Source organism: Pseudoalteromonas prydzensis (assembly GCF_011050055.1).
GTDB classification, from domain to species: Bacteria; Pseudomonadota; Gammaproteobacteria; order Enterobacterales; family Alteromonadaceae; genus Pseudoalteromonas; species Pseudoalteromonas prydzensis_A.
Map to the genome: position 1 here is coordinate 1 of NZ_DRGM01000208.1, position 50,327 is coordinate 50,327.

Sequence of the window (50,327 nt, forward strand, 5' to 3'; positions counted from 1 at the left end):
GCCTGTGCGGCAGTGAACCGTTCTGCCATTAATTGATAGCAACTTAACGCTTTCTAAGCTGCCTGTGCGGCAGTGAACGGAACGTTGCTGCGCCTACGTACACGTAGAACTTTCTAAGCTGCCTGTGCGGCAGTGAACGAGGTTGCAAACGGTGCCGGACGAGTACAACATTTCTAAGCTGCCTGTGCGGCAGTGAACGCCACTTTAGCGATACGCGATACAGCTCGAGCTTTCTAAGCTGCCTGTGCGGCAGTGAACGCGAGGGTGATGTTGTTCTTGATGCCTTTGGTTTTCTAAGCTGCCTGTGCGGCAGTGAACTACTGAGTATGCATATTCAATTAATGATGAATTTTCTAAGCTGCCTGTGCGGCAGTGAACGTGACGGGATTGTAAGCGAGCCACAGCACAATTTTCTAAGCTGCCTGTGCGGCAGTGAACAGCTTGAAGATAGAGCGCTTTATAGCAAAGAATTTCTAAGCTGCCTGTGCGGCAGTGAACCAGCTTGTTAGGAATTTGCGTAATGATGTTGCTTTCTAAGCTGCCTGTGCGGCAGTGAACGATGCCTTAACTGAGCTTTGGCAACACTCACCTTTCTAAGCTGCCTGTGCGGCAGTGAACTATAGAATATCAGCATAAAAATAAGTTACAACAGGCCGTTAGGGTAAATATGCTAATTTTACCTTATAAAAAATGACCTATTGTAACTTGCTGTTTTTATATCATATTTTTAAAGAGCAAAAATAAAGGGTTAAAACCAAGGTATCGTGGCGGTGTTACTTAGACCATAAGTGTTAAACGTACCGCTATTTGGTTCGTCTTTAATCTCACTAAACGCAAAAAATTTACGATGTACCTGCTCCGTCGAACTACTAAACAAATCTAGATAAGGATTATCAAAGCCTTGGCTTAACATTTTCACCTTGTATCGTTTTTCCCCCTCTTTGTCGATACTACCTCTAGCAATCAAGCGCCTTAGTTTTGCTTTACTTAAATTACTTCTCTTTTCAAAAATAACACGATACTGGGTATTTTCAGGGACAGGTAAAATATCACTTTGTTGACAATAGCCACTTAATGGCCCTAACCAGTTTAAACCTTGAAAGTCATTTAGCAAACTTGCTTCACCGTGAATACGAAATACCCTACCGAGTTTTAAATGCGCTTTTGGGAAACTAATACCTATTTGATTTGTTTTTAATTGTACAAGCGCTTTATGAAACTTGGTAAACACTTTACTGCTAAGTTCTGCTTCTCGCATTTCAGCATCAGGTTTTAGTTGTAGTTCAATATAAGAATTCATGCATCCTCCTAAACTCGAATATTTGAAACATAGGCAAGGCCTTTTTTACCTAAGTAAAAACTCGATATACCTGCATTCTCAATTAGCGTCTTAATTTCAAGACCTTTATCACGATCTACATCAATAACGATTTCGAGCTGGCCACTGGCTTTAGTCATCATGGAAGTGACCTCCCCTTGCCCTTTTATTTTCTCCTTTTTAATAAAAGGATTACCCCAAATAGTTTTTTTTGGCCCCGTTGTATAACGATCCATGAAGTCTTTCTTAGTAAAGCCCCGTTTTGAAATACCACTAATTCCACCCGCTTTAGTTTTTGCAGAAGCCATATCATATTTTCCTTCTAAACGCGCTAATTGTAAGTACAGCGCTGAACAATAAAGACTAACAGTCATGACTTGTCCTTTTTTAGTAAAATATTCGATGTCAGGAAAAACCGTTCTAAGTAAATCAACAGCCTTTGCAACTTCACCTTCATTTTCCTGTGGTTTCTCTTTATTTAAAAGCTCTAAGCGACTCATAATACTAAGCGGATCAAGTTGTATATTTTCTTCAATTTCTAAATCATCAACTATAAAGTTGCATAGTGTTGAAAGATCTAAACCTAGTACACTCCAAAATAATGACGAATAATCTGACGTAAAAACTGGATCTGTCACTTTAATCATCCCTGTGAATGAGTTTTGATCTGTACTGCCATTCATGTTGCGGATAAATGTCATTTCATTAGTCAATTGTGGTTTATCCGTAAAAGTCACCTTACTTTCTAGATCTTCAAAATAGTAAGTATCTTCGTACATTTTGCTGCGTGCCTGATAGAGCTTACGCTGATCTCCAATTAATCGATTTAATAGCCCCATTACAGTATCTAATGTATTTTCACAAACTATAAAATTACCCTCTTTTTTAAGGTTGGTCATAGAGCCTAAAAACTCTCTGCCTCTTTTAGGCAGAGGCTCATTATTGGAGCCACCTAAAAATGAGTTACGCCAACATGAATCATAATCAATCATTATTTTCATATTACCACCTACTTCGCGTAGAAATATTGGGCGTACTGCGATTGTGGTTCAGCAACAATTTCAGACTCATCACGCTTAATACGCATCATTTTATGGCTATCGTTATAGTCAACAGTAATTTCATCAACATACATATAACCCTTAGCTTGGCGAATACTTAAGTCAGTAATGCGTGACAAAGTGTGCTCAATAATTGCCTGAACTGCATGATCATTTAGCAAAATGCCACACTCACCTTCTTCGAAAATAGTGCCTTTGCGAACGTAGTTATTGTGGAAAGTCGCGACTGGATTTAATGATGGGTTTAATTCTTGGATAAAGTTTTGCACAGTTGCTGCAATTTTTTCGCCTTGACCTTCTTTTATAATCATACTGGCACGATCAAACTTTTTATCTAACGAAATAAATTGCAATTGTTCGATGCTGATAGAACCATAAGAAATATACTCTGTATCACCAAATGTCGTTTTAGAGAAAAATGATGAGTTGTCACGCTCACCTGCCTGACCAAACTGCTCAAAGTTGCCGTTGCCCAATTGATCTACAAAATCTTCTATAAGTAAAGGACTTGTCCTTTTACATTGACTTGAAGGGACAACATAACCACGAATAAGTCCTGTAATTGAAGCTAGAACTTTCTCTAAATTTTTATCTGCAGCAAAATGTAAGTCAAATGCTTGATCCTTAAAAAGGTGATGACGAATACAGTTTTGACTTATGTATAACGGTGTTTTTTTAAAATCAATATCGGTTGCCTCTTTTTTGTATTTGTAGCCCGTTTCATCCTTTATCTTTCCTGTTAAGTTTGTATAACCTCTAAGCTTTGGAAGAGTATGGTTGTCAACAGTCTTACCACTATCACCCGTTAATGTTGTTGGCCCATTCCAATTCACAACACCATGACCTATTGCTTTAATTTTGAAATCAACACTTTTAATTCCAGTTACTTTTTCCATGATTTATTCCTCATCTTCTGTTGTTTGATTAATTTGTTTAATTGACATTGCGCCTATAGGTTGTTTATCACATACAGCATAATAAACTGCATGTGGATGGCGCGCGCTTTCACCGCCCACTGCTAGCAAATCGTTGGTGGTATAACTTAAATAAATGGGTAACTCTGGGTCGCGAGCGTCATTAAGTAACGCATTATCATTATATGGCTTGATGCCACCCATAATGTTGTGGTGCTTTTTGAACATGTGCGAAAGCAAGTCTTTATCGCTTTGCTCAAAGCCTCGAATCGCATTGGTTGAATAGGTTAAATTATCAACATCAGTTTCATCATCGAGTGGTATTGTGTATGCATATTGTTCGAGGTATTGCTGTTCTGGTTGACTCAAATCAACAACGGCCATTTGCACAAAACGATTATCTCCACGCAGTGAGCCTTTGCTAATTTTACTGCGTTTCTTTTCTTTGCTCTTTTTAGGTGGAACAATAATGGGGTCAATAATCTTCGCTTTGATTTTTGTAACACTTGCTTTGAGTGCTGCTACTAAATCACTTTCGATATATTGTTTGGTAACCTCAAAACGGTGAAAATTTTTATAAAGTGCATAAATTTCAGGTAACTTGAACGCCTTACCATCTAATGAATTAGATAAATATTGATACCATTCACGCACAGATTTAAGTACATGTAACTTTGATAAGAAACGTGATGCTGGGCTATTACCTTTTGAGGCTGCAATGGATTCTGGCACTGCTAAGGTATAAATATTAACATCTTCGTTTTCACCAAATCGATCTAGTCGCCCTAACCGTTGTAGACAATCTTCAGCATTGGTTATTTCTGCGACCATGTAATCACAGCTGATATTTAATGACGCCTGAACAATAGGGCCGCTTCGTAGCACTTCAAATTTACGTGTACCACCACGTTTATATGATTCAAAAACTTCCTCGAACCATTTTTGCTTATCGCTTTTAATAAATTTAGAGTGTAACAATACTGCATTTTCATTATGCTGGTTATTGATAAAACCATTTTGTGCAGTGAGTGCCATATTGCTAATAACAAAGGTGCAGTCACTTTGCGGGGTAAATAATGGGTTGCTGTCATCAAGCTTGGTATCGTCAAATATTTTAAAATCGAGTTGGTACTGGCTTTGATTAAACGATGGCATTTCTATGATGTCATCGGGGTGAATACCAAGTAACTCTTCAACAAATACATAATGAGGAGTAGCAGACACTAATAAAGTATTAGCTTGCTGTTCTTTAATTTTTTTAGCCGTGATCAACTCTGCAAAAAGCAAGTTAAACGCGGGCATATTTACGTATTCATGGAACTCATCAAAAACAACGTGGTTATTTAAAAAATCGATGAGTGTATTAGCATTTGTGTGGCTAATTACGGAACCCAAAATTTGGTCTATCGTGGTAATCACAATATCACCAGAGAAGTTTTCACCTTCAGGGATCGGATTATCCCATTGGTTTTGAAATTTAAACTCACCTGTGTTTATTTCGATCGTACTATTAGGTAGATATTGTTCTGAGGTTAATTCATAAAACAAGCCTTGGCAGACTTGTACTCGTGGGCAGACCCAAATAATACGTTTTGCGCCTTGTAGCTTTGCCCACTCCAACGCTATTTTAGTCTTACCACAACCTGCAGCACCCGCTAATACTGCAACATTCTCAGCACTGGTTAACTGCTTCGCAATATAACTTTGCTTAATACTGCGCTTACTATTAGGATAAAACGCACTTAGACAAGTTTCAATATTTGAGGTAAGAGTAGAATCGACCTCTAGTAGCTCACTCACCTTTTCATCAAGGGTATGCTGTAATATAGCTTCGTGTAACTCTGCCGCACTCAAGGCTGAAATAATTCTGTCGGCAGTGATAACACATGTCCTTACAATATTATTTAACGCGTTTATTTTTACGTTACTACGATTTGCTGAAATAGTCTCTTCTAGTTCATACTCTTTGTAACTAGGCGTATAAAAAGAGCTTGAAATGGTAAACTCCTGCTCTGCAACTGCTTCATTATTGAAAGCTTTTCCCAAAGCTGAGATTGCTGCTGAGCGATACTTTTTGTCTATCCCCATGACTTGGCTTAATAAGGCTTGTGCTTGGCCTAAAATATCGTGCAGTAAAACACCTTTTTGATTAGCTATTAGCTTTTTTCCAATATCTTTATAAGTTGTAAAACTATCTTTATCTTTACGGTATGGCTTAGCATGATGCCAATAGATAGCATGTTTTATGGATTCTTTATTACTTAGGTTAATTGTTTTTAATTCAACACTGTCTAGAAGATGGTAAAGCAATAAAGACACTTCATTATGCCTAGGGTGCTTTTCAAAACTAAATTTAGCGTCATCGATATGCTGTCCATCTTCAGGCACATAGTTCTTCTTTTTAGGATTAGTAACCCATTCTTGAAATTTAGGATCTATTTTCCCTAAGTCATGAAGGCAACCTGCTATGAAATTCACAGCTGTAAATTGTGTGCTCTCAGGAAATAACTTTTTATGTAATTGCTCTGCAAAATATCCAACTGCAAACAAGTGTTCTGATAAGGGCTGCAATTTTGTATTGGCATAAAGCACACCTGTTTTTGGTTTATCGGTAATGACATCCATAATAACCTCTTTTGCTGTTGTATTAACAGGCACTACGCCCTGCTCATTAAATTTTGATTTTGACCCCACCACCCACAAAAACTGGCTACGTGAACGACTTCTGATCCAGTGGCAGCTTACGGCGGTGCTTTTGCTGGCGGTTTTGCGGAGCATTTTTTTAACGGTTAATAGGCCGTCTTCGGTGATCAGGGTTTGCCAGGTGTTGTCGCCTATGCGGTTGGCAAAGGCATCGAGTACGCGGCGGGTTTTCTTTAAGGCATTTTTTTCGCATTGCGATATAAAAGTGACCATCATGGCATTATGCCTTCTGCACTTTGACGCGCTAAAGCACGACCTACAATAAGGTTAAGCATGTTCATCAACTCCCAACTCATCTGCCAGAGCGATGCTTTTTACCGTATCGAACATAAAATCGAGTGCTTTATGATCGGTAAAGGCTTGTAGTATTTGTTGGCGAAATTCTTGCTCGGTGGCGTTTTCTTTGGCGCAAATAAATGCCCAAGGTAGTACTAATGCGTCTTTTATTAAGTCGGCAATGTCAAACACTAAAGCCCCGCGTCTGGTTTTTCCGTGCATAACGGCAAAACCATGAGGTATGCCTAACACCCACAAACAACTCGCGGCAAGACCATAAGCTAAGTAGTTGCCATGATTTAAAAAGTCATTGGCTAAGTCGGTACTTTGATGTTGTCGGGTAAAGTTTTCAGTATTCGTGCTATTTGCAGCAAATTTATAAAGTGCTTTAGTTAGTTGTGCTTCAGTGAGTAGTAAGTCGGATTGTTTTCTTGCGGCATCTGTTCGGGTATGGAATGTATCTAACGCGTTTTGTATCCGCTCGTTATTAAAGTCAAACCCTTCGTTTTTTAAGTCTCGATCTTTTTGCCACACTTTTTGTAAAAAGTTGATACGCGCTTGCTGAAACGTTTTTGCCGCTGCTAAACGCTTTTCATCATCAAACCAAAATTGCATCCAACCTTGTAAATATTCGGTAGGTCTGTATTCACTTTGTGGTGTCATCCATTCAATTTCACATCCCATATAAAGTGGCGTTGCTCCTCCGCCACTAAACCCAACTAATACACCTGCTTGGGCTAACATTCGCATAGCGGCTTGGGTTATTGATGTGCCATTCCCTAATAGAATAACGGTAGTATTGGCGATAGGAATATTAAAATAAAGATTCTCTTTACTACTTTCAGTCAAGTAAAGCACGCGGCCATCTTTTTGCATTACCCGGCAATATTCCAAATAATAAATATTCGCTCGCTTTGAATGTAAAATTGCCTTTAAATCTGATGGGCTAAAGTTTTCCATGCCAATTCCTATTTTTTGAGTTTACTCACTTTAAGGCTGCTTAAACATTTCAACAACACTGTACATTTATCACCTGCTGATCTTTTACGCATGTTTTAAATCACCATGCCATATAGGGTTTTAGTGCCTCTAAACATTCTGGGCTGAGTATAATTTGCTGGGCTTCGGGTTTGGCTTGGTAGCTGTCTAGGTGTAATTGCTTTAACAAGTAGAGTAATAATGCGGCGCGTACGTTTATTGTACGTTGGTAACGGCCATTTGGCTGCTTGCTCATTTGGTGATCAAGCGCAATAATGTGGGCTCGCTCTGGGGTTAAACGTGGATCAGGTTCAATAACAACGTCTAATTGTGTTTGCCATAATGTGTCGTGACTTTGGTCATATTCGGCATTACCTTCAAATTCATATTCGCCATTAAAACGGGTCAGTACAAAGTCTCTGAAGTCGCGATTTTTCTCGCAATAGGCGCGTACATGCCAGCGCATACCATCAAACACTAGATTATGCGGGCTTATTATGCGTGATTCAAAATCAGTGCTCGATACCGATGCGTAACCTACATCCACTCTTAATTGGCTATTAAGTGCTTGTAATACACCCCGTACTTTTTTAGGGGCAATATCAGCAAGTGGTGAATTGAGCCAAGTGAACTGCTGCAAACTGACCGTATCTTCACTTTGCTTAGCGATTTTTAAGTATGCACTTAGGTCTAACTCATTTAAGCAAGGGTTAAAATATTCAGTCGCTTGATAACCTTTAAGCGAACTATTGTAGCGTAAGAAATCGGGGTGAAACCTAACGTAATCTTGAATGATGTTAGAAGCACTTGAACGACTAATAGCAAAATGTTTTTGCAAGTGGTTGGTCGTTAACCGCCCTTCCCAATGTACGATTAGTTCAATAAAGTGAAAACGACGTTGGCAAATATAATCAAATTGTGGGGTCATGCATTCCCTGCACTATTATTTTTATTGTTGTTAACATAAGTTATCAGAAAAACTATTGTTTACAAGCAGAATTCCTTTTCTGCGTGAATGGTTTGTTTTAGATCAAAAATTAAACATACTTTCGAGCGCGGCTTGAAAAGATGCTGGCATATGGCGTTTGTCTAAAATCCGATCGTTTAGCTCTTCTTTGAGTAATTTTACGGTTGTGCAATAGCCTAAGCGCTCTGCAATTTCATCACATTCATTATTTAAAGCTGCTATATGATTTGCAAAGTTTTCTTTGATCTGTGCTTTACTACGGCCGTTAAACTTGCGCCATACCAGTGTATGTTCATCGTTGCCTTGTTTTTGCCTGCGATGAAGCGCATTTAACTCAGCTATTTTATTTTGCAGTAACGGTACTAGGTTTGCTTTGGTTTCTTCGTCAAAGTCTACATCGTCGTCAAAATGCGTTATATAAAGCTGCAATAAGGTAAAGCCGTCTTTTGCTTTGCGTGCTTCGCCGAGTTGTTGCATTAACTGGTGTTTTTCAGCTTTTTTTGCTGGATCTGGCTCTTTATCGGGGTGCAATTTTGACGCTAAACGTTTATACATTTTGTTTAATTGCGAACTCTTAAAGAGTTTTTCTAATTTTGAGTTTGTCTTTTGTTGTTTAATTTCATCACGATCAAAATGTTCATATTGGTCAAAAAAGTCATCCCAATCTTCATCATCGCTATACGCATCGCCGGCATTAAACGCTTCATCAGTGCTGTTCGGCTCATGCTCTGCGTTATCACCCAAGCCTTGTTCATCTAAGTGTTGATAAAGCAGTTTAGGATCAAGCGTAATTTCCTTTAATTGTTCATCGGTTAATTCTAAACCAGGAAAATCTTGCTGTAGCATGGCCCTGAACATATTCAACTCAGATGCGGGAATCTCGTTTACCGCGGCTTGGTTGTGCTTATCCAGCTGTGAGCGAAATGTATGTGATATTGCAGCCATATCTAAGTCACCTGTAAACGGGTGATTTGATAGATAATCTAAATCTGCATTTATCCAATCCACCAATTCACTTCGCTGCTCAACAGTTAAGCTCTTACGTGGAATAAATTGACTTAAATGAATAACTTGCTGTGCAATCATCTGTGCTTGATACTGCTCATGCGGCTCTACTTGTTCTTTGAACTGAGTAAATAAACCTTGCTTTTTAGTATCAAAATTAGCGTTGCGCTTAGTGTGTTTTTCTATGCGTTGCCATAATAGTTCTAACTCAGAGCTTGGCTTTGCTGTGGTTGATTGTTTTACATTTTGTAAAAAAGTAGTGTTTGCTTTCATAGCGGCTCATTTATGCAAATATATACTGACATACTAACATTTTATCCTGGCACTAAAAAAGACGCCTTGACTGATTGTGCTCACAGCTGCGCGGGCGTTTCTGCTATTCCTTGTATATCGGCTTGTAAAATAAATACAGCGCCGCTGTAGGGATATTGTGTTAGTACCTCAGGTTCAAGACCAATGCGGGCGGAGGTAACGGCGATGGTTGTTAGATCATCGCCAAAAAAAGTGAGGCTGGTGATCCTAGGTGCGGGGAGTCGATAAAAATGCACAAGAGTGCCATTTTCACAAAAACGATAAAGGCCATGACCATTCCATGACGCGACCCATAAGTGATTGTCGTTATCGACTGTCATGCCATCGGGAAAACCCATTGTCTGGTCAAATTTTACGAATACGCGTTTGTTGCTAAGCTCACCTTGGGCATTTAAATCAAATTGATAAATAGTCTGAGTTGAGGATTCTGTTGAATAAAGTGTGCGACCATCTTTACTAATTGCAGGGCCATTACTGATCACATAATTGCTATCAACTTTTTGCAAGCTTTTACCATTGCCAAGTCGATACAATGAACCCAAGTTTTGTTGCTCAAGCTTATCCATAGTGCCAAAAAACAAATTGCCGTTGCGATCAGTTTTGGCGTCATTTAAACGATTGCCTTCGGGCTCATTTAGTTGGCAATACAGCGATGTTCTTTGCAGGGTGTTGCTGTCGAGGTAGTAAATGGCATTTTCAAACCCAGCGATAAGCTGTTGATCGTGGCTTTCCATCAGCCAACAGATAGACTCAGGCATTTGCACAGTGTGTAATATTTGCTGTGTGCAATCAAAGCGATACAGAACTTTGCTTAAAATATCAACCCAAAACAAGCAGTTAAAAGTACGACTGAAATAAGGGCCTTCGCCAAGTAAGCATTGGCAAGGGATGATCATTTTTATTGCGCTAATTGCCATAAACACCTAATTTAAAGCTAACCTAATTTAAAACCATATTGGAGGCTAACATATTAACGGTGAATAAAAATAAGCGCTAGGCCTGAAAAACTCGCGACCAAGATAATTAATCTGCGAGTGGCTTTTTCGTTGATGCTATTATTAACAAAGTACGACGCTCCCCAACCAATTAATATTGCAGGTAAGCATTTTAAAAATAACACAATATCCTTCATATCAGCGGAGCCTGTTACTAATAAAGCAATAATGCCAAATAGATTGATAAACACGAAAAAGATACTCAGGTTTGCTTTAATTTTGTCTTTATTTTGTGCTTGATAAAGCAGTCCCATCGGCGCGCCGCCCGCTGAGGTAGTAGTGCCAATAAAGCCTGATGCAATAGACGCAACAAGGTTTGATAGCATCGTTAATTTAGGTGACCAACCCGTTAAAGACAGGCCTACAGCAAGTAATAAACAACTACCTAATAACAACCGATATTGCTCAGAGTCCACATACACCATAACAGCAGCTGCGCTAAGCACGCCTATTGCCCCACCAAAAATAGAATAGCCGGTTTGTTTGATATCGATCGCGCCACGGTGTTTCACGGTTAATAGTGCGGTGATCAACAGGGCATTGAGGATCATCGGTGCGGGCACGAGTTCTGGCATCAACCAGTATAGAATCGGCACGCACAGTAAGCCTAGTCCAAAGCCAATCACGCACTGTAAACATGCTCCTATGATCAATATAAAATAAACGAGTACAATATCGGGCAACGCATTTCTACCTTTTAAGCTGGTTTTGACTAATATACAGCCAATAGTATTCTAATATTATAATATCATTAGTGTTAGGTAAATTTTTTTATTCCTGTTAGGTCCAACCGGCGTCAATAACGAGCGATTGTGCGGTCATCATTTTACTGTCATCGGCAGCTAAAAATAATGCCGCATTGACAATATCATCAGCTTGTAATGTTTCATTGATACATTGATTATGCCTAACATTTTCAATCATTTCTGGTGTTAACCAATGCGTAATTTGCCGTTCAGTCATCACCCAGCCAGGTACTAAGGTGTTAATACGAATATTATCTTTACCATATGTTGCAGCTAATGAGCGTGTTAACCCTTCAATGCCCGCTTTTGCCGTGGTGTAAGCAGGCATGCCAGTTTGCTTAATACGCCAACTCACTGAGCCCATGTTTATGATGCTACCACCGCCAATGCGCTGCATTTGCGGGGCAACTGCTTGCGCTGAAAAAAAACAAGGACGTAAATTAACCGCTAATTTATCGTCCCAGTATTCAACACTCATACTATCAGCAACATGACGCGTATCGTCAGCAGCATTGTTGATCAACACACTGATCTCACCTTGTGTTTTACCGGTCGTTTCAATGGCTGCTTTTAATTGCTCAATGTCACGAAGATCACAGTAAATATACTGTGGATCAAAGCGATATTGCCCAGCTAATTGCTGGCATAATTGCTCACCTTGCTGTTTGGCAATATCAATAAAAGTCACTTTCGCATGCTGCTCGCAAAAGCGTTTTACCATGACTTCACCAATGCCCGTTGCACCGCCGGTAATAAAAACACTTTTACCAGCGAGACTTGGATAACGTGTTGTGTGTGATGTTGAGACTGGCATGATTTCCTTAAGTATTAAGATAATTCATTAACAAAACATGGTTATTTCGCTGCGTTTTGTGACTCTTTTTCAGCAATTTCTTTTTCAATGAATGACATAGCTTCATCAATCATGTACGTCATCATATTTTTAGCACGCTCAGGCTCACCATTTAAAATTGCTTGGTACACTTTAAAGTGTTCATCCGCAATGGCTTTTTTACTGCCCTTGGCCGGTGTAGTATGTTGAATACTGACATTTAATGCGGTACGAATAAAATCACGTAACTGGAAGAAAAAGCGATTACCACTGGCAAATAATATAGCAGTATGAAAAGACAAATCAGCTTCGTGAATTTCGCCATCAGGTGCATCAGCAGCAGCTTGCATATTTTCAAGCGCAACGGCAATTTCGGCAATCGCCGCTTGGTCACCGCGTCTTGCTGCAAGTGCCGCCGCTTGTGGCTCAATGGCTAAACGTACTTGCAAAAATTCTTTTAATACATACAGTGATGGGCTGCTTTCAAGTAACCATTTTAAAACACTTGTATCATATAAATTCCATGTATTTGCAGGCTCCACACGAATGCCTTGACGTGGTCGTGATGATATAAGTCCCTTTGCTGCAAGCATTTTTACAGCTTCACGAATAGCAGTACGACTAATGCCATACTCTTCACATAATTTTGCTTCAGTAGGTAAACCTGATTCCGCTGTGTAATGGCCATTAATAATGGCTTTACCTAGCTCATTGGTTACCTGTTGTGACAAATTTAAATTTTCAATGCGTGCCATAAACAAACAGTTCCTTTAAAAATACTTATTGTATGATACTACTATAATTTTCCTGCGTCATCTTACAAATCACTTACCAAGATTAATGTAGGGTCATTTTCGTTCATAAAGTTCTTTAACTTATAACAACACTATTTTTAACAAATATCTTTCATTTAACTTATTTGTATTATAATATTTTTATTACACACAAATTTACCGAAGTCGATTTCGGGCTTAAATGGAATCAAAGATGATCGAATTAAGTACACTAGACTGGCTGGTGCTGGCAGGATTTTTTGTCTTGTTGTTAGCCGTTGTCGTCGTCTCAATGAGGCAAAAAGAAGAAGATACTACAGATTATTTTTTAGCGGGTCGTAATGCTAGTTGGTTAGTGATTGGGGCGTCAATATTTGCCTCCAACATTGGCTCTGAGCATTTAGTTGGTTTATCCGGCGCGGGTGCACAATCAGGTATGGCGTTAGCGCACTGGGAAATGCAATCGTGGATAATATTATTACTTGGTTGGGTTTTCGTACCATTTTATTGGAGTAGTAAAGTTTATACCATGCCGGAGTTTTTAGAGCGCCGCTTTAACTCCAAATCGCGTACTTTCTTGTCGGTTATTTCCCTGATCAGTTATGTACTCACTAAGGTCGCGGTTACCGTTTATGCTGGGGGGATTGCCTTTAAAACAATCCTAGGTATCGAGAGCATTTGGGGCATTGATTTTTTCTGGATCTCCGCCATTGCCTTAGTGGTGATCACGGGTATCTATACCGTACTTGGTGGCATGAAAGCGATAATGTGGACATCAGTATTACAAACGCCAGTGCTGATCATCGGCTCTGTGGTTATCTTAGTCGTTGGTTTAGATAAAGTCGGTGGCTGGTCAGAAGTTGAGCGTTTAAATGATGTAAATATGCATTTAATTCGCAGCGCCTCTGATACAGAGTTTCCATGGCCGGGTATCATTTTTGGTTCATTTATTATTGGTTTTTGGTACTGGTGTACTGACCAATATATTGTACAACGAGTACTGTCAGCGAAAGGCATTAAAGAAGCGCGTCGCGGTACTATGTTTGCAGGTTACTTAAAGTTACTGCCTATTTTTATCTTTTTAGTACCAGGGATGATCGCTTACGCATTAAAAGCAAAAGGCATTATTAGCTATGACAGCGCCGATCAGGCATTCCCAACATTAGTTGCCGAGCTGCTCCCTTCTGGCGTTAAAGGCATTGTAATTGGTGGTCTTGTTGCCGCATTAATGAGCTCGTTAGCCTCGTTATTTAATTCGTCAGCCACCTTATTTACTATCGATTTTTATAAGAAGTTTAAACCTGAATCAAGCGAAAAGCACTTGTTAAAAGTGGGCCGCTTAGCAACCGTCGCCATTGTTATTTTAGGTTTATTGTGGATACCTATTATGAGCTTGATTGCAGACGTACTGTATGAATACCTGCAAAGCGTGCAATCACTGATTGCCCCTGGTATTGCTGCCGTATTCTTACTAGGTTTATGCAGTAAACGTATCACCCCTGCTGCTGGTTTTGCTGGCTTAGTGTCTGGCTTTGTACTGGGTATGATCCGCTTAGTGTTACTGCCATTTAAAGATAGTTTAGCTGGTTCGCCATTGGCATGGATCACCGATATGAACTGGTTGTACTACTGTATTTTACTGTTTGTAGTGGTTGTGGTGCTGATGATAGTAGTGAGTATTTTCACTAAACCTGCCAGTGATGAACAGCTCAAAGGCTTAACTTTCTCAAGCCTTGATAAAGCAACATTAAAAGAAGTCGCTGCTGGCTTAGATAAATGGGATTACATTCATACCGCTGGGATCATTGGTATCACTGCGTTTATTTACTACCGTTTCTGGTAAAAATTAATTGTTCCCACGTTTATGGGGGGTGCTATCACCCCCCTTTTTTTGCACACAGATAAAGACACTCATTAATCAGGCTATTTAGCTTCCTCTTGTATTGTTAGCCTCGATGCCGATTGATGAATAATCAAATAAGAGGTAATGATGAACACACTGCTTAAAATTGCATCTATAAGTTCTCTGATATTACTCAGTAGTTGCTCAACTAAAACACCCCAAACCAGCGTACATGCTCGCTATGTACCAGAGCGTATGGACGACTTTGCGTTTGAAAATGACAAGGTTGCCTTTCGTGTTTATGGCCCAGCTTTAACAGACTCCGCTGAAAACAATGGTACGGACTGTTGGTTAAAACGGGTTGATTACCCGATTGTTGATAAGTGGTATAAAGGCCATGAGCAAGGTATTTCGTATCATGAAGATCATGGCGAAGGGTATGACCCATATCACGTAGGTACTTCCCTTGGTTGTGGCTCAATAGCGCTTTGGGATACTGAGGCAAAAACCACAGATAAACTTATTCAGCCAAATGTCTACACGGACTATACAATAATAGAAAAGTCCGCCGATAAAGTGGTTTTTGAATTAACTTATCATTACAGCACTAAGAATATTGATGAGATCAAACGCATCACCCTTGAAAAAGGCAATCAGTTTTATAAAGCCCAAAGCCAATTTAGCCAAAATGGCCAACCGATTCAGTTAGACGTTGCGGTGGGAGTTACCACTCATGATGGCAAAGCTGTTGCAAAAGTTAATTCAGAAGGCGACACCATCACAACCTGGGAGGCCATTGATGATAGTCAAGTAGGCACTGCTGTCGCATTACCAAAATTCACCCATACCCAGTATATATTGCAACAAACTGAGCAAAAAGATAGAAGCCATGCATTACTTATTGCACAAACCGATAAGCAAGGTCAAATCACCTATTATGTAGGCTCTGCGTGGTCAAAAGCTGGTAATATAACCAGTTTTCCAGCATGGCAAACGTATGCTGATAACTACTTAGCAAAGGCTGACACTGCAAAAATAACTGCTGATTCAGTAAAATCACTAACAAAAAAAGTGGCGGATTGGCAGATAGATCATCATGAGCAGCAAGGTAATTACCGTGCAATTCCACGTAATCCACCTGATTGGATGAACCGTGAGCGCTATCACGATTTAGAATGGCACCATGGGGCACTTTATACGGGTATGAATGAATGGCGTAAAATCGCTGATGATCCTAAATATACCAATTGGTTAAAAGCCATTGGTGAGCGTAATGAGTGGACTTTACATCAGCGCCCATACCATGCGGACGACCACACTGTTGGCCAATTTTATTTATCATTTTATGAAGACTTTCACCAACCAGAAATGCTTGAACCGACGCGTAAGCAATTTGATTGGATTTTGGCTAATCCAAAAACCGGCACCCTTGATTGGTTAGCAGAAAGCACCCATGCTCATGACCGCTGGGGCTGGTGTGACGCGTTATTTATGGCACCACCGGTATGGGCACGGTTAGCAAAAATTACCGGTGAAGAAAAGTATTTAGACTTTATTCACCAAGAGTATAAAGTAACATACGACTTATTATGGAGTGAAAAAGATCACCTGTTTTGGCGTGATTCAAGCTACTTTACGCAAAACGAGCAAAACGGCCAAGATGTATTTTGGGCACGTGGCAATGGTTGGGTATTTGGTGGTCTTGCATTAATGATCCCAGATTTGCCGGTCACTTGGGAGCAACGTGATTTCTACATTGACCTTTATCAAAAAATGGCCGCACGCTTAATCGAAATTCAACGCGATGATGGCACGTGGTCAATGGGATTATTAGGCGGAACAGAAGGTTACCCAATAAAAGAAACCAGCGGTACGTCATTTTATACGTATGGTATTGCATGGGGTATCAACCAAGGTTACTTAGATAAAGTCACTTACCGTCCAGCGTTAATGAAAGCATGGCGCGCCCTGCAAAAATCCGTAACCGATGAAGGCATGCTTGGCTTTGTACAACCTGTGGGGGCAGCGCCTGGGGATTCATTCCCTGATTACACTGAAGTTTACGGTGTTGGCGCATTTTTAGCCGCAGGCACAGAAGTATATAAATTATTAGAAAGTGAAGAAGCTAAAAAAAACTCGCAAATAACCCCGTAAAAACCTTAATGCATAACGCGGGCTGGTGTTGGTTCCAAGACCCCCGCGCTATTATCCAAGACGGAAAACTTGTTATTGGCAGTGTTGCCGGTAACGGGATTGGCGATGCCGCTGTTGGTGTATATGACCTCGACAATCAGCAACTTTTAGGGCGCACCACGTTAAAAGCTGATTTTGATCATGACGATCATAACTCACCGGTTTTTTATACCCGCCCAGATGGCAGTCTATTAACTGTGTATGCCCGCCATAATAGTGAAAAAGTGCATTATTACCGTATTTCAACGTCATCCGATTTTTTAAATTGGGGTGAAGAGAAAACCATACAAAGCCCCGCCAATGTGACTTACATGAACTTGTATGACCTTTCAGGTGAAAAAACACTGTATAACCTTTATCGTGGTATTGATTGGAACCCGACTTATGTAACGTCTAAAGATGATGGTGCCACGTGGAGCAATGAGCACGTTCATTTAATTCAAAATGAAGTGCCGGGTGTGCAACGACCGTATGCTCGCTATGCCGGAAATGGCAAAGACACCATTGGCTTATCGTTTACCGACGCCCACCCGCGTGATTTTGGTAACAGCATTTATTACGCTGAGTTTCGTGATGGTAATTTTTATAACGTTGATGGCAGCTTTATTAAAAACTTAAAAAAAGACGGCCCACTTAAACCATCTCAAGCGCAAAAGCTGTTTCAAGGTGGCGGCGGTGATTTTCGTGGCCATGACTTAAGTGTCGAAAAAAGTGCATGGACCAGCTCTGTCTCATTTGATGATAAAGGCTATCCACATATCGCTTACACGTATTACCTAAGTAACCAAGATCAGCGTTATCGCTTAGCGTCATGGGATGGCAATAAATGGCACGACCGTGAAGTAGCTTTCGCTGGGAGCCGTTTATACGACCGTGAAGCAAGTTATACAGGCCTTATAACTGTTGATCCGAGTGATCCAACTCATCTCGTTATTTCAAGCAATGTTAATCCGACTACTGGTAACTCGCTAGCTATGCCACATCAAATATTTAGCGCACACGTTGCGCTGGATGATGATACACAAAGTATCCAGTGGCAGCAGTTAACACATGATAAAAATAATGAAAATTTACGCCCTATGATTGTCAATTCCGACAAGCATAAAGTCATTATGTGGTTGCAAGGACAATATAATAGTTGGACAGACTATTATTTAGATGCAGTGGGGATTATTGTTGAGTAATAGCCTCTTAACTTATTGATTTAAAAGGGAGCTAAGGCTCCCATTTTTAATTGTGTTAGTCTGCTTTATTAGGTGATAAAACCGGAAAGCCATTTTCATCCCACTTTATAATACGCGCTCGCGCATGGCGGTTTGGATCTGTTAATGGTGTACCCTGTAGCTCTTTATAATCACGGCTGTGGTAAATCAATAAATCGGTGACGCCATCCTCTGCTTTTACAAAGCTACTGTGACCAGGGCCAAAACGCCCTGCTGCTTCATTGCTGGCAAAAATCGGCTGCTGCTTTTTATGCCAGCTTGCAGGGTCGAGTAAATCGGCATCAGCATCGGCCCATAATAAACCCATCGCATAACGATGATCGGTCGCACTGGCAGAATACGTAAGTAGCACTTTTCCTGCACGGATCATTACCGCAGCGCCTTCGTTGACCTTATAGCCTTGTACTTCCCAATCTAGAGTCGGCTCTGTTATAGCAACAATCGGCTGTTTAATCGAAGTGGGTGAATCCATTTCGGCAATCCACAATGCAGAGTTATAGGTTGCAGGCTGATTTTGCTGTGCCCAGACTAAGTAACGTTTGCCTTGATGGCTAAATGTTGTGGCATCCAATGAAAAGCTATCGAGATGAGTTTTTAACTGCCCCATTTCTTGCCAATTACCTTGCATTGGATTTTCACTGTCATTTTTAAGTACATACATGCGAATACTAAACGGCTTTTCAATATCACCCGCCGCAAAATGAATATACCAACTGCCATCGACTTTATGCAGCTCTGGCGCCCAAATATTGGTACTCATCGGGCCTGTGGCATTTTTTTGCCAAATCACTTTTGGCTCAGCTAGTTTCAAATCATTAAGTCGACACGCTTGGCGTAGCTCTATTTCGTCAAACTTAGGAGAGGTGCCAATAAAGGTATAACAACCCGTTTTTTCATCGCGTACTAGCCAAGGATCGGCACGTTGCAATACAATTGGATTGTCGATTGGTGCTACACTGGTGCTGCTGTTAGCATCTGCATAACTAAAGATTGGCATGGCAAGTAACATACTCATAATGGCTAATAGAGCGCATTTTTTTAGCATAATTTTTATCCTGTTATTTGTCTTGTTTTCATTGTTAATATTGTATTACATATATTATAGTAGCTGAAAAAGTGTAATGATTAAAATAAAAAAGGTAAGCAACTATGAAACACGCAAAAAAACTCACTCAAGCTTGTAAATTGCTCGGTGCAAGTACATTACTTTGCTTAGCAAGTAACGCCATGGCTAAACAGGTTGAAGTACACGACCCAGTTATGACCAAAGAAGGTGACACTTATTATGTCTTTAGCACGGGTATGGGCATCACTTATTACGGATCCAAAGACCTGAAAAATTGGCAGCTTACTGGTCGTGTATTTAAAGATGAGCCAAGCTGGGCAAAACGCATTGCCAGTGACTTTGGTGGTCACCTTTGGGCGCCCGATATCTATCAAAAAGATGGCAAGTTTTATCTGTATTATTCTGTTTCTGCGTTTGGCAAAAATACCTCTGCAATTGGTGTTACCGTAAACGAAACCCTAGACCCTAAATCACCAGATTATAAATGGATAGATCACGGTATAGTTATTCAGTCTGTGCCTGAGCGCGATGATTGGAATGCGATTGACCCTGCAATTGTTGAAGATGACAATGGCACGCCATGGATGAGTTTTGGTTCGTTCTGGGGCGGTCTTAAGTTAGTTAAACTTGATGATGACATGGTACGACTTGCCCAGCCGCAAGAATGGCATAGCATTTCAGCACGCCCTAACACCGAACACGGCCCTGTAGAAGCGCCGTATATCTTTAAAAAGAATGGTTATTACTATTTATTTGTGTCGTTTGATAAATGCTGCCAAGGGTTAGACAGTACTTACAATGTTCGTGTAGGACGCAGTAAGAATGTGGAAGGCCCATACTTTGATAAAGAAGGTCGCGACTTAAATAATGGCGGTGGTTCACTGGTGATCGAAGGGAATAAAGACTGGGTAGCACTTGGCCATAATGCCGCTTATACCTTTGACGGTAAAGATTACTTAGTACTGCATGCTTATGAGTCAGCAGATAATGGCTTACAAAAGCTGCGCATTTTACCTATGACATGGGACGATAACTGGCCTGTGGTTGATAGCAACGATCTAAATAAGCGCACCACTAAGCTGATTGAAAAGTAACCTCACAGTGTTAGTAACTAAACTAAAAAACCTGCATTTTTTGCAGGTTTTTTGTTTTGATATATTACATTCTTAACACAAAAATTACTACTCTAGCACCGCTATTACTCGCTAAAATCAATAAGTTTAATATCCATAAAAATCAGCTGTTCGCTACTGGTCGCTAAAGACTCATTAAGTGCCACACTGTAAATATCGTAGGCAAGATGAGGTAGAATTAATAACTCATAACGGCTGCCCTTTGGCATCAGCATTAACGCCTCTTGCAAACCTTCGATCGCTTCTGCTATCTCATACTCGGCCAATTGCTCGATTTGTCGCGTGTCATAAAGTACATGACCTGTTGCTGTCATTACGCGCTGCTGCACCTTAACGGTTGCATCCCATGAGGGAGTTTCGCCACTGCCGGGTTCAATTATGCGATACATTAAGCCAGAACTTGTTACATGCACACCCGGCTGTGTTATGTATTGCTCTGCGAGCGGGTAACGCCGCGTACTTACTTTAGAGTGCGTACCCTCACAATGGTGTAAATTCATACTCACCCTGCTAATTGTTATTGATCAGACGAATGCCGTAAATACCGCCAGCAATAGATCCTTGCGCTGCGCTAAAACGCAATGTCAATGACGCTGCTTGTTGCATCGCATCGGTTAACGGGTAATCAATGCTGTAAAACTCTTCATCAGTTTGTTTAGCCGGTAAGCTGACTTGTGCTAGCGTCTCGCCGTTAATGGTAATGGTAAACTTGCGACCCACATCCGCATTAAAGTAACGAATACGCAGTGCCACAGCTTGCTGTGCTGGGTTAGCTAATTGGTATTCAAACCAACCCGTTGCATCACGCCAATGATGGCCATTATTAACCCCGGCGCGGGTATTTTCACCTTTAAAGTCATGCTCGACTTCAGGCTGTTGCTCACCCGGTGTAATTTGGTCAACAGTCAATAGTCGTAACTGCTCTTTTGCTTGCTCTGCTGCTTTTGAATCTTTCACAAATTGCGTAAACTCAGCTTCACTTTGCTGCGGCCAATAAACTTGGTAGCGACTATCATGCAACCTAAAGAACGGAATGAGCTGGGTGGTTTGCGTACTCCCTATGCCCTGCTGAGCAATTGCGACATTTTTATCTGTGGTAAATGCCAGCTCTGCACTTGGTGTGCGCTTCAAATCAGCAAGGAATTGTGCTGGTTCACTGAGCATGATAGGCAGTGCTTCAGGTGGACAGGTAGGCCCTGCGGCAATATGACCCATGCGACTGTTATCTGCTACAAAGTTTAACTGCTCGTTTTTAAATGCCTGTACTTTGGTGGCCATCACTACCGGGCCATACAGCACAGCGTAATAATCTTGGCCATCAGGCAATTGCTCTGTGGATAATGTTGGCGCTAAGGTAAAAGTTAACTTATCGCCATCCTGCCAGTTATGTTTGACTGTGTAATAACCCTGCGCTGCAGTGGCGTTTATAGCGTTGCCATTGAGCTGAAATTGTAATTCATCGTTAACCCAACTTGGTTTACGAATATGCAACTGCGCGGTTGCATTGTAGTTTTTATCTAATGTGTTAATAACCAGCGTAATATTATTAGCATCAGGAAAATGGCTTTGCTGGGTTACTTTTAACCCTTGCTGATGCCAATTAAGCGTACTGGGGATAAATAAGTTTACCCATAAGTTATCATCATGTTTGCTGTAAATTAGCTCACCGTATTTACTGTGGTTTTCAATGCCAGAGCCGACACAACACCACATAGAATCTTGCACCGATGAATAGGTACGGTAGTGGCCTGGTCGCATTGAGGTAAAATAAACTAAACCACCATGCTCAGGGTGTTGCGACGATAAAATATGGTTATACGTTGCCCGCTCGTAGTAATCTAAATAACGGGTATCCGCGGTTTTGAGAAACAACAGTTTACTGAGTTTCATCATGTTGTAAGTGTTACAGGTTTCAGGGCCTTCAACGTCTTCAACCATCGGGGTAAAATCGTTTTTATCGTGAAAATGCTCACGCACACTGTTACCACCAATAGCCACTGAGCGCTCTTTAGTCACTGTTTGCCAAAAATAATCAGCGCCTTGTTGCCACGCCTCATCATCACTGGCATCCGCTACTTTTAACATACCAATAATTTTTGGAATTTGCGTATTCGCGTGTAAACCGGTCAGCTTGTCTTGTTTTTCTAAAAGGGGATCAATAATGCTGTTATGGGTAAATTGCTGCGCCAGTTTTAAATAACGTTTATCGCTACTTATCGTTGCCATATCGGCAAACACCGCATTTAAACCGCCATATTCTGAATACAGCATCTGTTGAATTTGCTGATCAGTTAACTTAGCGGTTAAGTTTAGAAACCATTCACCCAATGTCAATAACATGGTTTTTGCTTGCTCACTGCCTGCAATCAAATACGCATCACGCAAGCCGTGGAACGTTTTATCTATATTATAAAGTGGCACCCAACGATCATTTAAACTAAATAAATCGGCTTTAATATTACCATCATGAATTTCTTGCCACATTGCTTGGCCATCAGGAATACCGCCTAAATAGCCATTATTTGCTTGCTGGGCTCGTTGCAATTCATTCAGCATATACTGCAAACGGCGCTTTAATTCTTCATCGCCCGTGGCTGCCCAAGCAAGGCTTAGCGCTGATAAGTAATGCCCACCAATATGACCATCAAGGCCGGTGTTTTCCCAATTACCATAAGACGAAGCCTTGGGCTCGATACCTGCTTCTCGTAAGTAAGGAGCTAATAACTGATCAGGATGTAATGCTAACAAATAACGCACGTTAGTTTGTTGCGCGTGTAAAAAAGGACCTGCACTTAAACTTACTTGATTAAGTGCAAAGAGCTGTTGTTGGCTGCTTTTGTCAGTTTGTTCAGCATGTGTAACTTCACCCGCTGCATTTTGAGTTTGCTCGCTACACGCAGTTAACATCACTAAAATAGCAGAGGCACTTGCTAATTGACGCAAGCCTCCTTTGATTGCTACAAACATATCCAAAATCCTTATAATTATTTATTATTTTAATAGCGTTACTTAGGTAAGCTTTGCTTGCTTACCATCTCGGTATAGTACTGATCGGTAATTTTATATTTCTTCAAAATAAAACCGAGTAATGCGTGGAAAACCCCAGGGATAACCGTGAGCATTAAAGCCAGACCCATTAGCGTAAATTCAGATTGCTCAACATTTGGTTTGTATTCAAAAAACGCCAGTAATAGACCGCCCGCTAAACCCGCTAAACCACCACCGGCTTTTTGGCAAAATGAGATACCACCAAACGATAAACCAGACGCACGCACACCATCTTTAATTTCACCGTAATCAACCGCTTCAGCAATCGCAGACCAAAATACAGGCGCATGTAAATCAACCACAAAAGAAAGGATTATGTATAATACAAAAGCAAGGTACACATCCCCTGGTTGCACAGCAAAATACATCACGACAGAAATGAGTAACACAGCGATTTGTGACTGGCGGAATAGCTTCATTTTACAATAACGCTGGGTGATCCAGGTACTGGCGACCATTGACACAATTGATGCGGCAATACCGGCACTGGTAAAGGCCCCAGCTAAATCAGGTACCCCCAGATAATAAGTCGCATAATACATGGCGACACTACCGCGAATTGCATAACCTAACGTGCCAAGCACACAGGCTGCACACAATAATAACCACTGATCATTTTTCAGAAGTGCTTTAAATTGGGTTGCGATACTTTCGGTTTGCGGCTCGTGGGTAATTCGTTCGCGCGTGGTAAAAAAGCAAAATAAGAACAATGCGACGCCGCAAGTCGATACTAAAATCATTGCCAGTTTATAACCATGGGCAATATCACCACCGCCCCACATTGATGCCAATAAAGGCACAGAAAATACGATAATAACATTGGCTATTTTTGCAAAGAACATCCGATAACCATTAGCCGATAAACGCTCTTTTGGATCTGCGGTTAATACACCAATGTAGGAAATATAAGGAATAGCCACACCGGTAAACATCAAGGTGGCAAATAAATAAGTAAGGTAAGCCCATACCAACTTCATGTTGTAATCAAAATCAGGAGTGGTGAAGAGCAGAACAATCGAGATACCATAAGGCACTGATAAGAATAAGAACCAATGGCGGAACTGGCCCCAGCGAGTTTTTACTTTGTCGGTAATAACGCCCATAAGTGGGTCAGTAAACGCATCAACAAAACGCGCCACTAAAAATAGGATACCCATATCAACAGGGTCAAGACCATAAATGTCGGTGTAGAAAAACGACATAAAATAAAATAATGCAGCAACCATCACATTGACTGCCATATCACCGGCACCAAAACCGACTTTTTCTACAACTGATAACTTTTGATTTTCCATACAACTACCTGATTTTTAAAATACGTTGTACCTTAATACTTCATATTTAAAAGAATAAAGGTCACCTATTCTTTGTTTTATCACACTGATGACCATTGTATTGCTTATTATTGTAAATTTAATGCTAACCTCATTGATAGTATTATCATACTATTTGTAACGCAACCACTTTCGGTTAGACAAAGGTCATATTCTAGAAAATAAAAAGCCTCGGGTAGTCCGAGGCTTTTAAGTTTAAACAACGATTAGAAAGAGTAACGTACACCTAATGCAAATGTGCGACTATATAGTGCACTATTTGAATTATGAGTGGTTGGATACTCATAATAACTTTGATACGTTTCTTGCGTTAAGTTAGTACCATCAAATGTCACCATCAGATCTTCTGTAACATCGTAGCTTACCTGAAAATCTAAACTCTGTTCTGGGCTACGGTAGATACCCAGTGGGTTAGCAAATTGTGCGGCCTCATAGCTATTTAAGAAATCATCACGCCATAAATAGGCCAAACGCATATCAAAGTCTTCACGTTCATAGATTAAAACCGTTGAGTAAGATGACTTAGAAACACCAAACATATCACGCGAATCTGTACCAACTAACTCACCTACATCGTTATACTTTGGTAAATCTTGTTTTGAATCAAGTAAAGTAGCACTGGCTTGAATACCTGCTCCCATTAACCAATCAGGCAAATTGTCAGGGAAATATACAAGGCCAAGTTCTAAGCCATCTAATGTACCATTTGACGAATTATTTGGTTGAGTAAGAATGTAATCCTCAGGTTCAGTCGCATCTGGGCCTTGATATTGAATGATACGGTTAGAGCCATAGACAAATCCTTCTATATCGCGCTTAAATAGTGTCCCATACAGCGAGCTTGCTTCAGCAAAATACCACTCTAATGTTAAATCATAGTTCTTCGATTCAACGGGTTTTATGCTTGGATTCCCGCCATTTGCAGTACCATAACCAATATCAGTTACATCTTCAGTGTAATATATAAACGAATTTAGCTGTGAAAATTCAGGACGACGAATGGTCTCAGTGTACGCAGCACGTGCAATCAAATCTTCCGCTAAATGGTAGCGTACAACAAAGCTAGGTAACCAAGCCGATGAACTATTATCTGCAAAACTAACATCGGTAGGGTTTTGATCAATATCGAAAAATGTCATATCAATCTTAGCATTTTCGTAACGAAGGCCAACTTGACCATCAATATCACGACCAAATAATGTGCTTGAAAAATTACCCTGAATATAAGCCGAATAAGCTTTTTCATCAACATCGAATGTTTTTTCTAACACTAAACTTTCTGACTCTATACCATATAGTTCGCGGAAATAGCCTCGATTCGCCTGAATGTAGTGGCCACTTGGAGCAACCCACGATGATGGCCAATTAGCTTTGCCATCAAAAAAGTCTTCATTAACAGCAGCTAATCCAGCATCAAGTGATGAAAAGGGTTGCCCAAGTGTCTCAACGAGGAACTTGGATTCACGTGATGCTTCTGAAGATCCTTTACTATCGTACTTAATACCGAAACCTATTTCATCGAAACCAAAACGGTCTACAAACAGTTCACCATCCAGCGTGAAGGTAAGTGAATCACCTTTGCGATTGCCACCATTGTCATACAGTTGAGCAACATTCCATTGCGAGGTATCGGTTAAATCAGCTTCATTCGCTGGGGTATCTGGATTATCAACATATTCTAATGCTGGGATACCATCTTTATCATTAAAATCAACATTTAAGCCATATGCTACCCGATCACTTCGCATTGCCAGGAATTCTGTTTCGTATTGGCTATCTTGATAATAAATTTCAGACGACAAATTAAAGTTATCATTGATAGTCCATTCACCACCTAATGCAAACACGTAGCTGTCGGTTTTACTTACATTCAAATCACCGCTATTAAAGCCGTATGGTGCATCAACATAACGTTCTTTAATAATGTTAGTACCGTCAAAGGTCGTCGGTGGATTTTGCGTATCAACATTGCCCCACCAATCTACGAAGGTAAAGCTTAGCGAATTGAATGACTCATTACGGTAGCCATTGTAAAAGGCTTCAAAGGTATATTGTGAATCACTGTTAGGGCGCCATTGCAATGAAAGATTGGCAGCTGGGCGTTCACGCTTACCAGTTAAGTCATTAGAAAAAACGGCATCGCGTGACAAGTAATATTCAGTTGGCACACCATTGATATTCAATGTCGAACCCGATTGATATGGTAGGCCGTTTTCAAGACCAGGTTCCCATATTGGGCTTTCACTTACATTACCATTGCTTGGGAAAATACGCTCAAACGGTGCAAATCCTGCTGCCGGGTTAAGGGTCATAAATGGCACCATTGCACCTGCAGCCATATTTTGGTCGCGGTAATTAGTCTCTGCGTATGAAAGGTTGATCAACGCACCAAACTCACCCATACCAGATTCCCAGCGATTACTCGCTAGTGCAGATAAAATTGGATCAACCTCTTCTGCTTGGTCTTGGTAAACACCGCGAGCAGAAACAACTACTTTTGAGCCATCGAAGTTGAATGGGCGCTGGGTTTTGATGTCAATTTGACCAGCAATACCACTACCTACTTGTGAAGCGGAACGCGTTTTGAATACATCAACACTTTCCAATAAAGCTGCCGGAATATCTGCAAGTGCTACATTACGACCAGAAGCTGTAAATACTTGTCGACCATTGACTGTTGTTGTCACGTCCGTTAAACCACGGATAGATACCGTGTTTACTTCACCAGCACCACGGTCAGTAACCTGTATACCGGTTACCCGTTGCAGCGCTTCAACAACGTTATTATCAGGAAATTTACCAATATCTTCGGCGACGATCGCATCGACAACCTGAAAAGATTGGCGCTTAATATTTAATCCTTTATTTAAGCTGCCACGAATACCCGATACCACAATAACTTCAATGTCGTCTTTTTCAGCATTGGCTGCTGTATTATCTTCTTGCTGTGCATATGCAAACTGGCATGAAACAGCCATGATTATTGCACTAGCTATGTGTGTTTTTTTGAACATGAGTGGTGTTCTCCATTTGTTTTTCCCCCAGAAGGCTAATTACCCTCTGCTCCCCCTTATGTACAAAGCTTGTTGTCAGAGCCTGTATTAAGGTTGTCTTTTATTATGTTAATTATTTGCTGCCTGACATTGATAATATTGTATGATTAATTAACAGTCAACTTATAACGCTAAATAAATGTTAATTGAAAAAATCGAAATACAGGCTTTAAAGTTGTGAAGAATAGAAAATAAAACAATAAATAACATATGCTTAGTTATTTTATTATGGAAAGGATTAAGAACTTAACTATATTTTTGCAACAATTAAATGAATTTATTTTATTTAACATGGCAAATAAAGATACTATATTACAATTAAACCAAGGCAACTTATTGCTCTGTACAACAAGTTCATTTTGATAATCATCATAAAACCCAGTTAAAAATTAACATTTTAGGTACTGCTAGGTAAGAGGTGCCGTTGGATAAAAAAAGTCCCAGACAGGCTGGGACTTTTTGGGCTTATACTTTTGGGCTTATATAAGTATTAGAAAGTGTAACGTGCACCAATTGCAAATGTACGAGAGTAGATACCGTTGCTAAAGTTAAATAGGTTATCGTTACCTTCACCATAATAGCTTTGATACACATCATCTAAGATATTTGTTGCATCAAATGTCACCACAAAATCATCCGTCACGTCATAACTAAATTGAAAGTCTAAGCTTTGCTCAGGACGGCTCCAAAATTGTAGCGGGTTCGCAAAAATAGCCGCTTCGTTACCGGTATAGAATTCAGAGCGCCATACATACGATAAACGCATATCAAACGAATCTCGCTCGTAAATACCAACAATACTGTATGACTGATCCGACACACCGGCCATGCTTGACTCAACATAACCACTAATAGTTCCATCATCATTATATTCTGGTAATTGTTGAGATGAATCTAGCGCAGTAAAACTTGCTTGTACACCAACTCCGTCAAGCATCTCCGGTAAATTATCTGGGAAATATACTAAACCAAGCTCTAAACCAGATAATTCACCTTCACTGGCATTCACAGGCGCACTTAATGCAAAGGGAATAACCTCTCCATCTGACGCTCTAGGTCGCATTACAATTTTACGCCCAGGGACAATCCGGCTATCTATGTCACGTAAAAAGTACGTTGCATATAAAGAGCTCGAATCTGCAAAATACCACTCAAGTGACACATCATAGTTTGTAGACTCCTCAGGTTGTAATTGCGGATTCCCCCCCACCCCAGTACCGTTTTTAGTCCCATCAGTTAATGGTTCAGTCCAGTATTGCAAGGCATTTAAATCTGTGAAATTAGGCATACGTAAGGTATTAGTATATGCAAAACGCCCTATCACATCATCGGTTATATTCCAGTTTAGAACTAAGCTTGGCAGTAATTTACTGACATCTGCGCTCGCAGAGCTTGACTCAAACACATTGGTATTTAGCCCTGTTTCAGCAGTAAAATCCATTTCTTGCTCATAGCTCACATAGCGAACACCAAACTCCCCGCTGATATTTTCAGTTAAGAAAAAGTTTGTTGTGGCATATAGCGCATACGAGTTTTCTTCGATATCAAAGGTCTTATATACATCTTCTGCTTCTAGATCATACACGCTGCGAACTGCACCAGCGTTATCTAGCATATAGCCACCATCTGCGGTGATAAAGCTATTAAATGTATCTGCACGGCCATCAAAGTAGTCATCAACTTGGAATACTATTCCAGATCCATCGCCTGCTGCACCAGCTGCACCAAGTTGTTGGATCAGGCTTTCAACACTTGTACTATTTCCGATCCCACCTTCATTTGTTCGAGTGAATTCTTCAGCGGTGCGTTTTTCGTAACGACCACCAAATTTAATTTTATCGAAAAAGTTACCACCTACTAGATACTCAGCATCAAAGGTAAATGTTGTTGAGTCGCCGCGATTCCCGCCTCCATTATCATAGGCTGTTCCCGCATTCCAGTTTTGTATTGCAGCCATATCGGCTTCATTTACAGCTGTATTAGGATCATCCCAAAATGCGATACCTGGAACACCATCATTGTCATTAAAATCAACATCTAAACCAGTTGCAACACGGTCAAAGCGCATTGCAAAAAAGTCTGTTTCATACTCACTTTCTTGATAAACGACCTCAGTGTTAATAGTTAAATAATCACTGGCTTGCCACTGTGCACCAAGTGCGTATAAATAGCTGTCTGTTTTACCATAAGAGAAATCGCCACTTTGGAAACCACCCACAGCAATTGCTTGCTTTTCTTTTACAACGTTAGTGCCATCAAATACAACAGGCGTTTCGATGAAGCCGTTACCGTTTTCGAACGTATTAGAGAACCACATGGCATTTTGCGATTCATTTTCATAACCGGTGTAAAAGCCTTCAGCGGTAATTTCTAGGGTATCAACCGGCGCCCATTGAAGTGAAATTGAAGCAGCAGGGCGTTTACGCAAACCAGTAAAAGACGTACCAAATATCGCATCACGGGCAATTAAATACTCGGTTGGTTCACCCTCAACATTCAATGTAGAGCCCGGAGCATAGGGTAAACCATTTTCTAGACCTATTTGCCAAACTTTATTACCTTGCGAATCATATTCAGGAATACGTGAATAGGGTGAATACATTGCTTGCGGTTTATTGGTAAAAAATGGAAACGCTGCACCCGCTGTTATCGTATCATCTCGATAATGGGTCTCAGAGTACGACACATTAAACAGTGCACCAAACTCACCCCCACCATCAAGTTCCCAGCGGTTGCTTAATAATGCGCTCACATTTGGGTCAACTTTATCAGGTTGATCGGAGTAAATACCACGTGCAGCTAAAACAACTTTTTTGCCGTCAAAGTTAAATGGGCGGTTTGTTTTAATATCAATTGAGCCGGCAATACCACGCTCTACCTGATCAGCTGAACGTGTTTTATAAACGGTAACACCCGATAATAAGCTTGCTGGGATATCTTGTAGCGCTACATCACGCCCTGCACCAGTAAAAATATCACGACCATTTACAGTGGTATGCACATCCGACAAACCACGAATAGATACTTGGCTCACTTCACCCGCACCACGGCCAGTAGTTTGCACCCCAGTTACCCGTTGCAATGCTTCTACTACGTTGTTATCGGGAAACTTACCAATATCTTCGGCAATGATAGCGTCAACGATTTGCACGCTAGCACGCTTTTCATCTAACGCTTTATTTAAACTGCCGCGAATACCTGTAACCTGAATAACCTCGATTTCATCAACGCTTTCTTCAGGAGTATTAATTGCTTCTTGTTGTGCATAGGCAAATTGACAAGTGAATGCCAACACTATCGCACTTGCTATGTGTGTTCTTTTAAACATTAGCGGTGTTCTCCAAGTTATAGTTATATCGGCGGGCTGAACTGTTCCATTTAGCTACCGAAGAGTGACCACTGCATTGTCCAGAGATGTTGTCAAAACAGTACACGGGGATCTACATATTATTTTGTTAATAGATTAGCGCCCGAACTTTAATCATATTGTATGACTAATCAGCGGTCAACTCTAAAATCCAAATTAAAACAATCCGTAAAGAATATATTAAAGTTCTCCCCCAATTAAACCTTACCGGTTTGCTTGCATACGTCCTAAAAATTAAAATAAACAATAAAATACAACAGTATAAACAATTAAAAAAGCGAAGCATCTACATAGTAGTAGGCTGCCGAGTTACAAAAAATAAGTAACCAGATATTTACCTTCGCAATTTTACTGCTAAGATAATAAAAAATACAATATTACAATAAAGAATTGTTTTTCACTGTATGTTTACTTTTTTGTACCAATTAAGCTCATTTTCGTACTCTATAATACAATTTGAGCCTGTGACCGTGAAGAGCGTATATTGAATTACAATCATTAATCACAAAGGACACCTAATGAACAATAAATTAACAGCCTTTGCACTGCCGTTACTGCTATCTAGCACTATGGCCGCTGCACAAAACCCATTATTTACCGATGTGTTTACTGCAGATCCTGCCGCATTGGTGCACAAAGATACGGTTTACCTGTATACCGGTCATGATGAAGCCCCCAATAACGATGTATTTTTTGAAATGCATGACTGGCTTGCCTTTTCATCAACAGATATGGTGAATTGGAAAAAGCACGGCCCAATTATGAAAGCCACTGACTTTAAATGGGCGAAAGGTGAAGCTTGGGCATCGCATATGATTGAACGAGACGGTACTTTCTACTTTTTTACTACCGTTCGCCATGATGATACTAAACCAGGTTTTGCAATTGGGGTTGCCACCTCAAAATCCCCAACTGGACCATTTAAAGATGCCATCGGCCATGCCCTGGTCACCGATGATATGACCAAACATACACCAAATGATTGGGATGATATTGATCCGGCTATCTATGTGGAAGAAAACGGCGATACCTACATGTTCTTTGGCAACTTAATGCCTAAATATGTGAAACTAAGTGATGACTTACTCAGTTTGGATGGTGAAATTAAAACTATCGATTTACCAAACTTTACTGAAGCATTGTGGGTACATAAGAAAGAAGAATACTATTACGTATCTTATGCGTGTGAATTCCCTGAAAAGATCTGTTATGCCATGAGTAAAAGTATCCATGGGCCTTGGCAGTACCAAGGTATCCTCAATGAGATTGCCGGTAACAGCGAAACCAATCACCAATCAATTATCGAATTTAAAGGTAAAAGTTACTTTATTTACCATACCGGTGCAGTACCACCAAAAGACGGCAAACCAAGTGGCGGACGCTTTCGTCGCTCTGTTGCGATTGAACCACTGCTCTACAATGATGATGGCACCTTGCAGCGTATCATCATGACCACTGAAGGATTGAGTAAAGGTAAATAACTCAGTCAATAAATGGGCTCTTATTGCAGAGCCCTCATTACTATGATTTATCTTCCCCTACCTGCATAGACACATCTAGTGTTCCCATTAAAACAGTGAAAAAGCAGCACAAATCATTGCTTGATAATAATTAAAACACCGCGGTAACCATTGTAAACAAAGCACTTTTAATTTACATATTAATTACTTTTGCAAAAGTATTTGCACATTTTAAATAGTACTATAAAATTACAATACTACGTAGTTGCTACTTTACGTTAAGTGTACAGCAATTTTATCGACAACATTAAATAACAAAAATCCCCGTTATAAGAGGACACACAAAAATGAAACTAACCAGATTAGCAATGGTGATCACCTGCGCTTTAGCTGTTACAGCATGCTCAGAAGAAGGCACTAAGCTTGAGTCATCACCAGCAGTTGCCCAGCCACAAAGTGCAAAACCAACCGTCAGTGATAGCGTTGAGTACAACGAAGAAGGTAATGTAGCGGTAACTTATGTTGGCGTACATGATCCTTCCGTAATTGAAACTGACGGTACTTATTACATTTTTGGTTCACATTTAGCGGCAGCAAAATCAACTGACTTATTAAATTGGGAAATGATTTCAAGTCTTTCCGCTAATGAAGCCGTGAATGAAAGCCCGCTTTTTGACTTTAATTACACTAGCGAAATCGCCGAAGGTATTGAATGGACTGATGGATTTACCGGTAATTGGGCTGCTGATGTGGTGAAAGCACCCAATGGTAAGTTTTGGTTTTACTATAACCATTGCGCCCAAGATAACCCTGACACACCAGACGTTGTTGATGAAGTATGCTGGAACCGCTCGTACTTAGGCCTTGCCGAAGCTGATTCTGTAGAAGGTCCATATAAAAACAAAGGTGTATTCTTACGCAGTGGCTATCGCAATGACGAAGAATTTGCGCAGTATCCCCTAGATAATGGCCAAACAACGTGGAATGGTGCGGTTGACCCGAATGCCATTGACCCTGCCGCCTTTTATGATAAAGACGGTCAATTATGGATGGTTTATGGTTCATATTCTGGCGGTATTTTTGTACTGGCAATGAATGAAGAAACCGGTATGCCTGAAGCAGGCCAAGGCTATGGTAAACACTTAGTGGGTGGTGACTTTAGAGCCATTGAAGGCGCATTTGCTATGTACAGCCCAGAAAGTGACTACTATTACTTGTTTTATTCAGTCGCGGGTTTTGATGTAAACGGTGGTTACAATATCCGTGTAGCACGTTCAAAAACACCAGATGGCCCATACTTAGATACTGCAGGCAACGATATTGCCACTGTAGGTGGTCTAGAAATTGGTGAAAAACTATTAGGTGGCTTTGAGTACACTCAAGAGCTAGGTGAAACGTCACCTGCTTGGGGCTATCAATCACCTGGTCATAACTCAGCGCATTACGATGCGGCAACGGGTCGTCATTTATTAGTAACCCATACTCGCTTTCCACAAACATCAACGCCTTTTCCGAACGCTTCCGAAGCGCACCAAGTTCGCGTGCATGAGATGTTTATCAATTCGTTAGGTTGGCCTGTCACCTCACCACAACGTTTTGTACCACTAGAGGGTGATAATTTAGTGGTTGCTGAGCAATTATACGGATACTACAAATTTATAAATCATGGTACTGATGTTAATACCAGTGCGGTGCGCTCAACTTACATAGCGTTAAATGCAGATCACTCAGTAACTGGTGATGATACGGGTATTTGGTATATGGTTGATGATTCAAACGTCAAACTTGAACTTGGATCTGGTACTTATTACGGTGTTGCTAAATGGCAATGGGATGATGGTAAGCAAGACTTAGTGGTCACCTTCTCTGCTGTATCACTCGAAAACGCCACGGTGTGGGGCAGTAAAATTGCCGAGATTGATGAAACCGCCAGTGTATTAGCAACCGTGAACGATGCGCTAAATATTAAGACTGAGCTGTCAATTGCTGATGAAGGTTATTCATTACCAACCAAAGGGAAAGCGGGTACGAACATTCGCTGGGAATCAAGTAATGAATATTACATTGATGCAAATGGCTCTGTATTTATTCCAACCCCTGATCGTGGCGATCAAGCAGTTACATTAACCGCTAATATGTCACTTAACGGTGAAACCATCACTAAGAGCTTTAATGTTAATGTTAAAGCGCGTCCTGTATTTAAAAATGCGATCGCACACTATAGCTTTGAAAACGGCTTAACTGATAATTTAAGCAACCTTGCTGATGCCGTCACCACAGATAATAACTTAGACAACACAGGTGTTGGCACTGCTGCCTATAGCGTGGGCCAAACAGGACAAGCATTTAACTTTGATGGCTCAATCGGTGTGCGTTTACCTGATGACATTATCAATTCTGACAGCTACACCGTTTCATTTTGGTCAAAGCCTGACGTTGTAACTGGTTACAGCCCAGCGTTTTTTGCAGCAGAAAATGCTGACCGTTGGATTAGCTATATTCCTGGCGGCGCCCCCCACTTCACGACTAATACACTACTATGGAGCCGTTACCTTGTTGAGCCTGAAGTAGAGCAGTGGAATCAAATCGAAATGACTCAAGGCGCTACGGCTGGACAGTGGAGTCATGTTACTATCACTTATGCTAACGGCACAATGAAGTACTACTCTAATGGAGCACTTGTTGGTTCAATGCCACGCCCTGACATGTTTAGTAGTGATACGGCCAAGTTTGCACTGGGTGTAAACTTTGGCTGGGATGCACCATTCCAAGGTCAAGTAGATGAATTTATTGTCTATGATTACGCACTCAACAGCTTAGATATTAATGGTGCAGCGATTAACAATCTAACTGATCCAACTAAGTTTGAAACCTTCATTACTGATGCACTTGATTTAGGTGATACAACGGCTATCCGTGAAAGCTTTGAATTACCCCGTGTTGGACCGTTTGTGTCAGGTATTAGCTGGACATCGAATAATGAAGAGTTCTTGAAACCTGTTAATGGCACTGCCGTTGTTAATCAGCCAAGCGCCAATGTTGGCGATCAAGTTGTTACTTTAACAGCAACAATTAACTATAAAGACTTTACAGATACTAAAACTTTTGAAGTTACCGTTAAATCACTTGCCCCTGCAGAATATAGCTTTGAAGGCGATTTAGCAGAGCTTAAAGATGCATACGCAAGTGCTAAACCAACTGGCGACCGTATTGATAACACCGGTGGTAACGCCACTTTTGTTGAAGGCATTAAAGGCCAAGCGTTATTCCTGCAAGGTTCAGGCGTGCGTTTACCAAATAATTTGATCACCACCAACGACTACTCGGTATCAATGTGGTTAAAACCTGAAACATTCTCAGATTACACCACCGCATTTTTTGCAGGGGCTAGTTCATCAACGTGGATCAGCTTAGTACCCTCAATGGTTGATTCAAATACTACACGTCTATGGGCAAATGGTGGCGGTGCATTCTTTGATAATGGTGATTTAGGCATGCGCATCCCTGCTAAAGAGTGGACTCATGTTGCCTTCACGGTTGATGGCAGCAACGGTGATACGCTGAAAATGTATGTAAACGGTGAACTTAAAATTGAAACTGGTGGCTTCCCTCGCGTATTTACTGTTGCAGGCGAAACCAATGAATTTGCGTTAGGTGTAAACTACTGGGATACACCGTATAACGGCGCGGTTGATGAGTTAAAAATATTTAACGGCGCAATCGATGCCGACGCAATCAAAGCACTCTACGATGCAGCGACTGCACAAGAGTAAACTATTTAGGGTGAGCTGCCTTGCCCGATAGTTTGTTGTCATGAAAAGCCAGACGAGAGTCTGGCTTTTTTTCAAATCAAAACTCTAGTCAATTATCTATTTTCAATATGACAAACATCGTATAAAGTGAATTTATAATACAATATTAACAGGAAAGGCTATCATGCAACGCTTTTTAATCGCATTAATATGCGTAATACCCTCGCTATGCTTTGCCAAAACTGCCAACTATAAAGTTATTGATCAAGGCGGCAGTGGCCCGTTTAGTGCCATTGCAGCCACTGAAACCTCATTAGATAACTATGTTGTTTATCGTCCGAAACAGTTAGTCGGTACTAAAGAGCTGCCAACAAAATTGCCTATTATTATTTTTGCTAATGGTGGCTGTATGGACACCTCATTTCCATTTGAGCGTATGTTATCTGACATTGCTTCACACGGTTACTTAGTAATTGCTCTGGGCAAAATGCAAAACAGCCTTGATGACAGACCCTTAAATAAAGCCAGTAACGACATGATCCCTCATGCTATTGATTGGATAACAGCACAATCTAATAACCCACTGAGTGAATTTTATCAACGCGCACACCTTGAAAAAATCGCCATTGCTGGCCAATCGTGTGGCGGTGCGCAACTGTTAGCTACTGCCGCAGATAAAAGAATCAGCAGCTATTTAATGTTTAATTCAGGTATTGGTGATATGACCATGGCAAGTGCCGATGTTGGCTCACTACAGAACTTACATGCACCCGTTATCTACCTAGTTGGTGGGCCAACCGATATTGCTACAGAAAATGCCAAGCTCGATTATCAGCGTATAAATCATGCGCCTATTGTGTTTGCTAATCATAAAACAGCCGGACACTCTGGTACGTTTGAACAGCCGTTTGGCGGGACGTTTTCAAAGCTCGCTATTAAATGGCTTGACTGGCAATTAAAAAATAAGCAAAGCAATGCAGCGTTATTTTTGCAAGGTGACACGGCTGGCTTTGTAAGCTGGGATATAAAAGCAAAACAATTTTAAAAGGAATGATTATGAACACAGCAATACTTAAACAGCTTTTATGGGCAGCACTATTTGCTACAACAATGGCCACTGCTCATGCAAACCCTTTAACACACGTTACTGTCGCTCAAGGCAAACTTGCAGGCACAGCACAACAAAACCTCGCGGTTTTTAAAGGCGTGCCGTTTGCTAAACCACCGATTGGTGAGTTACGCTGGAAAGCCCCGCAATCGGCTGAAAAGTGGCAAGGTGTGCTTAAAGCACAAGCATATGCACCCGCCCCAATTCAAGCTGGTGACCCAGTATCTGGGATCAGCGAAGATAGTTTATATTTGAATATTTGGACACCCGCACAATCCGATAATGAAAAGCTCCCTGTACTCGTTTGGATATATGGGGGTGGTTTTAGTTTTGGCAGTTCATCAGACCCCATTTTTGATGGTAGCGAACTGGCGAATAAAGGCGTGATAGTAGTGTCTATCGCCTATCGCGTTGGCCAACTCGGATTTTTAGCGCACCCAGAGCTTAACAAAGAAAATCCAGCTGGCGTATCGGGTAATTATGGTTTGCTCGACCAACTAGCGGCTTTAAAGTGGCTGAAACAAAATATTGCTGAGTTTGGTGGTGATGCTAATAATATCACCATTGCGGGTGAATCCGCTGGCGGCATTTCGGTTAGTATGCTTGCAGCCTCTCCCCTAAGTAAGGGGCTAATTAACAAGGTTATTTCGCAAAGCGGTGGCTCATTTGGCCCTACACGGGTACAAAACTACCCAGGTGAAAATATGTCAACCTTACAACAGGCGCAAACTGAGGGTGTCGATTATGTAAAACAGTTTGGCACAACCTCAATAGCAGAGCTGCGTAAAATGAGCGCAGAAACTTTTATCCCTAAAGGTTGGTCACTGCCTGGGGGTTGGCCGATTGTTGACGGCTACGTGATAAAAGGTGACCAATATAAGCTCTATCAACAAGGCAAATTTAATGACGTGCCTGCTTTAGTTGGCTATAACTCGGATGAAGGCGTCAGCTTTGTCTGGAACCCTGATGTAAATAACTTCGTAGAGGGCGTAAACAGCCGCTTTGGTCAATTTGCGCCGAGTCTGCTTGAAGCTTACCCGGTGGCAAAAAACAGCATCCCCCGCAGTGCCCGAAATCTAGTACGCGATGCGGCATTTGGTTGGCATACTTGGAGCTGGGCTAAGTTACAAACTGAACATGGCAAAGCCCCTGTTTATCTATATTACTTTGATCACCACCCTGAGCGTAAAACCGGTGCTAAAGACGAAGATCATGGCTCTGGCCACGGTCATGAAATTGCCTATATGTTTAACAATCTCAATAAATCAGATCCGAATGTAACGACAAACGACTTAACAATGTCAGATACAATGGCCACCTACTGGACTAACTTTGCTAAATACGGCAACCCAAATGACGATACACTGCCCAATTGGCCTGCCTTTAATAACAACAAACCAAGCACTATGTATTTTCAACAGCAACCTAAAGTCGGCCCAGTGCCCGACAAACAAGCGCTAGAAACGCTTGATGAGTACTTTAAATGGCGCCGCACACCAGCCGGTGAAAAATGGGCTAACCAAGTTCGCTAGTCTGCAGCTATCCAAATAAAAGCCAAATTAATATTTGGCTTTTATTTACATGTCTCCCCTTTAGTAACGCCTTATTCAGCCGATAAGTATGCTTAAATCACGTTATAAAGAGCCATGATGCAGATACATAAACCACTGGGACAGCCAATTGCGTCACCATCAGAGTCTACGGTAAAAAGTAACGATACTACTGGCTACCGCTTGTCAGAAAAAGAGCTGGATAAACTCTCAGGTAGAGAAGCTAAACAAGAAGCTGAAAAAGCAGCGAGCTCTGACATGCCTGAGCATATTGCAAAAATGATTGAACAGCTGGAAAAACTAAAACAGCAGCTTGAACTACAAAAAGAGCAACTACTTAAGTTGCAAGCGCTAGATAACCAGCAAGATGAAGCTGTTAAAGCACAAGTTAAAGCGCAAGCTAACATAGTGGCATCAATACAAACTCAAATGGTTTCGTTAGTGCAAACAATTAGTGACGCCATGAAAGAAGCCGGTGTGACCGACCCCGGCACACTTATCAGTGCCATGGTGTGATCAGCTGAAAACGCGATTAGTTATTACTATTGTAGTACTGCTCATATTCTATTATTAGCAATAGTGTTTTTTTAACTATACTCAAATAAGCGCAATATCAACAATTAGGCATAATTATGAGTTATAGAAACTGGCCTATCGCCAAACAGATTGGCGCACTCGCATTTTTGCTATCGCTTTGCGTTTTTAGCATTGTTGGTGTGTCTTCCTATATGGTCGCCAAAGCTATTTTTACCGATAAAAGTGAATTCGCCATTGAATCTGAAACCCATCAAATTGCCAACTTACTCGAGTTGCAATATAGCAGTTTACTTGCGATAGCATCAAGAAACGCCGATGTTTTTCAAACCATGTACCCAGCTGACTTTCAACTCTCAAGTGAAAAAGTAACTGTGGTTAATCAGCAAGTGCCGGTGTTATTACATAATAACCAAGCCGTGAATAATGACATGTCAGTCGTTGATCAGTATGCGGCACTCACACGAGGCAATGCTACTGTGTTCGTCAGAGATGGAGATGACTTTTTCCGTATTGCGACCTCGCTAAAGAAAGCTGACGGTCAGCGCGCCGTGGGCACTTACTTAGGTAAAAAGCACCCCGGTTATCAAACCTTAATGGCTGGTGACACTTATCAAGGCTACGCACAACTGTTTGGTAATGAGTATATGACTGTTTATAAACCAGTTATGGATAGCGCAAACAAAGTTATTGGTATTCTTTATATTGGTTTTAATATTAACGATTCAATGAGCTCATTAAGAGAGACTGTTAAAGCGTTAGTCATTGAAGAGACAGGTCATCTATCGATTTTTAATAATGCCAATAACACGGTTATTGTTGCTAAAAACGCTGAACCGAATGCAGCAGTTTCAAGTAATTTACTCGAAGGCCTAACGCCAGAACAACTACAACAAAACACTCCCTTTTACTATAGCAATGCGACTGGCAAACTAATGTTCTCCTACAGCGAACCAATTAAAGGCTGGAACTGGACCATACTCGCGAGAGTGAATGCGGATGAGTTGGATGATGAGAGTATTCAGCTAATGACGGTCAATGCCATAGCATCTGTTGTTGGTATTGCTATGATAACGGCATTACTGTCATGGGTACTCGTTAAAACCCTCACACCATTAAAGCAACTCACTAAAACGGTGGATAGACTGGGTAATGGCGACTTATCTGAGCAACTATCAAGCTCAAATGCACATAGTCACAATGAAGTTGATCAGATCACTGCTAGTGTCAGCGCCATGGCTGGTGAATTGCGCAAGCTTATTTTTGCTCTGCAATCATCCATAGTACAACTTGAATCCCAAGCAGTGAAAAGTCAAACCGAAGCGCAAACCAATGGTCAAGAAGCCCATGAAATGATGGCGCAAACAGCGCAAATAGCCACTGCAATTGAGCAAATGTCGTGCTCAATTAAAGATGTTGCAAACAACGCTACTGAAGGCGCTGCACGCACCGAGCAAGTAGACAAAGATGCGCAATCGGGCCGTTCGCAGCTAAATCAAGTCATCGAAGATTTAATGCAGCTTAGTGAGCAGCTTAATAATAGCCATCAAGCTGTTGAGCAAGTAAATTTGGCGAGCAATGAGATCAGTAAAGTCACTGAGGTTATCAATGCTATCGCTGAGCAAACTAATTTATTAGCCCTCAATGCAGCGATTGAAGCGGCGCGTGCTGGTGAACAAGGACGCGGGTTTGCCGTGGTCGCCGATGAAGTAAGAACTTTAGCCCAGCGTACACAAAAATCTATTGTAGAAATTAGTAACACCATAGAGCAATTACAGAATCAAGTCGGTACGGCAACACGGCAAATGCAACAAAGTCAGCAGTTGGGTATTAAATCCGCAGATGAAGGTAAACAAACCGGTGAACAACTTAACTTAATAACAGCAAGTATTGGTGACTTAACTCGCTCATCCAGTAATATTGCCGAAGCAACTGAGCAACAAAGTACCGTTGCTAATGAGATCACCCAAAACTTACACTTGATCAGTCAACTGGCAAAAGACGCAGAGTCAAGAACCGAAGGCAGCATTTACTCTGCTGACGAATTGATTCAATTAGCAGATAAAATAAAGCAGCAAATCAGCTTTTTTAAAGTTAAGTAAACGCGTAAATGGCGATTAGTCACCTAAGTTCATCACGAGTAGCCCTATACCACTTAGCAGCAATGCGAGGTGTGTTTTGTTGTTTGATCCGCGATGGAAACACCATTACTCTGCAAAGGTTCCTAAAAACCTGACTCCATAACCCACAGCGAATTAAATAATTTACTGTGGGTTATATGGCCCAAGCTAGGCCAGATAATTTAGCCCGCATTAGCTGATTACCGACATCACTAACCAAATAGTGTAACCAATATAAGCGAGTAATAGCGCTGCGCCTTCAACTCGGTTGATCCGTCCCTGCCGACGAAAACCATATGCCATAATTAATAAAGCAACCATCATTGCCATCATTACTAACCAATCACGAGACAGCACCTCGGGGGCAACTGACGTAATAGGCGAGATCAGGCCGGCAATACCCACAACAGCTAAAATATTAAACATATTTGAGCCAACTACATTACCAATTGCAATGTCATGCTCTCCTTTTCGCACCGCTATTATTGATGCCGCCAGTTCCGGTAATGAAGTACCCAAAGCAACAATAGTCAAACCAATAACTAAGTCACTCACGCCCAAACTTTGAGCTATATTTACTGAGCCCCACACCAATATTCGCGAACTAATAACCAATATAATAAGCCCAAATATAAGCCAGAAAATGGCTTTTCCTAACGTCATTTCGTGACTGTGTAATGCTTGCTCAGTATCAGTTTCTAATGAGTCACCTTTATTGCTCATTGCCGAATAAATACTCCAAGCAATTAAAATTAAAAAGCCTATCAGTAAGAGCACTGCATCAAAGCGTTCCAAAGCGCCATTCCACAGTAAAGCTCCAAAAAAAAGCCCGATAATCAACAACAAAGGGAGTTCTTTACGGACAATTTTAGAGTGCACAACAATAGGCGCAATTAGTGCTGTAACACCAAGGATCAGCCCTGTATTAACGATATTTGAACCCAGCGCATTGCCTAGTGCTAAATCAGGATTACCATCAACTGCCGCCATTGCCGACACCACCATTTCAGGTGCTGATGTACCAAACCCGACAATTACCATACCAATAAGCAGCGAAGGCATACCAGCATACTTAGCCGTAGCCGCCGCGCCATCAACAAATCTATCGGCGCTCCAGACTAACAATATAAAACCACCTAAAATAGCCAAGCTGGCGAGGATCATGATGATTCCTTAAGTAAAAAATAAATAATACTGGTTAGCTAGCACCAGCAATAAATCGCATTAAGCGACATAGTAAACAAGCATAACCGTTTTAACACTAAACCTTTATACGAGTTAATATTAACCAGTGATTATAATATCGCAAAGAGATTTGTGCTGATGCTAATGCGATAATTGGTGTGAAATAAGTAAACCTGAAAAATCTAGCCTCTGGACCACGCGAACAAACAGCAAACGCTGTCAGTAAATACAATGCAGATACAATTTAAGGGGCTTTTTTCTCTACTTATTCCTTGTCTGTCTGGTTGTCAAAGTTTATAGCATAAACAAAAAAGCCACTACCTAAGTTAAGTAGTGGCTTGGTGAGAGTCGAACATGTTTCTTGACTAGTTAACCTAAGCTCAGGTTAGTTAGGCTCACGGAGGTGGAAAATTTGGCACTTGTTACCTAAATCAGGTTGTTGCGCAAAATTAGTTTTATCTGCAAGGCCACAATCACTTAAGCCCAGAGCTTGCTTTGTATAGCGATTGATCAACATCACGCCGCCACCTGCAACAGGAGCAATGCGCCATTGTGCTGTTTTAGTTTCGCACGAAGCCATTTCAACATTAGCACCGGGTACTAAGGCATTGTTTGCCACCGCAGCGCAGTAATCGCTATCAAGGTCTTGTTTTAAAGCAACGTAACCTGTGTCTGTTGGTGCAAAGAACCATTGCTGGGCGTCGCTGTGAGTAAACGCTTGTTGCTCAACATTAGTGCCCGCTTTAACAGCCCCTGCTACACTCAACGCTTTACCACTTTGTTGGCTCATTACCGCGACACTGCCTACAGGCTGTAATTGCCAATCACCACATGCAGTATCTTTACCTTGTTGTAAAACCGCTTGATTTTGTGCAGCTGAACACCCTGCCACAGCTAATGGTTTTTCAGTGTAGCGGTTAGTGATAGTGACATTACCATCGGTACTTGGCGCTACTTGCCATTGCTGGCAGTAGTTATTACGCCATGCTGCAGATTTCGTTTTCGCATTATCTGCATCACTACAATTAGCCAACTCTAAAAACTTACTATCTTCACGGTTTGCTAAACGGACAAAGCCATCTGTAGTGGCATCAATAACCCATTGACCATTGGTTGCAGCACATTGACGTTGCACGGCACGCGCATCTTGAGGGTCAGCGGCAATGTCTAAACATAAACCGCTAGTTGCATTTACTAGGTTATAACGCTGACCTTGTACACGGGTAACCAGTGGTCCGTATTCGCCTGACGGCGGAGCCACTTCAACACCTGGTGTTACAGGTTTTGCAAAGTTTGGCGTGCCATCATCATGCCAAGTAAATTTTTGCGCACGTAAAGAACGTGTGGCACTACAACCATGCTCTACTGAGTCATTACCGTGATAGACCAGCCAGTCTTCGCTGCCATCGGGAGATGTGAAAAAGCCATTGTGACCTGGGCCAAATACTTCAGCTGTGCGTTCAAACACAGGTTGATCAAATTTCTTCCAGCTGTTTGCATCAAGCGGATCATCACCCACGAGCTCTAACATCCCTAACTTATAATCTGGCGTGTTACAAAAGCTTGCTGAGTAAGTCATAAAAGTACGCCCGTTATGCTGTAGAATTTCAGCACCTTCGGTTACCTTACGTCCGCTGATCTCCCAATCAAGTTCAGGACGTGTGATCACGGTATGTGGCGTGCCTTTTTTCAGCGTCCATGGGTTTTCCATTTCAGCAATAATGTTTAACTGTTGGTCACCCTGCCACTGTGAGTAAATCACATAGAGTTTATCTTTATAACTTAAATAGTTACCATCGATATTCCATACATCAGGCATGAGTGCGCCTTTGTATTCATACGGGCCCATTGGGTCGTCACCCGCACTTTCTAATACATTAAGGTGCTGATTATCTAAGGTGCCATCAGTCCCAGCGGTGTACATCATGTACCAACGGTAGCCATCAGGGCCTTTAACACGGTGAAATTCAAACGCCCAAAAGTTACAACAACGCGCAGGATCAGTCGCTGACCAAACATTAACCGGCGTTGCATCAGCAAGACCAGCTAACGTCGGTGATTTACGCATCACCAATTCAGATGTCCATGTTGTAGTAGTCAGGTAATAGTTACCATCCCAGTACTCAAGCCATGGATCGGCACCATTAGGAAATAATGGATTAGTGAATACACCATCATCTTGCGTGGGTGCTTTTGCGCTCGTAATTGGCGCCTTATCTGCTGTTTTTTGTGTGTCTGCGCTAGTTGTAGATTCACAACCACTAAGCGAGCTTAAAGACAAAGCGAATAAGCCTAGCAGGCCTGTTGCTTTAGCGGTACGCTTTAGCTTAGTGCGCAACTGATGTTGTACATTCATTGTTGGTATCACCCTTAATTTTTATTATCCACTCATATTGAGCGGCGGTTTGAATTGAAAGCTTTGCTTTATTTTTAGATTGCTGCTGTCCGGATGCAGTTAGGGCAGTATAAAAACTGCCCCACACGCGTATTGAGCGTGGTTATTTAGTACCAAACTCATACACGATACGTGTTGAGTAAACATCACCTGGCAACAGTGTTGTGGTTGGGAATGTTGGCTGATTCGGTGCATCAGGAAAGTGCTGTGGCTCTAGGCAAAAACCACTGCGAAAATTATGGACTAAACCAGAAGCTTGCTTGCTGCTACCATCTAAAAAGTTACCTGAATAAAACTGTACTGCTGGCTCTTCGGTATACACAGTCAAAGTGCGGCCCGAACTTGGCTCATACACGTTAGCGGCTTCAATCAAATCATGATTAGGTTTGTTTTTAAGTACAAAGTTATGATCGTAACCTTTGCCAAGCTGCAACTGTTCATCATCGATATTAATGTCTTTGCCAATTGCTTTTGGATTTCTAAAATCAAACGGCGTACCCGCCACTTGCATCAACTCACCCGTTGGGATCAAACCGCCATCAACAGGGGTAATTGCATTTGAGTTAATTTGCATTTGGTGATCAAGAATATCGCCCTTACCGGCTAAGTTGAAATAGCTATGCTGGGTCATATTGATGATGGTTGGTTTATTGGTTTTTGCCACAAATTGCATATCTAGGGTATTTTTATTGGTCAGCGTATAAGTAACTTGTGTTGTAAGCTCGCCAGGGTAACCTTGGTCGCCATCGGGGCTTATTAGGCTAAGTGTGACACCGGCACTGTTTTCTGTACTAAATGGCACCATGGTCCAGACTTTTTTATCAAAGCCTTGTACACCACCGTGTAAATGGTTATCACCGTCATTGGTTGCTAGCTGGTAGTCAGTACCGTTTAGGCTAAATTTACCATTGGCAATCCGGTTACCAAAGCGGCCAATGATCGCGCCAAAGTAAGTGGTTGCATTGGTATAATCTTCTAAGTTATCCAAACCTAATACAATGTTACCCATGTTGCCATTGCTGTCTGGCGTTTCGATACGGGTAATAATGCCGCCATAATTGATCACATCAACACTCACGCCATTGCTATTGGTGAGCGTCACTTGGTTGATCGGAGTTTGGTCTGCCAGCTTGCCATAAGCGTGCAGTAATGCAGAAGGTGAATTGGTCATATTGTCTCCTTGGTGAGCACACGCGGGGGTTAAGGCAATCCCAAAGGACACTGCCACTGCAAAGATACCGCGAGAGAATTTTTTAATCGATACTGACGACTGATGAACCGCTGTTAGGCGCTGAGTTACACATTGCAATGACATACCAATAACCTTTTTATAATTGTATTTATACTTTTATAATACAATATAGTGGTCAATTGCAAATTTATTCGCCTAAGTTTTTAGTTGTATTTTGCCATCTTTAACTAAAATGCAGTCCATACCACCAGCCTGAGCTGCTTGATAGCCTATTTGCGTATCTTCAAACACCACACAATTTTGTGGTTGTATGCCGATTTGTTTAGCAACGCTTAAAAATGTTTCTGGGTGTGGTTTACCGTGGCGCACATCGCTGGCAGTGACCAATGCATCAATTTTATCAATTAACCCAGTTTGAGTTAGATGGTCAATGGCATGCGCACGGTCCGCGCCAGTACCCACCCCAATAGGCATTTTGCCATGGTAATAGTTTAATATATCGACTGTCTCAGTAATGATTTTTGGTTGCTGGTTTAAGCCTAACCAAAATTGCTGTTTTTGCTGTGCAATTTCATCCGCGTTATGACTAAGGCCATATTTTTCATTAAGAATATCAACAGTAGCAAGCGTTGGCACGCCACCTAAACTGTACATATAATCGTAGTCAAACGGATAACCAAATGCATGACAGGTCAGCTCCCATGCTTGCAAATGCCCACCCATCGAGTCGATAAGCGTGCCATCCATATCAAAAATAATGCCTTGGTATTTTGTGAGATCGAGCATCTGTACTCCAAAGTCTGAGAAAACAAAAGCCAACTTTACTATAAAGTTGGCTTATTTAGTTAACTTAGATCACGACTGTATAGCTGATTATAAGCCGCGCTTTAACATGTAATACGCTGCATTATGACGTAGTTCTGTTTTGAAACCACGGATGTTGGTATCAGCATCGATAATCATGGTTTCAACACCTGCCATTTCAGCAAAATCAACAATCATATCGGTTGTAACCGCTTGGCTGTATGCAGTGTGGTGTGCACCACCGGCATGGATCCACGCAGCAGACGCTACTGATAGGTTAGGTTTTGGTTCCCACAATGCTGACGCCACTGGTAAGTGTGGTAATTCAGCAGGTGGTGTTACCGTGTCTACTTCGTTAATTAAGATACGGAAACGGTTACCCATATCAATTGGTGAAACGTTAATTGCCGCACCGGCTTTAGCAGTAAACAATAAACGGCCCACATCACATTTCACACCAATGGTGTGCGTATGAACTTCAAGGCGTGGTTTTTGCGCAGCAATTGATGGACATACTTCTAACATGTGAGCACCCAATACTTGGTCGGTATCACCCATGTTATAAGTGTAGTCTTCCATAAATGAACAACCGCCTTCACGGCCTTCACCCATTACTTTCATGATGCGTACCATAGCGGCTGTTTTCCAGTCACCTTCGCCACCATAGCCATAGCCTTTCGCCATTAAGCGCTGCGTTGCAAGTCCTGGTAAACCAGAAAGTCCTGATAAATCTTCAAAACAGTTAGTGAATGCTTTAAAGCCACCTTTTTCTAAAAAGCGCTCCATACCAAGCTCTAAACGTGCTTCGTTGCGTAGCATCGAGACTTTGTAGTCATCTTGTAGCGTTTCATCACTTACCACATAATCAGTTTTGTATACTTCAAGCTGCGCATCTACTTCGGCATCAGTGACGGTATCAACAACTTTAACTAGCTCCGCAACGCCAAAGGCATGTACTTCATAACCAAAGGTGATTTGTGCAGAAACCTTGTTACCTTCAGTAACCGCAACTTGACGCATGTTATCGCCAAAACGTGCCACTTTAAGTGTTTGGCTTTCAGCCCAACCTTTAGCAGCGCGACACCAATCATCAATTTGCTTTTGCACGTCAGCACGTTGCCAGTGACCTGCCACTACTTTACGCTCTTTGCGCATAACAGTACCAATAAAACCAAACTCACGGTCACCGTGGGCACTTTGGTGGGTATTCATGTAGTTCATATCAATTTCAGACCACGGTAACGCGGCATTAAATTGTGTATGAAGGTGTAACCATGGCTTACGTAACTCGTTTAAACCAGCAATCCACATTTTCGCTGGTGAGAACGTATGCATCCACAATACGAGGCCCACACAGTTAGGGTCTGTGTTTGCGGCTTGGCACACGGCATGAATTTCTTCAGGCGTTTTCACCGTTGGTTTACACACTAGATTAACCGGTAAATTAGCTTCGCTATTTAAACCAGCAACAATTGCAGCGCTATTATCTGCAACGGTATTTAACACTTTTGGGCCATATAAATGTTGTGACCCAGTTACAAACCAAACTTCTTTCATTGATGACGGCATATATAAATTCCTCTTGTACTTGTTAGCCACGGTTACTTTGGCCGTAGTAGGCATCTTTACCGTGTTTTCTTAAATAATGTTTATCCATCACAGACTTCTTAAGCGCACCGGCATTTTGATCAAGCGTGCGAGTTAAATAAGCCATGCGAGCAATTTCTTCTAGTAACGCTGCGTGATACACAGACTGCGCAGCATCTTTGCCCCACGTAAACGGTGCATGTCCTGCCACAATTACCATAGGTGCTGCTTTTGGGTCGCGATCTTTATACGCATCGGTAATTTGAATACCGGTCTCAAGCTCATAGTCACCATTTACTTGCGCATCGGTAAGCTCACGTGTGCAGGTAATGTCACCGTGAACATAATCAGCATGAGTGGTACCAAAACACGGAATACTCTGCTTTGCTTGTGCCCATGCCGTGGCATAAGTTGAATGGGTATGGGTAACGCCACCAATTTCATTAAAATGACGATACAGATGAATATGGGTTTTGGTGTCTGAAGACGGACGCATGCTGCCCTCAACAATGTTGTTCTGTAAATCAACAATCACCATGTCTTCTGCTTTCATTTGGTCATACGACACACCACTTGGTTTAATGGCAATCACGCCTTTATCACGGTCGATTTGCGATACATTACCAAAGGTATATATCACCAAACCACGACGTTGTAGTTCCATATTGGCTTCGAATACTTCGCGCTTTAATTCTGTATAGCTCATGCTTTTGCTCCATCAACATACTGTGCTAGCGCTTGGTAGTTAGCGTATAGCTCGTTATAGACAGCAACCCGCTCTGGGTTTGGTAGGTATTGATGACATACAGCAGACGCCATCACTTGCTGGGCATCAGCAACCGTCGCATATTCACCGGCAGCCACTGCAGCCATAATGGCAGCGCCAAGTGCACAGCTTTGCTCACTTTCTAGTACGTCAATTGGGCAGTTCCATACATCTGCACAGGTCTGCATTACGTAATCTGATTTTTTCGAAATACCGCCAATCACCACCACTGATTCAATTGGCACGCCTTCACTTTGAAAACGCTCAGTAATAGCGCGAGCGCCAAAGGCCGTCGCCTCAACTAATGCTTTAAAGAACTGCGGCGCATCAGTGCCCATTTTCATGCCCGTCATGGCCATTGCTACGCTTTGATCTGCATCAGGTGTGCGACGACCGTTGACCCAGTCAAGTGCCGTTACATCGGTATTTTTAACCGGTAGTGCACTGGCAGCTTTAGATAGTTCAACTAAAATCGAGTCTTCAATTTTGTTGATCAAGCTTTGTTCAACATCGTTTAAATTTGTTAACTGGCGAGTTGGCCACAGCATCAGGTTTTTAAACCATGCGTATAAATCGCCAAACGCAGATTGCCCCGCTTCAAGGCCAATCATGCCTGGAATAACCGAACCATCCACTTGGCCACAAATGCCTTTTACACACGTATCGCCAAGTTGTTGTTTTGAAGTAACAGTAATATCACAGGTAGAAGTACCCATTACTTTAGTCAGTACACC

Annotated in this window: 34 protein-coding genes and 1 CRISPR repeat array; of the genes, 10 read left to right on the forward strand and 24 right to left on the reverse strand. The window is 41.4% G+C overall.

The genetic code is table 11. The features are described 5' to 3' along the window. Positions 1-50 precede the first annotated feature (50 nt). A CRISPR array of direct repeats spans positions 51-618; the repeat unit is 28 nt; unit sequence TTTCTAAGCTGCCTGTGCGGCAGTGAAC. 130 nt (positions 619-748) lie between these two features. The 11 genes from cas6f to ENH88_RS21120 form a co-directional block, all read right to left on the reverse strand. Further along, the gene (gene cas6f / locus ENH88_RS21070) at positions 749-1,300 is read right to left on the reverse strand and encodes a type I-F CRISPR-associated endoribonuclease Cas6/Csy4 (RefSeq protein ID WP_304185338.1); all 552 of its coding nucleotides are present in this window, start codon (positions 1,298-1,300) and stop codon (positions 749-751) included. Positions 1,301-1,308: 8 nt separating this feature from the next. Continuing rightward, on the reverse strand, positions 1,309-2,319 hold the full coding sequence (cas5fv, locus tag ENH88_RS21075) for a type I-Fv CRISPR-associated protein Cas5fv (protein WP_304185340.1): 1,011 nt from the start codon (positions 2,317-2,319) through the stop codon (positions 1,309-1,311). A gap of 8 nt (positions 2,320-2,327) precedes the next feature. Continuing rightward, positions 2,328-3,275, reverse strand: a complete 948-nt coding sequence (gene cas7fv / locus ENH88_RS21080; RefSeq protein WP_304185341.1) for a type I-Fv CRISPR-associated protein Cas7fv — start codon at positions 3,273-3,275, stop codon at positions 2,328-2,330. Between the two features lie 3 nt (positions 3,276-3,278). After that, positions 3,279-6,212 carry a CRISPR-associated endonuclease Cas3'' gene (locus ENH88_RS21085; RefSeq protein ID WP_304185343.1) on the reverse strand — a complete coding sequence of 978 codons (2,934 nt, stop codon included), beginning with the start codon at positions 6,210-6,212 and terminating at the stop codon, positions 3,279-3,281. A 51-nt stretch (positions 6,213-6,263) separates the two neighbouring features. Further along, complete coding sequence (gene cas1f / locus ENH88_RS21090) at positions 6,264-7,232, reverse strand: type I-F CRISPR-associated endonuclease Cas1f (RefSeq protein WP_304185345.1); 969 nt, start codon at positions 7,230-7,232, stop codon at positions 6,264-6,266. A 100-nt stretch (positions 7,233-7,332) separates the two neighbouring features. Then, positions 7,333-8,178, reverse strand: coding sequence for a WYL domain-containing protein (locus ENH88_RS21095; protein ID WP_304185347.1), 846 nt, complete (start codon positions 8,176-8,178; stop codon positions 7,333-7,335). Positions 8,179-8,280: 102 nt separating this feature from the next. Continuing rightward, the gene (locus ENH88_RS21100; RefSeq protein WP_304185348.1) at positions 8,281-9,495 is read right to left on the reverse strand and encodes a J domain-containing protein; all 1,215 of its coding nucleotides are present in this window, start codon (positions 9,493-9,495) and stop codon (positions 8,281-8,283) included. An 80-nt stretch (positions 9,496-9,575) separates the two neighbouring features. After that, on the reverse strand, positions 9,576-10,451 hold the full coding sequence (locus tag ENH88_RS21105) for an SMP-30/gluconolactonase/LRE family protein (RefSeq protein WP_304185349.1): 876 nt from the start codon (positions 10,449-10,451) through the stop codon (positions 9,576-9,578). A 53-nt stretch (positions 10,452-10,504) separates the two neighbouring features. Further along, complete coding sequence (locus tag ENH88_RS21110) at positions 10,505-11,212, reverse strand: sulfite exporter TauE/SafE family protein (protein WP_304185350.1); 708 nt, start codon at positions 11,210-11,212, stop codon at positions 10,505-10,507. Positions 11,213-11,309: 97 nt separating this feature from the next. Continuing rightward, positions 11,310-12,089, reverse strand: a complete 780-nt coding sequence (locus ENH88_RS21115) for an SDR family NAD(P)-dependent oxidoreductase (protein ID WP_304185351.1) — start codon at positions 12,087-12,089, stop codon at positions 11,310-11,312. A gap of 41 nt (positions 12,090-12,130) precedes the next feature. Continuing rightward, positions 12,131-12,862, reverse strand: a complete 732-nt coding sequence (locus ENH88_RS21120) for a FadR/GntR family transcriptional regulator (RefSeq protein ID WP_304185352.1) — start codon at positions 12,860-12,862, stop codon at positions 12,131-12,133. Positions 12,863-13,094: 232 nt separating this feature from the next. Here ENH88_RS21120 and ENH88_RS21125 point away from each other — a divergent pair, with 232 nt between their 5' ends. From ENH88_RS21125 to ENH88_RS21135, 3 genes are all read left to right on the forward strand, one after another. Continuing rightward, entirely contained in the window at positions 13,095-14,723 is a 1,629-nt protein-coding gene (locus ENH88_RS21125) for a sodium:solute symporter (protein WP_192541350.1), read from the forward strand. A 144-nt stretch (positions 14,724-14,867) separates the two neighbouring features. After that, complete coding sequence (locus ENH88_RS21130; RefSeq protein ID WP_304185353.1) at positions 14,868-16,877, forward strand: glycoside hydrolase family 88 protein; 2,010 nt, start codon at positions 14,868-14,870, stop codon at positions 16,875-16,877. Positions 16,878-16,885: 8 nt separating this feature from the next. Continuing rightward, entirely contained in the window at positions 16,886-18,100 is a 1,215-nt protein-coding gene (locus ENH88_RS21135) for a BNR-4 repeat-containing protein (RefSeq protein ID WP_304185355.1), read from the forward strand. Positions 18,101-18,155: 55 nt separating this feature from the next. Here the strand turns inward: ENH88_RS21135 and ENH88_RS21140 are convergent, their stop codons facing one another. Beyond that, entirely contained in the window at positions 18,156-19,184 is a 1,029-nt protein-coding gene (locus tag ENH88_RS21140; protein ID WP_304185357.1) for a family 43 glycosylhydrolase, read from the reverse strand. Between the two features lie 104 nt (positions 19,185-19,288). Between ENH88_RS21140 and ENH88_RS21145 the strand changes: the two genes are divergently transcribed. After that, complete coding sequence (locus ENH88_RS21145; RefSeq protein ID WP_304185359.1) at positions 19,289-20,299, forward strand: arabinan endo-1,5-alpha-L-arabinosidase; 1,011 nt, start codon at positions 19,289-19,291, stop codon at positions 20,297-20,299. Between the two features lie 104 nt (positions 20,300-20,403). Here ENH88_RS21145 and ENH88_RS21150 read toward each other — a convergent pair whose 3' ends face one another. The 5 genes from ENH88_RS21150 to ENH88_RS21170 form a co-directional block, all read right to left on the reverse strand. Next, positions 20,404-20,838, reverse strand: a complete 435-nt coding sequence (locus tag ENH88_RS21150; protein WP_304185360.1) for an FKBP-type peptidyl-prolyl cis-trans isomerase — start codon at positions 20,836-20,838, stop codon at positions 20,404-20,406. A gap of 10 nt (positions 20,839-20,848) precedes the next feature. Then, entirely contained in the window at positions 20,849-23,305 is a 2,457-nt protein-coding gene (locus tag ENH88_RS21155; RefSeq protein ID WP_304185362.1) for a beta-L-arabinofuranosidase domain-containing protein, read from the reverse strand. A 38-nt stretch (positions 23,306-23,343) separates the two neighbouring features. Further along, positions 23,344-24,681, reverse strand: a complete 1,338-nt coding sequence (locus tag ENH88_RS21160; protein ID WP_304185365.1) for an MFS transporter — start codon at positions 24,679-24,681, stop codon at positions 23,344-23,346. Positions 24,682-24,926: 245 nt separating this feature from the next. Then, on the reverse strand, positions 24,927-27,734 hold the full coding sequence (locus ENH88_RS21165) for a TonB-dependent receptor (RefSeq protein WP_304185366.1): 2,808 nt from the start codon (positions 27,732-27,734) through the stop codon (positions 24,927-24,929). Between the two features lie 529 nt (positions 27,735-28,263). Then, a complete protein-coding gene (locus ENH88_RS21170; protein WP_145234150.1) occupies positions 28,264-31,101 on the reverse strand; it encodes a TonB-dependent receptor in 2,838 nt (945 codons plus the stop codon). A 557-nt stretch (positions 31,102-31,658) separates the two neighbouring features. Here ENH88_RS21170 and ENH88_RS21175 point away from each other — a divergent pair. The 6 genes from ENH88_RS21175 (at position 31,659) to ENH88_RS21200 (ending at position 41,646) form a co-directional block, all read left to right on the forward strand. Further along, positions 31,659-32,621 (forward strand): glycoside hydrolase family 43 protein, encoded by a 963-nt coding sequence (locus tag ENH88_RS21175; RefSeq protein WP_304185369.1) that lies wholly within the window; start codon positions 31,659-31,661, stop codon positions 32,619-32,621. 326 nt (positions 32,622-32,947) lie between these two features. After that, positions 32,948-36,373, forward strand: coding sequence for a LamG-like jellyroll fold domain-containing protein (locus ENH88_RS21180; RefSeq protein ID WP_304185371.1), 3,426 nt, complete (start codon positions 32,948-32,950; stop codon positions 36,371-36,373). Between the two features lie 163 nt (positions 36,374-36,536). Beyond that, positions 36,537-37,397: a chlorophyllase/cutinase-like alpha/beta fold protein gene (locus ENH88_RS21185; protein ID WP_304185373.1), complete on the forward strand. Its 861-nt coding sequence runs from the start codon at positions 36,537-36,539 to the stop codon at positions 37,395-37,397. Positions 37,398-37,408: 11 nt separating this feature from the next. Then, entirely contained in the window at positions 37,409-38,992 is a 1,584-nt protein-coding gene (locus ENH88_RS21190; protein WP_304185374.1) for a carboxylesterase/lipase family protein, read from the forward strand. A 114-nt stretch (positions 38,993-39,106) separates the two neighbouring features. Next, on the forward strand, positions 39,107-39,526 hold the full coding sequence (locus tag ENH88_RS21195; RefSeq protein WP_304185377.1) for a hypothetical protein: 420 nt from the start codon (positions 39,107-39,109) through the stop codon (positions 39,524-39,526). Positions 39,527-39,642: 116 nt separating this feature from the next. After that, positions 39,643-41,646: a methyl-accepting chemotaxis protein gene (locus ENH88_RS21200; RefSeq protein ID WP_304185380.1), complete on the forward strand. Its 2,004-nt coding sequence runs from the start codon at positions 39,643-39,645 to the stop codon at positions 41,644-41,646. 210 nt (positions 41,647-41,856) lie between these two features. Here the strand turns inward: ENH88_RS21200 and ENH88_RS21205 are convergent, their stop codons facing one another. From ENH88_RS21205 to ENH88_RS21235, 7 genes are all read right to left on the reverse strand, one after another. Continuing rightward, on the reverse strand, positions 41,857-42,828 hold the full coding sequence (locus ENH88_RS21205; protein ID WP_304185382.1) for a calcium/sodium antiporter: 972 nt from the start codon (positions 42,826-42,828) through the stop codon (positions 41,857-41,859). 406 nt (positions 42,829-43,234) lie between these two features. Beyond that, on the reverse strand, positions 43,235-45,205 hold the full coding sequence (locus ENH88_RS21210; protein ID WP_304185383.1) for a family 43 glycosylhydrolase: 1,971 nt from the start codon (positions 45,203-45,205) through the stop codon (positions 43,235-43,237). A gap of 142 nt (positions 45,206-45,347) precedes the next feature. Continuing rightward, the gene (locus tag ENH88_RS21215) at positions 45,348-46,559 is read right to left on the reverse strand and encodes an aldose epimerase family protein (RefSeq protein ID WP_304185384.1); all 1,212 of its coding nucleotides are present in this window, start codon (positions 46,557-46,559) and stop codon (positions 45,348-45,350) included. Positions 46,560-46,631: 72 nt separating this feature from the next. Further along, positions 46,632-47,222, reverse strand: coding sequence for a beta-phosphoglucomutase family hydrolase (locus ENH88_RS21220; protein WP_304185385.1), 591 nt, complete (start codon positions 47,220-47,222; stop codon positions 46,632-46,634). Between the two features lie 87 nt (positions 47,223-47,309). Next, positions 47,310-48,809 carry an L-arabinose isomerase gene (gene araA, locus ENH88_RS21225; RefSeq protein ID WP_304185388.1) on the reverse strand — a complete coding sequence of 500 codons (1,500 nt, stop codon included), beginning with the start codon at positions 48,807-48,809 and terminating at the stop codon, positions 47,310-47,312. 22 nt (positions 48,810-48,831) lie between these two features. Next, a complete protein-coding gene (locus ENH88_RS21230; protein WP_304185390.1) occupies positions 48,832-49,533 on the reverse strand; it encodes an L-ribulose-5-phosphate 4-epimerase in 702 nt (233 codons plus the stop codon). Further along, a partial coding sequence (locus tag ENH88_RS21235) for an FGGY-family carbohydrate kinase (protein WP_304185391.1) occupies positions 49,530-50,327 on the reverse strand: 798 nt, incomplete at its 5' end. The genes ENH88_RS21235 and ENH88_RS21230, both read right to left, overlap by 4 nt.

Bases quoted from the DNA above. Each gene is read 5' to 3' on its own strand.
- cas6f (WP_304185338.1), bottom strand. From the start codon at position 1,300: ATGAATTCTTATATTGAACTACAACTAAAACCTGATGCTGAAATGCGA.
- cas5fv (WP_304185340.1), bottom strand. From the start codon at position 2,319: ATGAAAATAATGATTGATTATGATTCATGTTGGCGTAACTCATTTTTA.
- cas7fv (WP_304185341.1), bottom strand. From the start codon at position 3,275: ATGGAAAAAGTAACTGGAATTAAAAGTGTTGATTTCAAAATTAAAGCA.
- ENH88_RS21085 (WP_304185343.1), bottom strand. From the start codon at position 6,212: ATGATGGTCACTTTTATATCGCAATGCGAAAAAAATGCCTTAAAGAAA.
- cas1f (WP_304185345.1), bottom strand. From the start codon at position 7,232: ATGGAAAACTTTAGCCCATCAGATTTAAAGGCAATTTTACATTCAAAG.
- ENH88_RS21095 (WP_304185347.1), bottom strand. From the start codon at position 8,178: ATGACCCCACAATTTGATTATATTTGCCAACGTCGTTTTCACTTTATT.
- ENH88_RS21100 (WP_304185348.1), bottom strand. From the start codon at position 9,495: ATGAAAGCAAACACTACTTTTTTACAAAATGTAAAACAATCAACCACA.
- ENH88_RS21105 (WP_304185349.1), bottom strand. From the start codon at position 10,451: ATGGCAATTAGCGCAATAAAAATGATCATCCCTTGCCAATGCTTACTT.
- ENH88_RS21115 (WP_304185351.1), bottom strand. From the start codon at position 12,089: ATGCCAGTCTCAACATCACACACAACACGTTATCCAAGTCTCGCTGGT.
- ENH88_RS21120 (WP_304185352.1), bottom strand. From the start codon at position 12,862: ATGGCACGCATTGAAAATTTAAATTTGTCACAACAGGTAACCAATGAG.
- ENH88_RS21125 (WP_192541350.1), top strand. From the start codon at position 13,095: ATGATCGAATTAAGTACACTAGACTGGCTGGTGCTGGCAGGATTTTTT.
- ENH88_RS21130 (WP_304185353.1), top strand. From the start codon at position 14,868: ATGATGAACACACTGCTTAAAATTGCATCTATAAGTTCTCTGATATTA.
- ENH88_RS21135 (WP_304185355.1), top strand. From the start codon at position 16,886: ATGCATAACGCGGGCTGGTGTTGGTTCCAAGACCCCCGCGCTATTATC.
- ENH88_RS21140 (WP_304185357.1), bottom strand. From the start codon at position 19,184: ATGCTAAAAAAATGCGCTCTATTAGCCATTATGAGTATGTTACTTGCC.
- ENH88_RS21145 (WP_304185359.1), top strand. From the start codon at position 19,289: ATGAAACACGCAAAAAAACTCACTCAAGCTTGTAAATTGCTCGGTGCA.
- ENH88_RS21150 (WP_304185360.1), bottom strand. From the start codon at position 20,838: ATGAATTTACACCATTGTGAGGGTACGCACTCTAAAGTAAGTACGCGG.
- ENH88_RS21155 (WP_304185362.1), bottom strand. From the start codon at position 23,305: ATGTTTGTAGCAATCAAAGGAGGCTTGCGTCAATTAGCAAGTGCCTCT.
- ENH88_RS21160 (WP_304185365.1), bottom strand. From the start codon at position 24,681: ATGGAAAATCAAAAGTTATCAGTTGTAGAAAAAGTCGGTTTTGGTGCC.
- ENH88_RS21165 (WP_304185366.1), bottom strand. From the start codon at position 27,734: ATGTTCAAAAAAACACACATAGCTAGTGCAATAATCATGGCTGTTTCA.
- ENH88_RS21170 (WP_145234150.1), bottom strand. From the start codon at position 31,101: ATGTTTAAAAGAACACACATAGCAAGTGCGATAGTGTTGGCATTCACT.
- ENH88_RS21175 (WP_304185369.1), top strand. From the start codon at position 31,659: ATGAACAATAAATTAACAGCCTTTGCACTGCCGTTACTGCTATCTAGC.
- ENH88_RS21180 (WP_304185371.1), top strand. From the start codon at position 32,948: ATGAAACTAACCAGATTAGCAATGGTGATCACCTGCGCTTTAGCTGTT.
- ENH88_RS21185 (WP_304185373.1), top strand. From the start codon at position 36,537: ATGCAACGCTTTTTAATCGCATTAATATGCGTAATACCCTCGCTATGC.
- ENH88_RS21190 (WP_304185374.1), top strand. From the start codon at position 37,409: ATGAACACAGCAATACTTAAACAGCTTTTATGGGCAGCACTATTTGCT.
- ENH88_RS21195 (WP_304185377.1), top strand. From the start codon at position 39,107: ATGATGCAGATACATAAACCACTGGGACAGCCAATTGCGTCACCATCA.
- ENH88_RS21200 (WP_304185380.1), top strand. From the start codon at position 39,643: ATGAGTTATAGAAACTGGCCTATCGCCAAACAGATTGGCGCACTCGCA.
- ENH88_RS21205 (WP_304185382.1), bottom strand. From the start codon at position 42,828: ATGATCCTCGCCAGCTTGGCTATTTTAGGTGGTTTTATATTGTTAGTC.
- ENH88_RS21210 (WP_304185383.1), bottom strand. From the start codon at position 45,205: ATGAATGTACAACATCAGTTGCGCACTAAGCTAAAGCGTACCGCTAAA.
- ENH88_RS21215 (WP_304185384.1), bottom strand. From the start codon at position 46,559: ATGTCATTGCAATGTGTAACTCAGCGCCTAACAGCGGTTCATCAGTCG.
- ENH88_RS21220 (WP_304185385.1), bottom strand. From the start codon at position 47,222: ATGCTCGATCTCACAAAATACCAAGGCATTATTTTTGATATGGATGGC.
- araA (WP_304185388.1), bottom strand. From the start codon at position 48,809: ATGCCGTCATCAATGAAAGAAGTTTGGTTTGTAACTGGGTCACAACAT.
- ENH88_RS21230 (WP_304185390.1), bottom strand. From the start codon at position 49,533: ATGAGCTATACAGAATTAAAGCGCGAAGTATTCGAAGCCAATATGGAA.